Here is a 53047-nt window from a genome sequence, read left to right as displayed (position 1 = left end):
AATCACTCTTCGGCGCCCCCATGGCGTCAGGCTCGTCCTTGCAGGCCGCGCACATCGTGGTGCCTCCCGAGACGTGCCCCCCTCTCGGAAGGTAATGCGTGACCACAGCTGCCGCTGCACAGAACCCGTCCATGCCCGCCACCGCGGACGAGGAGCAGGTTCCCACCTTCGCCGAGCTCGGCATCCCGCCGGTGCTGGTGAACGCCCTGGAGCGCCAGGGCATCGAGGCCCCCTTCCCGATCCAGGCCGCCTCCATTCCCGACGTCATGGCGGGACGGGACGTCCTCGGGCGCGGTAAGACCGGATCCGGCAAGACCCTGGCGTTCGGCCTGCCGCTCCTCACCCGGCTGTCCGGCCGCAAGGCCGCCCCCAAGCGCCCGCTGGCGCTGATCCTCGTGCCGACCCGCGAGCTCGCCCAGCAGGTCCAGACCAACCTGGAGCCGCTCGGCCGCGGCCTCGGGCTGCGCTTCAAGACCGTCATCGGCCAGACGTCGATGTTCAAGCAGATCGACGCGCTGCGCCGCGGCGTCGAGGTCCTCGTCGCCACCCCCGGCCGGCTGAAGGACCTGATGCGGCAGGGCGCCTGCGACCTGTCCGACATCGAGATCACCGTGCTGGACGAGGCCGACCACATGGCCGACATGGGCTTCCTGCCCGACGTCACCGACATCCTGGACGCCGTCAAGCCCGGCGGCCAGCGCCTGCTGTTCTCCGCGACCCTCGACAAGGACGTGGACGTCCTGGTCAGGCGGTACCTGAACGACCCGGTGACGCACGCGATCGGTCCGGTGGACGAGCCCGTCGCCACCATGGACCACCACCTTCTCCTCGTCGCGCCGAAGGAGAAGAGCGCCATCACCGCCGAGATCGCCAACCGCGAGGGCCGGACGATCCTGTTCGCCCGCACCAAGCACGGCGTCGACCGGCTTGCCAAGCAGCTCGTCCAGGTGGGCGTCCGCGCGGCGGGCCTGCACGGCGGCAAGAGCCAGGGCCTGCGCACCCGCACCCTCGCCGAGTTCCGCGAGGGCTCGATCAGCGTGCTGGTCGCCACCGACGTCGCCGCCCGCGGCATCCACGTGGACGACGTGTCCCTGGTCATGCACGTCGACCCGCCCGCCGACCACAAGGACTACATGCACCGCGCGGGCCGCACCGCCCGCGCCGGTGAGCGCGGCACCGTCGTCACGCTCGTCCTGCCGCACCAGGTGCGCTCCACGTCCGCGATGACGCGCCGGGCCGGCATCAACGCGCCGCGCGTCCGGGTGACCACGGGCGACACCGAGCTGGTCAAGCTGACCGGGGCCCGGCCGCCGTCCGGCATCCCGATCGAGGGCCCGATCATCCCCGAGCGCCCGCGCCGCGAGGGCGGCCGGGGCCGCCAGGGCGGCGGCGGACGCCGCCGCGGCCCGCGCACCTTCGACCGCGGTGACGGCCCCCGCCGCCGCGACGGCGAGGGCGGCCGGGGCGAGCACCGCTCCTACTCCGGCGGCGACCGCCGGGGCGGCGGCCCCCGCACCGGCGCCGCGTCCCACGGCAACCGCCGCAACGGCCCCTACAACGGCAGCCGCCGCGACAACAACGACCCCCGCCCCGCCCGCTACAACTGACCGACGAGAGGAGCCCCGCCCACCCGGGCGGGGCTCTTCCCTTTTCCACACCCAGCGAAGCCCAAAAGGGCCGGACACAACGGCCCGCGGTAGAGCAAGCCCGCGGTAGCGCAAGCCCGCGGTAGCGCAAGCCCGCGGTAGCGCAAGCCCGCGGTGGAGCAAGCCCGCGGTGGAGCACGCCCGCGGTGGAGCACGCCCGCGGTGGAGCACGCCCGCGGTGGAGCACGCCCGCGGTGGAGCACGCCCGCGGTGGAGCACGCCCGCGGTGGAGCACGCCCGCGGTGGAGCAAGCCAGCGGAGGCGTGTGCGGGCGCGGGGGGCCGGGGGTCAGCCGGCTTCTTCTTGGAGGGGTTCGGGGGTAGGGCGGGCGGCGGTCTCCTCGCGGAGCTTGTCCTGGAGGATCTGGAGGCCCTCCAGGCCGTTGACGGAGAGGGCGGCCAGTTCGTCCAGGGACATCAGCGGGTCGTTGCGGAGGGGCGGCTGCCAGCCGTTCTCCTTGTCGTGGCTGCGCAGCACCTTCGCGGGGACGCCGCCGATGACCGAGTGGTCGGGGAACTCGCCGCGGACGACGGCGCCGCCGGCGACGGCGACGTTGCGGCCCAGCCGGGTGCCGGGCAGGATGATCGCGCCGGTGCCGATCCAGCAGCCGTCGCCGATCACGACCGGGTTGTTCTCCGGCCACTGGCGGCCGATCGGCATGTGCAGGTCGCCGTAGGTGTGGTTCTGGTCGGTGATGTAGACGTTCGGGCCCGTGAAGACGTCGTCGCCGATGTCGATGGACTGGTGGCCGACGATGTGCGTGCCGCGGCCGAGGGAGCAGCTCGCGCCGATGCGGACGATGACGTCCGGGCCGAGGTCCAGGCCGGGGACGAAGCCGGCGGAGATCGTGACGTGCGTGCCGACGAGGGTGTGGTCGCCGATCGAGATCCACGGCTCGCCGTAGATCGAGCCGACCGGGAAGCCGATGCAGGCGCCCTCGCCGAGGTAGGCGAACCGGCGCCGGCCGGGGGTGTGCGGGGTGATCTCACCGCGCCGCTGGACCCATTCCCAGGTGCGGTGCACGGCCGTGTGGATGCCCTGGCGGGCCCGCTCCCTCGCGCGGGCCGTCAGCACCTGCCGGAGGGAGCGCTTCGGCGACATGGCGTTACGGTACCGGGTAGTAGCAACTCTTGGACACGCCGGAGGGCCCGGCCGAAGACGGCCGGGCCCTCCGTTACCGCGCTAGTGCGGCGAATGCACCTGACCGTCGACGTCGGCACCGGAGACCGTCATGGAGTCGGCCGAGGTGGCGTCGTCCACGTGCTCACCGGAACCCTTGGTCATGTCGCGGATGACACCGCGCCGCGTCGCCACCGCACCGGCCACGCCGACCGCGGTGACCGCGCCCATCATCGCCATGAGCGCGCCGCGCCCGGGCCCGGACCGCCTCGGCGGCTCGACCCGTCCGGCGACATCGCTCAGGAACGTGCTCACCCGAGGGGCGAGCCCGGATTCCACGTACCGGGCCGCCTTGCGGAGCCTCGGTGCGCTCCAGCCGCGGACGACCATGAGCCGCTCCTCCGCGACGGGAGCGATCCGCTCCGCCGCGTTGGAAGCGCTCTGCCGGCACATCTCGGCGCTCTGCCGGGCCGCCTCCTGGACGCGGCCGAACCGGGTGAGAACTTCGTCCTGCGGCTTCCGGCGGATATTGATCATTAGGGACACGCTAACCTCCCTGTTTGCGAGGTCCTGTCATGCAGCCTTCCCAGCGTTCGGGAGGTAAACCCCGTGCGAGTGACCGCACGCACACGCCGGGTAGTCGATTTGCGCATGACCGAGACCGTAACGTGCAGAGCTCAGACATCCACCACATGAGGGAGGCGGCCAGCGTGGCCAACGAGATCTTCGCGACGCTCACCACGTCGCTCGGCAAGATCGTGATCCAGCTGTACCCCGAGCAGGCGCCCGAGACGGTGGCGAACTTCGTCGAACTGGCGGAGGGCACCCGGACGTGGACCGACCCGCGCACCGGGCAGAAGTCCGAGGCCCCGCTCTACAACGGGACGGTCTTCCACCGCGTCATCGACCAGTTCATGATCCAGGGCGGCGACCCGCTCGGCACCGGCACCGGCGGCCCGGGCTACCAGTTCAAGGACGAGTTCCACCCTGACCTGAAGTTCAACCGCCCGTACCTGCTGGCGATGGCGAACGCCGGGCCCGGCACCAACGGCTCCCAGTTCTTCATCACGCTCGACGTGGGCCACACCCAGCACCTGACCGGCCGGCACACCATCTTCGGCAAGGTCATCGAGGGCACGGACGTCGTCGACCGCATCGGCAAGGTCGAGACCGGCCGGGGCGACCGTCCGAAGCAGGACGTCGTCCTGGAATCGGTGACGATCGACCGGCGTTAGTCGTTTCCCACAGTGAGACCCCGCGACGGGTGACGCCCGCACCGGCCCCACGGAGCCAGAGATGAGCACAGAGCCAAGTCCCGCACCCGAGACCTCGGTACCGACCTGCTACCGGCACCCGGGGCGCGAGACGTATGTGCGCTGCACCAGGTGCGACCGCTACATCTGCCCGGAGTGCATGCGGGACGCGGCGGTCGGGCACCAGTGCGTGGAGTGCGTCGCCGAGGGCAACCGGGGCGTCCGCAGGGCGGTGCCCCGGACGGTGGTCGGCGGGCGGGCCCCCTCGTCCGCCGTGCCGGTCGTGACGTACTCGCTCATCGGCGCGTGCATCGCGGTGTACCTCGCCGAGCTGGCGTCCTGGCGCGTCGTCTGGGAGTTCATGATGCTCGGCCGCGCCGCGCTGCCGGACGGCAGCGTCGGCGGGGTCGCCGAGGGCCAGTGGTACCGGCTGTTCACCACGATGTTCCTGCACCAGCGCGGCGGGACGTTCGGCATCACCCACATCCTGTTCAACATGTGGGCGCTGTGGGCGGTCGGCCCGGCGCTGGAGCAGGTGCTCGGACGCTGGCGCTACCTGGCGCTCTACGTGCTGTCCGGGCTGGGCGGGTCGGTGCTGCTGTACCTGGTCGGCGCCGCCAACAGCTCGGCGGTCGGCGCGTCCGGCGCCATCTTCGGGCTCTTCGGGGCGTACTTCGTGATCGGCCGCAGGTTCGGCGGGCCGGTCGGCCCCATCGTGGTGCTGCTGGTGATCAACCTGGTGATCACGTTCTCGGTGCCGGGGATCTCCTGGCAGGGGCACGTCGGCGGGCTCGCGGTCGGCGCGGTGCTGGCCGCCGCGTACGCGTACGCTCCGGCCGCGCGGCGGCGGCTGTTCCACATCGGGGCGCCGCTGCTCACGCTGGCGCTGCTCACGGCGCTGGTGGTGCTCAGGACGGCCGAGCTCAACCCGTCCCTGTAGGCCGAGGCCCGGCTCATGGCCCGCTGCGCGCGCGGACGCCGTCCACTGGGAACGGCGTCCGCGCGCGGCGTCGTCCGCTGTGCGGGCCCGAGCACGGCGGGGCGCACCCCGGTGCGGACGGCGGCCGCTTCACCGGTGTGCGGGCGCGTCAGAAGCCTGGGAGAGCGCCTGTGGACAGAGCCTGTGGAAAACCTGGGGAAAGCCGGGGTGGGAGATCCCCAGCCTGTGGATAAGTTGCGGTCAGCGCCAGCGGGTCGACAGGATCACGCCGAGGATGATCGCGGCGAAGCCGATCCCCAGGTTCCAGTTGTGCAGGTCGGTCATGAACGGCACCTTCGTGCCGGTGCTGGCCGTCACGTAGAAGACGGCGATCCAGATGAGGCCGACGAGCCACAGCCCGACCATCGTGGGCACCAGCCAGCGGGGGCTGACCTCGGGAGCCTTGGACTTCTGCGGGGGCGTGTAAACGGCCTTCTTGCGCACTTTCGACTTGGCCACGGTGGGATCGATCTCCTCGGGCGTCCGGCGGCCGGAGCGCCGGACCGCGCATGGGTGTTTTGTCGGTTAGCGTAGTCGCTGGTGAGCACTGACTGATGAGCAATGTACGGCGTCCTGGGTGGGGAAGCATCATCCCAGTTCTCACGCTCCTCGCGGGGACCCTGTTCGCGGCGAGCGCGAGCACGGCCCGCGGCACGAGCCTGCGCGAGCAGGGCCGCACCCAGATCACCGAACTCATCACCGCCGAGCAGCGGCGCGGCCACCGGGAGCGCGCCGAGTACCGGCGGCTCCGCGACCAGATCGACCGTATCTCCCGGGAGGCCGGACGTCACGACGCGCGCGTGAAAAGTGCGCGGGAGGAGGCCGACCGGCTCGCCGCCGGCGCCGGGTTCACCCCGGTGACCGGCCGCGCCGTCCGGGTCTCGCTGGACGACGCGCCGCCGCCGGAGTCGGACGGCCCGCCGCACGGCGTCCACCCCGACGACCTCGTCGTCCACCAGGGCGACGTGCAGGCCGTCGTCAACGCGCTGTGGGCGGGCGGCGCCACGGCGATGCAGATCATGGATCAGCGGGTCATCGCGACCAGCGCGGTCCGCTGCGTGGGCAATACCCTGATCTTGCAGGGCGTCGTGTACTCGCCGCCGTTCCGGATCACCGCCGTGGGCGACCCGGACCGGCTCCGCGCGGCGCTCGGCGCGTCCCGCGAGATCGCCGTCTACCGCAAGTACGTCCGCGCGTACGGGCTCGGCTACTCGGTGCGGACCGTGGAACGGGCCACGCTGCCGCCCTACACCGGCAACGTGGCGATGAAGCACGCTACGGTTCCGCCGGAACCCGGCGGCTGACCCCCGGCCGACCCGACGAAGGAGGACGCGTGCGGACGGTGATCCGTGGCATGGGCGAGCTGTGCATCACCGCCGGCCTGATCGTCATGCTGTTCGTGACCTACGAGCTGTGGGGCACCGGCCGGTACACCGAGGGCCAGCAGGACCGGCTGCACGACGAGATGCTGAGCGGCTGGCGCAGCGGCAAGGTCACCACCGAGAAGGTGAAGCTCGGCAAGGGGCTCGCGATGATCCGCATCCCCCGGTTCGGCAAGGACTACCACTTCGTCGTCATCGAGGGCGTCGACCGCGACGACCTGCGCAAGGGCCCCGGCCACTATCCCGGCACCGCGCTGCCCGGCGAGCTCGGCAACTTCGTCGTCTCCGGTCACCGGACGACCTACTCCGCCCCGTTCAACCGGCTCGGCGAGCTCGACCGCGGCGACCAGATCCTCATCGACACCCGGGACGACCAGTACGTCTACAAGGTCACCGACCGCAAGATCGTGAAGCCGTCGGCGACGGAGGTGACCGCGCCCGTCCCGTTCCACCCGAAGGCGAAGCCGACCGAGCGGCTGATCACGCTCACCACCTGCCACCCCAAGTACTCCGCCGCCGAACGAATGATCATCTTCGGTGAGCTGGCCGAGGCGCTGCCCCGGGTGCGGTCCGCCGCCGGCTCCGCCGGAACGTAGGAGGTCCCCGTGTACGCCTGGATATGGCGCCACCTCCCGGGCGCGTGGCCCACCCGGGCCGCGACCGTGCTCGGCATCGTGCTCGCCGTCGCCGCCGTCCTCTGGTACGTGGCGTTCCCCCGCGTCGAGTCCAAGATCCAGTTCGACCACGGGGTCGTCCAGACACCGGCGCCGTCCGGCTCCGCAACCCCCGGCTGACCTGCGAGAACATCGCTCCGGCCGCACCCGGACCGCGCATGGACCGCCGGGCGAACCGGTGCAGGGCCGACAGGTCGCGAAAAATTCGGTTGAAATGCGTAACGTCCTACGGCCGCGTGACGAAGACCATAACGAGGGCTTCCGCCATTGCCCCCGAGTGGCGGAAGCCCCGTTTCATGTCCGGACCCCCGCGGCGCCGACGGGCCCCGCACGGGACCGAAGCGAAGGGCCCCGGCCTCCCCTCAGGGAGAGCCGGGGCCCTTCGCGTCGATCGGCCCGGATCAGCCGTTGCCGCCGCCCGGGAAATCGGGGAAGCCAGGCGTCGTCGGCGGCCCGCCCGGCTGGGACGGGGGCGGCTGCGGCTTGTCGGCCACGAAGATCGTCACCGCGTCGCCCGGGGCGACCGTGGCGCCCTCCGCCGGCTGCTGGTCGTAGACGAAGCCCGGCGAGACCTGCCGGTCGACCGGCGGCTGCCCCTTCTGCACGTGGCAGGTCAGCCCGAGCCCCTTGAGCTTCCCGCAGGCGGCCCGCTGGCTGTTGTTGAACAGGTTCGGCACCTGGAGGTTCGTCGGGCCGTTGGAGACGACCACCGTGACGGTCGCGCCCTTCGGCGCCTTCGAACCGCCGGCCGGGTCCGTGCTGATCACATTGCCCCGCGGGACGGTGTCGCTCGTCTCGGCTCTCTTCTGGACCTCGAAGCCCTGGTCCTCCAGCGTCTTCTTGGCCGTCGCGTACGACTGGCCGGTCACCGTCGGGACGTCGATCTCCGTGGGCGGCTTCTTGCCCTTGGAGACCAGCAGCGTCACCGTGGCGCCCTTGGCCGCGTCCGTGCCGGGCTCCGGGTCGGAGCTGATGACGTAGCCCTTGCGGATGTCGTCGCTGAAGTCGGTCTTCGGCTCGCCGACCTGGAAGCCGAGCTTGGTGAGCTGCGCCGTCGCGTCGCTCTGCGACACGTTGACGATGCTCCGCGGGATCGCGACCTGCGTGTTCTTCTCACCGCCGCCGCCGCTCAGCATCCAGCCGATGAGCGCCGCGCCGCCGATGAACAGCACGGCGAGGCCCACCCACAGCGCGGCCTTCCTGCCGTTCCCGCCGCGCTCGGGCAGGTCGTCGTCATAGTGGACGGGCGGCAGGCCGTACCCGTCGTCCTGCGGGCGGTGCACCTGCGTGCGGGCCGGGCCGGGCGGGTAGGCGCCCATGACCTGGGTGCCCTGCGGCTGCGCGCCGCCCATCAGCATCGTCGACGCCGCCGTCGAGGCCACCGGATGGCCCTGCAGGACGCGCTGGATCTCCTGCCGGAACTCCGTCGCGTTCTGGTACCGGTGGTCGGCCTCCTTCGCCATCGCCTTCAGGACGATCGCGTCCGCCCACTGCGGGATCTGCGGGTCCACCTGGGACGGCGGGACCGGCTCCTCCCGGACGTGCTGGTAGGCGATCGCGACCGGCGAGTCGCCGGTGAACGGCGGCTTGCCGGTCAGCAGCTCGTACAGGACGCAGCCCGTCGAGTAGATGTCGCTGCGGGCGTCCACCCGCTCGCCGCGCGCCTGCTCGGGGGACAGGTACTGCGCGGTGCCGATCACCTGCGCGGTCTGCGTCATCGTCGCCGCCGAGTCGGCCATGGCGCGGGCGATGCCGAAGTCCATGACCTTGACCTCGTGCTGCCGGGTGAGCATCACGTTGGCCGGCTTGATGTCGCGGTGCACGATCCCGCCGCGGTGGCTGTAGTCCAGCGCGCGCAGGATCCCGTCGGTGATCTCCAGGGCCTTCTCGGGCAGCAGCGCGCGGTTCTCCCGCAGCAGGTCGCGCAGCGTGCTGCCGTCCACGTACTCCATCACGATGTACGGGATGGGGGTGTCGCCGATCATGTCCTCGCCGGTGTCGTACACGGCGATGACCGAGGGGTGGTTCAGCGACGCGGCCGACTGGGCCTCGCGCCGGAACCGCGCCTGGAACGTGGGGTCACGGGCCAGGTCCGACCGCAGCGTCTTGACCGCGACGACGCGATCCAGCCGCAGGTCTCGGGCACGGTAGACCTCGGCCATGCCGCCCCGCCCGATCACCGAATCGAGCTCGTAGCGGCCGCCGAGCAGCCGAGGTTGACTCATATGTGCACTTTCCCTCGTACGTCTACACCTTGTCCTCCGAACCTAGCCGCCTGGTCTGGGTCGGCGAGGCAACCGGGCTCGGAGTTGACGGAGTCGTGGTGCTCCCCGTCGGGGTGGGTGTTGGCTCTGGGGCGGTGGGCGTCGCCCGGGGCGATTTCGTGGATGGCTTATGTGAAGGAGACGTCTCAGGCCTCACCCGCGTTGACGGACGGATCCTATGCGTCCGGTGCCGTGGCGTGACAGCCGGGCGCCCGGGGGTGCGGCTCGCCCGGTGCTCCGGGGAGCGGTGCTCCGGGGAGCGGTGCTCCGGGGGGCGGGGACGGGCCGCCGGGTCTTCTCGGGGGCCGCCGGGGAGGTCGCCGCCGACCGGGCTGGTGGCCGGGGAGGCGGGCGGGTCCCGCTCGTCCTCGGCGGACCCCGCGAACGCCAGCCCCTTCCACAGGGAACCGATCACGATCACGCAGACCACGACGAGGACGGCCGCGACGGAGGCGTACGTCACCGCGGTGCGTCGTTGCACTGTCCCGTCCGTGAGGCTATCTGCCGGTCGGTCAGCGTCAAATCCCGACGAAGGAGCCGATTGGGTAACGATGGGGTCTCTGCCGGGAGAGACCACCGTGCCCGGACGCACCGCGGGCCGTGCCCCTGGATGCGCACCGGGCCGCCCACCAGGCCGTCCATCGGGCTGCGCGCCGGGTCGCGTGCCGAACGGCGCGCCGACCAGCGCCGCGCGGATCGCCAGCGCCCGGGCCGCGACCGCCCCGGCGTCCCGCGGGCGGTCCAGCGGGTCCTTCGCCAGCATCTCCATGATCAGCTCGCGGGCGGCCGCCGGCACCCGGGCCGGCAGCTCCGCCGGCGCGTCCCGGACGTGCTTGAGCGCCACCTCCACCGGCGTCGACCCGTCGAACGGCGGCGCGCCCGTCAGGCACTCGTAGGCCACCACGCCCAGCGAGTACAGGTCGGCCTTCGGCGACAGCTCCTTGCCCTGCGCCTGCTCGGGCGAGATGTAGTGCGCCGTCCCCATGACCATGCCGGTCTGGGTCTGCGACGCCGCCGCCAGCCGCCGGGCGATCCCGAAGTCGGTGATCTTCAGGATGCCGTCCGGGGACACCATCAGGTTCGCCGGCTTGACGTCCCGGTGCACGATCCCCGCGTCGTGCGCGACCGTCAGCGCCCGCCCCGCCTGCACCACCAGGTCGAGGACGGCCTCCAGCGGCAGCCCGCCGTCGCGCGCGAGGACCTCGTCGAGCGGCTCGCCCGCCACCAGCTCCATCACCAGGAACGTCCGGCCGGCGTGCTCGCCGAAGTCGAACGCCCGCGCGATGCCCGGATGCCGCAGCTCCATCGCGAACCGCGCCTCGGACTCGAACCGGCCCCGCGCCCGCATGTCCGAGCCGAGCTCCAGCCGCAGCAGCTTCACCGCGACCTCCCGGCCGGAGCGCACGTCCACCGCGCGCCAGACCTCGCCCATCCCGCCGACCGCCAGCCGCTCCAGCAGCCGGTACCGGTCGTTCAGGACGAGGCCCGTGCTCACTTCTGCAGGACCTTCGCCATGATCGCCCCGGCGATCGGGCCCGCGTTGCCGGCGCCCGAGCCCGGCGCCTCGGTCATCACCGCGAACGCGTAGCGCGGGTTGTCGACCGGGCTGAACCCGACGAACCAGTTGGCGTTCGGGTTGCCGGGGCCCTGCTCGGCGGTGCCGGTCTTACCGGCGATCCGCTGGCCCTGCAGGTTCTTCGCGGTGCCCTCGGAGACCACCGCGCGCATCATGTCCTCCAGCTGCCCGGCCTGGTCGCCGCTGATCGGCTTCGCGAACTCCTCCGGCGAGGCGCCGTACAGCTGGCTCTGGTCCTTGGCCCGCACCGTCTGCACCACGTACGGCTTCATGATCTTGCCGCCGTTGGCGACCGCGCAGGCCACCATCGCCATCTGCAGCGGCGTGGCGCGCACGTTCTCCTGGCCGATGCCGGACCGGGCCGTCCCGTCCTGGCCGGTCGGGGTGGTCTTGCCGTTCGCGTCGGTGTAGGCCACCGGGACGTCGCTCTCGGCCGTGTAGAAGTCGGGCTCGAGCTGGATCCGCTTGTTGAACCCGAACTCCCCGGAGCCGTCGTGCAGCTTCTGGATGCCCATGTTCAGCGCCATCTTCGCGAACGTCGTGTTGCAGGACTCGGCGAACGCGCCGCGCAGCGAGGCCGACCCGCCGCAGCTGCCGCTGTCGTGCGAGTTCGGCAGCGGGCGCCCCGACTCCGGCAGGAGCAGCTGGCCGGTGTCGACGGTCGTCGAGCTGGTGGCGCCGAGGTTCTTCATCGCCAGCGCCGACACCACCGTCTTGAACGACGAACCGGGCGGGAACGTCTGGCTCAGCGCGTTGTCGATCAGCGGCTTCACCACGCCATCGCCCTCGTTGAGCTGCTCCAGCCGCTTCCCGCCCTTGGTGCCGGTCTGCGGCGCCACCTCGTTCGGGTCGAACGACGGCCACGACGCCGCCACCTTCACCGCGCCGGTCTTCACGTCGATCACCACGGCGCCGCCGCGGCGGCCCTGCGCCGTCCTGGCCTTCAGCTGCGCGTACGCGGTGCGCTGCGCGTCCGGGTCGATCGTCAGCTCGACGTTCGCGCCGTCGGCCTTCTTGCCGATGAACACGTCGAACCAGTGCTGCTGGGTGATCCGCTTGTCCTTGCCGCCGAGCAGCGAGTTGTAGGCGCGCTCGACCTGCGTGGCGCCGCCGTTGAAGTAGCCCGTGACCGGGGCGAAGATCGGCCCGTCCTTGTAGGACCGGCCGTACTTCGGGTTGTCCTTCCCGGTCTCCTTGGACGTCACCAGCACCTCGCCGCCCGCGGAGATCTGGCCCCGCGGCGAGTTGAACACGTCCGCGTACTGGCGGGCGTTGGCCGAGTCGGTCCGCAGGTCCTCCGCCTGGCTGCCCTGGACGTAGTTCACCTGCGCCATCAGCCCGAAGAACAGCAGCAGCGCGAAGATCGCCACCCGCCGAACCGGCTTGTCCATGTTCATAGGGGGGAAGTCACCTCGTGCTCACGATCTGGGTCATGCCCTCGTCCTGGATCGCCTGGGGGGCCGGCTTGCGCGCGTCGTGGCTCATCCGGACCAGGATCGCGATCAGGATCCAGTTGGCCATCAGCGACGAACCGCCCTGCGACAGGAACGGCGTCGTGAGACCGGTGAGCGGGATGAGCCGGGTGACGCCGCCGACGATCACGAAGACCTGGAGCGCCAGCACGAACGACACACCGCCCGCGAACAGCTTGAGGAACGGGTCCCGCGCCGCCACGGCCGTCTTCATCCCGCGTTGCACGATCAACGCGTAGATCAGCAGGATCGCCATCAGCCCGGTCAGCCCGAGCTCCTCGCCGAGCGAGTCGAAGATGAAGTCGCTGAACGACAGCGGCGTCCGCCACGGCTCGCCCTGGCCGAGGCCGGTGCCGAGCACCCCGCCCTGGCCGAGCGCGAACAGGCCCTTCATCAGCTGCGCGCTGTCGGAGTACTCGCCGCCCAGGTTGGCGCAGGCGGTGAACCCGGGCGAGATGACGCCCGGCTTGTCGAACTTCTTGTAGATCTCGGTGTCGGGGTTGACGGGGACGACCTTGCCGCTCTCCAGCAGGCAGCCGCCGTCGAAGTACGGCTTCGGGTTCTGCCAGATGTCGATGCGCTGGTTCACGTGCCCCATGAACGGCAGCAGCGTCGCGATGAACACGCCCACCGCGAGCAGCCCGACGCCGATCACCACCCAGGAGACCCGCTGCGTCGCGATGTACAGCATCGAGATGAACAGGCCGAAGAACAGCAGCGCGGTGCCGAGGTCCTTCTGCAGGAACAGCACGCCCAGGCAGAAGAACCAGATCACCATGATCGGGCCGAGGTCGCGGCCCCGGGGCAGGCTGACCGGGCCCAGCTTCTTGCCGATCAGCGACATCGCCTGCCGCTTGTTCACCAGGTAGCCGGCGAAGAACACGACCAGCAGCAGCTTGGCGAACTCGCCCGGCTGCACCGAGAAGCCCGCGATGTTGATCCACACGCGGGCGCCGTTGATCTCCGCGCCGATGCCCGGCACGATCGGCAGGATCAGCATGATGATCGCCGACAGGCCGATCAGGTACGTGTAGCGCTGCGCCGTCTTCGGAGTGAACGAGAACCGGGCGTCCGTCTTCTCGGTGTCCCGCATGATCAGCACGGCGGCGACGAACAGCACGATGCCGACGAACGTCCACATCAGCTGGCTCGGCGCGTTCGCGGCGTCCGGCAGCAGCTTCTTGCCCGCCGCGGCCGCCGCCTTGCGGTCGGCGCTGGTGTCCAGGTCGAGCCGGTAGATCATCGTCAGGCCGAGGCCGTTCAGCGCCACCGCGAGCGGCAGCAGCAGCGGGTCGGCGTACGGGGTGAACTTCGCCTGGATGAGGTAGGCGATGAACGCCAGCACCGCGAGACCGCCGCCGTACACGAACAGCCCGGCGGGCAGGCTCCCGTCACGGGCCAGCCCGACCTCCGCGAACGCCGACAGCGTCAGCACCATCGCGAAGATCAGCAGGGCCAGCGAGGCCGCGTTGCGCTGCTGGTACGGCAGCCGTGCCCTGATCTGCTCCCCGAGCGAGTGCATCTACGAGCTCCCCCCGCCCGAGGGGCAGTCCGGTATGCCCGGGTCGTTGGTCTTGCACTTGTCGCGGCGGACCTTCAGTTCGGCGAGCGCGGCGGTCGCCGCCTCCCGCCCGATGAAGCTGAACTCGCCCTTCCTGACCTTCGTCGCGTCGGACGCCGGCAGCTGGGCGACCGGGACCTCGCCCGGCTGGACCGCGGTCTCCTGGCAGTTCTGCTGCTCGCGGCCCCGCACGACGCCGACCTTGCCGGACTGCTCGACGAGGGTGTACTTGCAGACGCGCTCCACCAGCGTGTTCCACGCACCGGGGCCGTCCACCGTGTAGGTGTCCTTGACCTGCTGCTGGAGGTCCTGCGGGAGGTCGGCCACCTTGATCGGCTGCAGCTTCGAGGCGTCCGCCTTGCGGGACAGGTCGAGGCCCGGCACCTTCTGCGGCGTCCCCCGGAACAGGACGACGTTGCCGTTCTCCGCGCCGATGTAGTAGCCGTTCCGGACGTTCTGCAGCAGCACGAACCCGCCCGCCACCACGCCCACCACGACCACTCCGGCCACCACGACCAGCCACGTCCAGCGGCGGGCGCCGCCGCGGCGCGGCCGCTCCATCGGCGCCTGCTGCATCGGCGGCGGCGGGCCGCCCATCGGGTCCGCCATCGGCGCCGGTGCGGGCGGCGGCGGACGCTCGTCCACCGCCACGGGCGGCTGCGGGCGCGTGTCGCGCAGCTGCGCCGCCCGGCCCGCCGGCGTGTCGGCCACCGTCGTGTTCGCGCCGGGACCGCCGCCCGGCGGCTCCGGCGGCGCCGCGTTCGCCGCCGCGCCCACCGCGTGGCCCGGGCCGCCCGTCGGCGGCTGCCGCTCCAGGTCGACCACGTCGGCGACCACGCAGGTGATGTTGTCGGGGCCGCCGCCCCGGTTCGCCAGGTCGATCAGCTGCCGGACGGCCTGCTCGGGCTCGTCCACGTCCGTGAGCACCTGGAAGATCGTCTCCGCCGTGACGACGCCGGACAGGCCGTCCGAGCACAGCAGGTACCGGTCGCCGACCTGCGCCTCGCGCAGCGACAGGTCGGGATCGACCTCGCCGCGGCCGTCCAGCGCCCGCAGCAGCAGCGACCGCTGCGGATGCGACGCCGCCTCGTCGGGGCTGATGCGCCCCTCGTCCACCAGCGACTGGACGAGCGTGTGGTCGTGCGTGATCTGGAACAGGCTGCCGTCGCGCAGCAGGTACGCGCGCGAGTCGCCGATGTGGACGAGCGCGATCTGGTTGCCCGCCCACAGCATCGCCGTCAGCGTCGTCCCCATGCCCTGCAGGGCCGGGTCGGACTCGACGATGCGGTGCAGGTTGTCGTTGGCCGTCTTGACCGTGTGCTCCAGCGCGGCCAGCAGCTCCGTCGCCGGAAGGTCCTTGTCCAGCGCGCGCAGCGCCTCGATGGCGGCGGCGCTCGCGATCTCCCCGCCGACGTGGCCGCCCATGCCGTCGGCCACCGCGAGCAGATGCGCGCCCGCGTACGCCGAGTCCTCGTTGCCCTCGCGCAGCATGCCGACGTCGGAGCGCGCGGCGTAGCGGATTCCCAGTGTCATTTGCGCAGCTCGATCACGGTCTTGCCGATACGGACCGGGACGCCCGGTGGAACCGGCATCGGCCGGCTCACCTTCGTGCGTCCGAGGTATGTCCCATTGGTCGAGCCGAGATCTTCCACGATCCACTGACCGTCCTGCGCGAAAAGTCGGGCATGCCGGCTGGAAGCGTAGTCGTCGGTCACGACCAGAGTGGCGTCATTCGCCCGGCCGATGGTGATGGGCACCCCCGTGAGGTCGATGACGGTGCCGGCCCGCTCGCCCTGCACCACCACCAGCCTCGTCGGGGCGCCGTGCTGGGCGCTGCGCTGCTGCTGCCGCGGCGGCTTCGGCTGCCGGGGGGGACGGGACGGGGACGGGCGCGTCGCCGCCTTCGTGGCGGCCTTCGAGCCGAACAGGTCGGCCCGGATCACACCGACGGCCGCGATGACGAACAGCCACAGCACCGCGAGGAACGCCAGCTTGATCAGCGTGAGGGTGAATGGGGACATCGGAGTCGGGGTTACTCCCTATCGCGGCGGAACACAAGGGTTGTCCGGCCCATCGTGACCCGGGAGCCGTCCACCAGCGTGACCCGCCGGATCGGCTGCCCGTTCACGAACGAGCCGTTGGTCGACCCTAGATCCACGAGAGCGATTTCGGGACCTTCTACGCGGATCTCGGCATGGTGCCGGGAAACGCCCGGATCGACGAGGCGCAGGTCGCAGTCCGTGCCACGACCCAGCAGAGTCACGGGGGTGTTGATCTCATAGGTGCGCTGCGTCGTGTCCGAACCCTCCACCGCCGTCGTCACCAGCAGTCGCGGATGCCCCCCGAAGACACCGCCGCGCCCGCCCTGCGGGACATCGCTCACCGGCCGGCGGATCTCCCCGCCCTCCACCGTCGAGCCCCGGATCACCCCCGACCGGATCCGGAACATGCCCGTGGCGAGATCCCCGGCGTTCTCGAACCGCACCCGCACCGGCCCCACGAAGGAGTACCCCTGCTCCTTCGCGTACTCCCGCGCGAGATTCGCCAGCTCCTGGCTCAGGCTGTCGGCGTACACCTGCAGCCGCTGCCCGTCCTGCTGAGAGATCTCCACGACGAAGTCGTTCGGCACGAGCGTGCGGCCCTGCGCCACGATCGCCGCCCTATCGTCCATCTCGCGCTGCACAGCACTGGCCACCTCGACCGGCTGCAGCTCGGACTTGAAGGCACGGGCGAAGGCCCCTTCGACCATGCCCTCCAGCCGTCGCTCGAAGCGCTGAATGACGCCCACGGGCACCTCCCTTCCCCACTGGTAGACGATCGTATCGGTGCGAAGGTTCGCTAGGAGTATCCGAGTACCTAACCACTACCCCGACCGTGCTAGCCTTTTCAGGCACCCGGAAACGGGGCGGCACCCATGGGCGGGTGGCGGAACGGCAGACGCGCACGGTTCAGGTCCGTGTGTCCGAAAGGATGTGAGGGTTCAAATCCCTCCTCGCCCACTCGGAGTTGGGGGTGGTGTGTCGGCGGAGAGCGCCGACCGCCACTCCTTCGTCATGTTGACCCGGGGGACGACCCCCGGACCCCCGATGCAGGGGCTCCGCCCCCACACCCCCGCGCTCGCTGGCGCTCGCTTTGGGGCTTCGCCCCTCGCCCCCCGCGCTCGCTGGCGCTCGCTTTGGGGCTTCGCCCCTCGCCCCCCGCGCTCGCTGGCGCTCGCTTTGGGGCTTCGCCCCTCGCCCCCTGTGCTCGCTGGCGCTCGCTCTGGGCTCCACACCTTGGCCCCGCTGCGTAGTGCTTGCGCTGTCGACGGCCTAGGTTGCAGGCGGGGTGATGTGCCCGGTGGGCGTCCAGCTGCCGCGTGGCGTGCGTGTCTTGTGCCGGGCGCGGCGGTGGGGTTCTCCATCAGGGCGGGGAGCGTTGCGAGCCAGGCGTTGATCTTGTGTTCGTTGGCATGTGCCAGCTGAAGGGCCAGCAGAGGGGTTTGGGCGGCGATACCGCGGATACGGCGGTTGCCGCCGTGCTCGATGCCTTCGGGGCCGGGCAGCGTGGCGTGCCAGGCGTGATCTTGTGCTCGTTGGCGTGGGACAGATGGAAGGCCGGCAGGAGCGTTTGTGCGACGATGGCGCGGATGCGCCGGTTGCCGCGTGGTGGATGCTCAGCGAGCATCGCAGCGCCACTTAACTCGTCGCGGGTTACCATCGGACGTAATACGGCCTCGGGAAGTGACCATGACCACCGTGATCCGCCAGCAGAACGGCGATCTGCTGGTCGACATTGGTGCGTGTGTCACTGCGCGGCACGTCCACCCAGGCGACCCGACTGTGACCAGTACGCCGTCAGTGCGATCGACGCGTCCCAGCTCGCCCCGCGCCCAGGCGAGGCCGGAGTATTGGCGCGGGCTTGGTCCGATGGCCATAGGCGTACCGTGCGGCGTCCGGAGCTACTTTTGGGCCCCCCTATTTGTGGCACCCGGCGCATGCCTAGGGGCCTTAGTCAGGGTTCAATCTGCGTAGGCATCCATGTCTCTGGCTGGGACGTTGGCCATGCTGCTGGTAGGCGGCGTCCGGAGGTGCAAGCCCGGATGCCCGCCTACTTGGCATCTCTAGGTCTCTGGTGCTATCTCCCTGCTCGGGTTACCGTGCTGAATGACTCGCCGTCGGGACGCGGGAGAGGCGCGGGCTTGCACCCTTCGCCTCCTCAGGGGTCCTGTGGACTCGGCTCAGCGGGCCAGCATCATCAAGCCCCGCACCGACCAAGTCCCAGCCAGAGACCTGCGAGGAGCCCCCTCGATGTCCCAACAACAGCCTGATGCTGTTCTCGGCCAGGTTTTGATCACCTTGGCCTTGATCGCCAGCGTAGTGATTGTTGTCCTCGGCCTGTTCGTGCTCATCGGGTTCGTTGTCCACCGGACAGCCGACAGCCCGTCCCGACGCACCGTAGCGATCCTCGGCGCGATTGGTTCCGTCATCGTGGCGGTACCGCCCATCCTGTACACGCTGCCCTGGATCTACGGCGGCTGATGGAACAAGGTTTCTGGCACGCGCTCGATGAAGCGGAGCGGCGTGCACTGCGTGCCGTGGCTCGGCCCCGTCAGTTCGCGGAAAGGGCGCCGCTGGTCTACCAGGGCGACCAGTCCGACCATGTGATCATCATCGAGCGGGGATGGGCCAAGGTCACCTCGTCCACCGAGGACGGCTATGAGGTGGTGCTGGCCGTGCGCGGACCGGGTGACCTGCTCGCCGAGAGCGCGGTGCTCGGCGGCCGCACCCGCTCGGCGACGGTGAGGGCGCTTTCTCCGGTGCGCGCGCTGGTAGTCCCGGCTGGCCGGTTCACCGGTTTTCTGGATGAGCACCCGCATGTGTGGAAGCTCGTCAGCGGCACGTTCGTGCAGCGCATCGAGGACGCCGACCGGCGGCTGCAGGAACACGTCATCCGCCGCGGCCCCCAGCGGCTCGCGGGGCTGCTGGTCCACCTCGCCGAGCGCTCGGCGCAGCACGTCCCACCCGCGCCGGACGGGTCGATCACGATCGGGCCGCCGCTGTCCCAGGGAGAGCTTGGCAGTTGGATGGATGCCTCCCGGGAGACAGTCGCTCGATCACTTTACTCGCTGCGCCGGGCTGGTCTTATCCGCACCGGCTGGCGCACGATCACCGTTGTCGACCTGCCCGGCCTCCGGGCGATGGCCGCAGGCCAAGCAACGTCTGAGGCACGAGCCCAGGATGAATTCTCACAACCTTTTCCCCCACCCCACCAGCTCAGCAATGCTGAATGGAGAGTGGCAAAGTTGGCCGCTGAAGGGCTGACCAACCGGCAGATAGCGGTGAGGCTTTCCATCACCATGAGCACCGTTGAGCAGCACCTCACCCGCGTGTACCGCAAGCTCAACCTGACTTCGCGCGCAGATATCTCCAGTGCACTACGGTCGCTCGAACCCGGCGAAGCGTCTCCCTAGTCGCCGTTGGGTTCGCTGCTGGCAGTACGCGCGGGCAGCAGCGGTGGCGGGGCCCCCACTGCGCCAGGAAATCCACCGCGGCGCGGCTCGACGTGCCTGGGCCTATGACGAAGATCAATGCCCCTTCTCCTCCACCACCCGGTCGGTGTCGGTGGACATCGGCTTGTAGCAGGCGAGCCGGAGCCGTCCCGGCCGCTCCTGGGCGGGCCTGAGTCTCCAGCGGCTCACCAGGCCACCGGTTGCCGTTGGCGCGGGGGCCGGGATAACCAAGGACGAATCCCCATGGTGAGTGCCGCCCGGCATGGGCTGCGCGTCGCGGTGGGGGCTGCGGCGACGGCCAGAGCGGTGTCGTATCCCCACAGCCTCTTGCTCGTGTTCCGGCGCAGGACGACTGCGTGGGCGGCCTCGGAACCGGGTGATGTCGCGGGGTCGCTCAGGGTTTGAAGCGGTGTCGCCAGTCCTCTGGAACCGTGCGGTCGCAGCCGACGACCTTGACCGAGGGCGCGTCGGGCGCTTTGCGGGCGCTGGATGGAAGGCTGCCGACCAGGCTGGTCTTGCGCTGCGCCATGGTCGGCGGGAACAGCCGGGTCGCCTGCCCGGACAAGTCGGCAGCCGGCTCGGCGAGCAGGGCCTCCCACGCTCGGCGGCACAGCACGTCCCGCTGGTGGAGTCCGCGGACCCGCGCGGTGACGCCGCTGTTGCCCATCATGTGGACGCCGTGCACCCGCACTCGGCAGACCCGGACCCCGGGGGTGTGCCAGTTTCGCGAGTCGCGGCGACCTCGGGGAGGCCGCCGCGACACATCAGGTGCGGTCGCGATGACGGCGCAGACCGTCAGTAGAGGATGTACAGGTGCCACTTCGGCTTCTTGTCGGTGCCGCGCCCCTGGACGCACATGGCCGCCTTGTAGCGAGGGTTGGAAGCCTTCACGTTGAGACCGGCGACGTAGCAGTCGCTCTTCGTCCAGTAGCTCTTCCAGAAGTGCCAGGTGGCCGTCCTCTCCTGGACGGTTCCGCTGGACAGTGCGGCAGCGGTGGCCGCCGCGTTAGTGTCGGCGCCGGTGGAGGCCTGCGCCGGCGTGGCCAGGGCGCCCAGTGCCAGGGCGAGGGTCGACCCCAGTATGAGGACCTTCCTCGAGATCGGCGGCCTCGCGCCCTCGTGAGTTTCCGCGGCCGGCGCGGTCGGCTTGCGCATTGCACTGATCACCATGGTGTTCTCCCTCTGTTGATCTCGAATGTGGTGCTGTGGCGCCCCTGGCCCAGACGAGCCCCCTCGGGAGGAGGAATGGGAACATCCGCCTGTGCTTACGCGCTTGCGGTGCCCGCCAGGGCCACTCTTGCCGTCAGGGCCACGACGTCCTGCGATCCACTTCGCGCCCTGCTTCATACGCCGATCGTCACATTCACGTGTTCGGCCTGTCATTGATGCTGAGAGACCAGGCCGTTGACGCTGGGCGCCATTCCTCCGGCGGTATCGACTTTGTCGAAAACGAAACACTTGCTGGCTTTTTATGTGACATTTCGGCTCATGTTGGCTGTTGGTGCCCGGCAGAGCCATGTGCGGGAGATGAGCACGCTTATCGTGTGTGGACTGGGCTGCCCCGAAATGGCAAATATTGGGACGAACTAGTCAGAGCGGTGCAGGCATCATTGACCACGGAGGGGTGCGGCTACCGGAGCTTTTCGTTTGCGCACTAGCCTTGGAGTCGGCCTTCTGACTATCGTGTTAGCAGACGCCGGTGTTCTGTTGTATCAGTCGTCCTTTTCGGGCAACGGTCATACGGCATATCGGCCCTGAAAGTACCACTCGATTTCTTGTCTCGGTGAGCTGGAAGACTTGATCCGGTGGAAGCCGCCCGAACGTTGCACCGAGACGTGAACTCGGCGTGGTCGGAAGGTGAAGCGACGGACGGTGCGCCCCGATGCTGGAGCAGCAGTGCAGCCTGGACCTGCCGGTTTCCGACCGGTTTGACTGGTGGTGCGATCTGGCGGCCCAAGAAGTCGTCCCCACGTTTGTGCACAGCACCCACCGAAGTGACTTCTACGCGGCCGTGAAACTGCTGCGGTTCGGATCCGCGAGCGTGACAGAACTCGAGTTCGATGACATGGAATCCAGGCGCACTCCGCGGTTGATCCGGCACTCTGATCCAGAGCGATGGATGCTGACGCTGGTGTCCAGAGGGTCCATGTGGGTGGAGCAAAGCCGCAGCCGCGCCGAGCCGTCACTCGGTGATCTGGTTCTCTACGACACGTCCCGACCGTTTCAATCGCAGATCCTGGACCGTGGCGTCCCGTGCCGGACGGTTCTGCTGCAGGTCCCGCGGAAAGCACTGCCCCTGCCTGAACAGGTACTTCGATCAAGGGTGGCGCAGCCCGTCCGGTCAACGTCCGGCGCGGCGGCGCTGCTCTGCCGATTCCTTGAAGGGGCTCTCGAACACGCCAAGACGCTGACCCCGGACGAATGCGCGCGGCTGGATGCGGTGGTCATCGGTCTCATGGCCACCCTCTTCGCAGCGACGAGCGACGCCGGAGATCTGATACCTCCGCAGACCCGGCAGCGGGTCCTCCTGCAGCAGGTCAAGGCGTTCGCGCTCGGCCATCTACACGACCCTCGCCTATCACCCACGCTCATCGCCGAAGCGCACCATATCTCGGTGCGGCAGCTTCATCGCCTGTTCCACCAGGAGGGGGTCAGCGTCGGTGACTTCATCCGCGGACAGCGTCTCGAGCGCTGCCGCGCTGACCTGGCCGACCCTCGACTGATCAACCGCACCGTCGCGAACGTCGGTGCACGATGGGGATTCCAGGACGCCGCCGTCTTCAACCGGGTGTTCAAAGCAGCGTACGGAATTCCCCCGGGTGAGCACCGTCGGCGGTGCTCACCGACACAACCAGGGCTATAGCTCCGTCGCCACATCGACTTGGTGAGTGGCGGGTGGGGCGTCGTTTCCGGGGGTGATGTCGCGTTGGTGGGCTGCGGGGTGATGCATCTGGGTGTGGGGCAGGGCCGTCGGAGCCTGTGGGGTCCGGCGGCCCTGGTTTGGGGGCATCGGTCAGGACTTGTTGTAGGTGTTCTTGGCCCATAGGTAGGAGAGGGCGGCTATGCCTGCGCACCAGGTGGTGGCGATGGTGGCGCTGTTGCCGATCGGGGTGCCGAGGAGGAGGCCGCGGACGGTCTCCATGATCGGGGTGAAGGGCTGGTACTCGGCGAACCAGCGCAGGGCGGTGGGCATCGAGTCGGTGGGGACGAAGCCGCTGCCGAGGAACGGCAGCAGGATCAGGGGCATCGGGGCGTTGCTCGCGGCCTCGGGGGTGGGCGACTTCAGGCCGAGGGCGACCGACAGCCAGGTGATGGCCACGGCGAACAGGGTCAGCAGGGCGGCGGTGGCCAGCCATTCGACGGCGGTGGCGTCGGGGCGGAAGCCGATCGCCAGGGCGATGCCGATGATGACGGCCATGCCGAGCAGCTGCTGGACGACGCTCGCGACGACGTGGCCGGTGAGGACGGAGGCCCGGGAGATCCGCATGGTGCGGAAGCGGGCGATGATCCCTTCGGTCATGTCGGTGGCGACCATGACGGCGGTTCCGGTCGCGGCGGTCGCGGCCGTCATGAGCAGGATGCCGGGGACGATGTAGTTGACGTAGGTGGCGCGGCCTCCGCCGAGCCCGCTGCCGAGGGTTCCGCCGAAGACGTAGACGAACAGGAGCAGCAGGATGGCCGGTGTGACGATCAGCTGCACCGTCATGGACGGGTAGCGCAGCATCCGCTTGAGCTGGCGCCGGACCATCGTGGACGAGTCGCGCGCGGCGAGGGTGAGGGTGCTCATCGGGTGGTCTCCTTCTGCCGGCCGGTGAGGGTGAGGAACACGTCGTCGAGGTCGGGGGTGTGGACGCTCATCTCGGCGATGTCGATCGAGCGCTCGTCCAGCAGGGTGAGCAGTTCGCGGACCGCGCGGACGCTGCCGTCGCTCGGCACCTGCAGGGTCAGGGCCTCGGGGTCGGCGATGCCCGCGTCGAGGACGGTCCGGGCCGCGCCGAGCAGGTCCGTGTCGGCGAAGGTGAGCTCGATGTGGCCGCCGGGGATGAGCCGCTTGAGCTCGTCGGCGGTGCCCTCGGCGATCAGCCGTCCGTGGTCCAGGAGGGCGATCCGGTCGGCGAGCTCGTCGGCCTCCTCCAGGTACTGGGTGGTCAGGAAGATCGTCACGCCGTTCTGGACGAGGTCGCGGACGATGCCCCACATGGCGCGGCGGCTGCGCGGGTCGAGGCCGGTGGTCGGCTCGTCCAGGAAGATCAGGCGCGGGTCGCCGACCAGCGTCATCGCCAGGTCGAGGCGGCGCTGCATGCCGCCGGAGTAGGTGCCGGCCGGCTTGCGCGCGGCGTCGGCCAGGTCGAACCGGTCGAGCAGCTCGGCGGCCTTGCGCCTGCCGTCCCGGCGGGACAGGTGCTTCAGGTCGGCCATGAGGAGCAGGTTCTCCTCGCCGGTGAGCAGCTTGTCGACCGCCGAGTACTGGCCGGTGACGCCGATCGCGCCGCGCACGTCGTCCGCTTCGCGAATCAGGTCGTGGCCGGCGACCTGGACGGTGCCGCCATCGGGGCTGAGCAGGGTGGACAGGATCTGGACGGTCGTCGTCTTGCCTGCGCCGTTCGGGCCTAGCAGAGAGAAGATCGTCCCTTCGGGGACGGACAGGTCGACGCCGTCGAGCACGACCTTCTCGCCGCTCTTGTCGCGGTAGGACTTGCGCAGTCCCTGAGCCGCGATCGCCAGGTTCGTCATGGGGGGCTCCTTCAGCGGGTGCTTCGTCAGAGGCTGCGGGCGGCGATGTCGCCATAGCCGGTGGTGGCGTGGACGTCGAGTCCGGCGGTGCCGTCGTTCTTGAGGGAGTTGCTGACGCGCCCGTGGCCGGTGCCGGCGTCCAGCGAGGCGGAGACGCCGGGGGCCGCGCCGACCGAGATGTCACCGGACTGGGTGCGGAGCACGACCCGGCCGTGCACGGCCTCGGTGATCTGGATGTCGCCGCGTGCGGTGCTGATCTCCGCGGGGCCGGTCAGACGGCCGACCTCGACGTCGCCGTCCGTCGCGGTGAGGCGGACGCTCGCGGCCTCGTCCAGCTTGATCTGGTGGTACGCGCCCTCGAAGGCGACGTCGCCGAGGCGGCCGACGGTGCGGAGTTCGGCGGCGGCCGCCCTGCCCTCGACCCGGGAGCCGGCGGGCAGCTTGATGGTCACCTCGACGGATCCGGAGGGGCCGCGGAGCCCGTTCGCCGCCGCGGTCTCGATCCGCAGGACGCCGTCGGCGTACGCGACCTCGGTCTGCTCGGCGGCCTTGACGTCGCGGCCCTTTCCGGCGTTCGCGGGACGGACCTCGACGGCGGTGTCGGCGCGGTCGGCGGCGATGACCTGCACGCGCCCGGCGGGGACGTGGACGACGGCGGCGATCGGGGCGGGGGTGGCGAAGGTCTGCATGGTGTCTCTCCTGGCTGCTCGTTGTTTCCGACATTGGAAACGCTACGTTGCGTTCGAGAATCCTTCAACATACTTGTTGCACTGAGATCGCATTCGTGCAGGTTAATGTGATGAAAGTGTTGCAATGGGGGCTGAGCTAACGCAATGATCGGAGAGTGATTTGTTGCAATGAGTGTGGGGTGAACGCTATGGTGCGGGCATCAGGGAGCGTGAAGGAGAACGCGATGCCAGGGGGCAGGCTCACCCAGCAGGAGCGCCGGCAAATCGCCTCGGGGCTGGCCGACGGGCTCGCCTACGCGGAGATAGCCAGGCGGCTCGACCGTCCGACCTCGACGATCACGCGCGAGGTGATGCGCAACGGCGGCCCCGCCGGGTACCGCGCCGAGCTGGCCCATCGCGCGACGGAGCAGCGCGCCCGCCGGCGTGCGCCCGCCGCGTCCCGGGGGGCGGCGCCGGCGCCCCTGCCGCACGGACGCGACCCCGAGGCCGTCCGCGAGTACGAGGAGGCGTTCACCACCGTCCTCATGGGGTCGGGCCTGCCCAAGATGGAGGCGCGGGTGCTCGTCTGCCTCTACACGACCGACTCGGGGAGCCTCACCGCGTCGGAGCTCGTCCAGCGCCTCCAGGTCAGCCCGGCGTCCATCTCCAAGGCGATCGCCTCGTTGGAGAAGTACCTGCTCGTCCGGAGGGAACGCGACGAGCGGCGGCGCGAGCGGTACGTCGTCGACAACGACCTCTACTACCAGTCGATGATGGCCAGCGCCCGGGACATCGCCAGCCAGGTCGAGGTCGCCCGGCAGGGGGTCGGCGTGCTCGGCCCCGGCACTCCGGCCGCGGTCCGGCTGGAGAACATCGCGCGCTACCTCGACTTCGTCGGCGAGAGCTTCATGCGCGCCGCCGAGCAGGCCCGCGACGTCCTCTACGGCGGCACCGAGACGCCCCGCCCGGCCCCCGCCGACGCGCGGGCGGACGACGCGACCCGGTAGGGCTCCGACCACGCCTCGCTGTAGTACTGGGCGTCAGGCGTGGAGTCTGGTGTCGGCCGGGTGCCCGGCGTCCGTGGTGTCCTCCGTGTTCGCCGGACGGGGCCAGGTGCGGCCGCTGAGGCGTTCGATGTCGGTGTTGAAGCGGCGCAGGTAGGCGGCGAAGGTGGCGATGTCCTCGTCCGACCAGTCGGCCATGACGCGGTCGAGGCCGTCGATGATGATCGCGCGCTCCTCGTCCAGCAGCGCGGCGCCCCTGCCGGTGATGCGGAACTTGCGGGCGATGCCGCCCTCGGGGTCGGGGATGCGCTCCAGCAGCCCGGCGCGCATCGCCGCGGCGGTCTGCCGGTTGAGAGTCGAGGCGTCGAGCCCGAACGCCTCGCTCAGCTCGCCGATGGACATCGGCCCCTGGAGGCGGATGCGGCTCAGCAGGACGTAGGCGCTGCGCTCCAGGCGTCCGGCCCGATGGCGCATGACCTCGTGCCGGCTGAGCAGCATCTGCTCGTACTCGATGTCGTGCGTGGGCCTGACCATGGCCGGTGCGCCTCCTCCCGCCGGGGCCGTCCGCGTCCTCGGGGGCGGCCGCGCCTCCTCCATCCTCGCAGAGTGGCGTCCGCCACTGCCGCGGGGAATGCATTGCGCACATCATGTGCCTGATACATATTACGTGTATCGTGCACATTCGGTTCCGGCCCGCATCGGCGGCCGGACGGACACGACGAGACGTTCGAGGAGTCCGCGTATGGACGCACCCCAACCCGCAGCCCGCTCACGCGGCGTGGTCGTGACGCTGGCGCTCGCCGGCATCACGGCGGCGATCATGCAGACGCTGGTCACGCCGCTCATCCAGGACCTGCCGACGATCCTGCACACCTCGTCGTCGAACGCGGCCTGGGTCATCACGGTGACGCTGCTGGTGGGCGCCGTCTGCGTGCCGGTCTTCGGCCGCCTCGGGGACCTCGTGGGCAAGCGCCCCATGCTGCTGGTCTGCGCGGTCCCGCTGATCGCGGGCTCGGTGGTGTGCGCGCTGTCGTCCTCGGTCGTCCCGATGATCATCGGACGCGGCCTGCAGGGCATGGGGATGGGCATGGTGCCGCTCGGCATCGCCCTGCTGCGCGACGTGGTGCCGGCGGAGAAGCTCAGCTCCTCGATCGCGGTGGTCAGCGCGTCCATGGGCATCGGCGGCGGACTCGGCCTGCCGATCGCCGCGGGCGTCGCCGAGTACACCAGCTGGCGGGTGCTGTTCTGGGCGTCCACCGTGCTGGCCGCGGTCATCGCGGTCCTGATCTGGCGGCTGATCCCGGACGTGCCGGCGCGGGCCAAGGGCGAGCGCTTCGACGCGCCCGGCGCGGTCGGGCTCGGCATCGGCCTGGTCTGCCTGCTGCTCGCGGTGTCGAAGGGCGCCGACTGGGGCTGGGCGTCCGGGACGACGATCGGGCTGTTCGCCGCCGCCGTCGTGGTGCTGCTCGGCTGGGGGTTCTGGGAGATCCGCACCCGGCAGCCGATCGTCGACCTGCGCACCACGGCCCGCCCCCGGGTCCTGCTCACCAACCTCGCCTCGATCTTCGTCGGGGTCGCGATGTACGCCTCGATGCTGATCGTGCCGCAGCTCCTCCAGTACCCCGAGGCGACGGGCTACGGCCTCGGCCAGTCGATGCTGGCCGCGGGCCTGTGGATGGCGCCCGCCGGGATCGTGATGATGCTCGTCTCCCCGATCGGCGGGAAGCTCACCGACCTCCGGGGGCCGAAGGTCACGCTGAGCCTCGGCATCCTGGTGGTGGCCGCCGGCTACGGCGCGTCCCTCGCGCTGATGGGCGCCGCCTGGGGCCTCATGGTCGGCCTGATGATCATCAACGTCGGGGTCGGTCTCGCCTACGGCGCGATGCCCGCGCTGATCCTCAGCTCGGTGCCGCTCAGCGAGACGGCCGCCGCGAACGGCTTCAACACCCTCATGCGCTCGCTCGGCACCTCGATCGGCGCGGCCGTCATCGGCGTCGTCCTCGCCGAGATGACCATCGACCTCGGCGGGCACCGGATCGCGTCCGAGAACGGCTTCCGCGTCGGGCTGCTGATCGGCTGCGGTGTCGCGCTGCTGGCCGCGGCCATCTCCGCCGCCATCCCGTCCGGACGCCGCGCCGCCGGCGCCCACCGCGCGAAGCTGGAGCCCGTGGCCGTCTCCGAGCAGGTCACCAGCGACAGCTGACCGCCGAAGCCCGCCAGGTCAGGACGACCAGGGGCGCTTCCCGTGCGGGATCATCATGTCGGCGCCGCGCGGCGGCGGGTAGGGGCGGCTGCCGCGGAAGTCGCTGGTCTGCATCGCCCGGCTGATGTCGCTCGGGCTGACCAGGCCCACGACCCGGCCCCCGGCGCCGAGGACGACGGCGCGGCCGTCGGTGCAGCCGGCCATCCGGGGCAGCAGGTCGGTCAGCGGGTCGTCCGGGTGGGCGGTCGGGACCTCGTCGGGCGGGCAGGCGATGTCGCCGAGGCGGAGCGCCGCGCGCTCCTCGGGCTCGGTGGACCGGATGCGGTTCAGCGTCACCAGGCCCGCCAGCCGTCCGTCCTCGACCAGCGGATACGTCGAGAACCGGTGCGTGAGGACGACCTCGTCGATCAGGTTCTGCACCGTCCGCGCGGCGTCCGCGACGACGGGGTCGGGCGTCATGATGTCGCCCACGCGGACGCCGTGCAGCGCCGCGTTGACCCGCGTCTGCTGCTCCTCGGAGCTGGCGGCGCCGACGAGGAACAGGCCGATCAGGATCAGCCACAGCCCGCCGAACCCGACGCCGGCGACGAACTGGACGAAGCCGAGGGCGATGAGGACGAAGCCGAACACGCGTCCGGCGCGGGCGGCGGTGACGGCGGCGGCGGTCCGGTCGCCGCGGCGCCACCACAGGAACGCGCGCAGGACGCGTCCGCCGTCCAGCGGAGCGGCGGGGACCAGGTTGAACACGGCGAGGATCGCGTTGATGCCGGCCAGATACGCGAGCGTCTCCACGCCGAGGCCGGGGCCGGTGGCGGCCGACGCGACGACCGCCGCGATCGCGAAGACGCCGCCGACGGCGAGGCTGGCGAGCGGGCCGACGACGGCGATGCGCAGGTCCGCGCCCGCGCTGCGCGGTTCGCCGCGCAGTTCGGCGACGCCGCCGAGCAGCCACAGCGTGATGCCGCTGACCTCGATGCCGTTGCGCCGCGCGACGACCGCGTGCGCCAGTTCGTGGACGAGCAGCGACACCAGCAGCAGGAGCGCGCTCACGATGCCCGCCACGATGTAGGCCCACGTGGAGAACCCGGGATTCACCTCGGGGAACCGGCCGAAGGCCAGCCCGAAGACCAGGATCACCACGATGACGATCACGCTGTAGTTGAGGCCGATGTTGATCCCGGCGATACGACCGAGCCGGATCGACTCCCTCATCGGTCTCCCTCGTCACGCCGTCGCCTGCGCACGGGCTACCCGCTGGCCGGGCGTCTATGCCGCGCGGCGCCGTCCGACCCCGGACGTCCCGTGTGGGTTTGCACGGCGGCGGCGAATCCGCGCCGATCCCGCCGGGGACGGGGCAGGGCGCGACGGCCCGGCGCGGCCCCCGCGCCGGCCGCAATTGACGCGTTCGAGTGGTTTCGCGGATGGGGCGGGTAACGGCGGAGGCATGGACAGAGTGACGCGCGGAATGGTCGCCGGTGCCGCCGGGACCACGGCCCTCAATGTGGTGACCTACCTCGACATGGCGGTTCGGGGGCGTCCGGCGAGCAGCACCCCCGAGCAGAGCGTGGAGAAGCTGGCGGACGCCGCCGGGGTCGATCTCGGCGAGGGGGACACGGCGGAGAACCGGAAGGCGGGCCTCGGCCCGATGCTCGGCTTCGGCACCGGCCTCGGCGCGGGCATCGTGTACGGCCTGATCGCCGGCAGCCGCCGCATCCCGAGGCCGGTCGGGACGGTCCTGCTCACCGGCCTCGCCATGCTCGGATCGAGCGCCCCCATGACCGCGCTGGGCCTGACGGACCCCCGCCAGTGGTCGGCCTCCGACTGGGCCATGGACGCCGTCCCCCACCTGGCCTACGGCGCCGTAGCCGCCGGCGTCTACAACGCCCTCCACTAACCCACGTCGTTGACCTGCGGCGTGTTGTTGTTTTCGACGCGCTCATAACAACAACACGCCGCAGGTCAACGCACCCGGTGGACCTCGGCGGTCAGGGCGAGACCGGCCTCCTTCGCCGCGTCGACGGCCCGCTGGAGTTCGGCCAGTGGGGTGTCCGCGGAGAGCCGGTCGATCTCGGCGACGGCCAGCTCGTCCTGCACGGTCTGGGCGAGCAGTTCTTGGACGTCCGCCTGGATCTCCTCGATCTGCTTGATCGCCTTGTACTCGCGATACGCGGCGCTGGCGGCCTTCGTCCGGTCCGCGTACTGCTCCAGCGCCGCCACCCGCCGCTCCACCGCCTCAGCCGACAGGGCGAGTGCGCGGCGCTGCTTCTCCAGCAACGCGGTCAGCCCCGCGTTCTTGGACGCCACCTCGCTGATCTCCAGCTCGATACGGGTCAGCTCCGCGCACGTCCGCGCGACCTCCCACTCCTGCCGCGGCAAGGTCACCGCGTTGGCGACATCGTCCAGCAGCCCCGCCTTGCTGATCCGGGAGTTCATCACCGTTCTGGTGGCTCGTCGCGCCCGGCTGACGTACTGGAGCGTCCGCTCGTCGAAGTCGTCCGCGGTGTAGTACCTGCCGTGGTGCTTGCACGCCAGCCGGTGCGCGTTCTTGGCTCTGAACCTGACGTAGGCGCCCATCGCGACGGCGACCCCGATGACGGCCGCCACGGTGAGGAACACCCAGAGGCCGCCGAACCAGGCGGCTGCGACCAGCCCGGCCTGGAGTACCGCCCCCACCGCGAGTCCGGCCCGTCGCGCCGCCGTCGGCATGACGATCACCGGGGCGATCGCACAGCCCGCGCCGGTGAGGATCGCGACGGCCGCGTCGCCCACCGCGCCATCCTCCAGGGACGGCTTGGCGGGGGCCGGCTTGAAGGCCGCCGTCAGCGCGTCCGGGGAGGAGGCCAGGATCTCTCGGTCCTTCTCCGGCACGTCGGGATCGACTACGGGTCGGAAACTTCCGAGCACGCCCCACCTCCGCCTCGCCCGCCGGCCACGCGCTCTGTCTCGGAATCCGAGAAATGTCTTGATCGTACTCGACGCCGGTCGGCCGGCCATGGCTTGCGGCTTGGCCTGGAGAGCGTCCGGCGGGGCCGGAAGCGGTCGGCGGTGATCGGGTGATCGGCGTCCGAGTACGATCAGGATATTTCTCGCGTATCGAGACACGGGCGGCCGGGCGGGGTGGGCGTGGACGACGGAGATGACGGGCACGTCGTGTTCCGTCCTGTGCTGGATCCCGAGTTGCCGGAGAAGGGCCGAGAGATTCTGGCGTCCTCCCCGGAGGTGCTGGCCGCGGCGTCCGCGGCGGCGCCGGGCAAGCCGCCCTGGGAGCACGGTGCGATGGCCAACCTGATCAGCGCGGTCTTCGCCGGTGCGGGATTCGGTTTCGTTCCGCTGCTCGTGTGGCTCGTGGCCGGTCTTGAGATGTTCCTGACTGTGGCGATCGCTCTCGGTGCCCTGGTCGCGGTGGTCGGATTCGCCATGCTCAGGGTGGAGAATCCGCACCGGCTGGCGCGTAAGCACCACGGCAGGTACTACCTCGCGGACGACTTCGACGAGGAGTCGCTGGGATACATCGAGCGCGCTCGGGCGGCCATTGCGGCGATATCGGGGTCCGAGATCGGCAGGGCGGGTCTGCTGGACGACGTCGCCAACGCGGTGACACTGCCGCGGCAGGAGTGGGAGATCGCGCGGACGTGCGCGGAGCTGACCCGCGTCAAGCGGCAGATCGAGAAGGTGCGGTCCAAGCACGCGAGCCTGACGAAGGTGATCGAGCCGCAGCGCCGCGCACTGGAGACGGCGGCCGAGGCGACCGAGCGGCGCATCGCCGCGCTGGAGCGCTACGCCGACCGGACGAAGGCCGCGGACGCCCAGTACCGCGAGTGGGAGGCGTTCAAGGAGATCGAGGAGATCGAGGCGGACGTCCGAGAACTGCTCGCCCAGACCGCACAGGACGACCTGGCCGTCGCCGAGATCGACCGACTCTCCGCGGACACCCCGCTGGCCGAACTCCAACGGGCCGTCGCGGAGGCGAAGGATGCCGGGCTTGCCCTGGCCGTGGACGCCGAAGAGCCGGCGTGACCGGCTGGGCCGGCCGGAACGCCGATTGCCCGGCCGACGTCCGAAATGGAGGACGAGTCCGTCTTGCGGTTGTCCGGAGGTGATATGTGGACGAGGTGTTCCGGCCTGTCGTCGACCCCGAGGTGGCGGAGGAGCAGCGCGGTCCTGATCGCGCATCCGGAGGCACTGACGGCGGCGAGCGAGCCGCCTCCCGCACGGCCTCCGCTGGGCGGGCGCACGCTCGCGGACGCGGGACTCGCGGTGCTCGTCGCCGTGCCGTGCGGGCTGCTCCCGGCGGTGGCGCTGCCGTTCGTCCGCGGCCGGGGCGGTGCCGTGCCGGGCGCGCTTCTTCAGGCCGGGCTGATCGCGCTGGGCTGGTTCGCCGGGCTCGGGCCCTTCCTGGTGGGAGCGGGCGTCCTGCAGGTCCTGTCCGCGATGGTGCTGTTCGGCTCGTGCGGTGAGGACCGGGCGCGAACGCTGGCACGGACCCTGCACCGCAGGTACTACGTCCAGGACGACTTCGCCGGTGCGGCGCTGAAGTACATGAAGCGGGCCCAGCGGGCGGTCTCGGCGGTGCTGGAGTCCGAGGTCGACCACGCCGGCCTGCTGGACGAGATCGCCAACGCGGTGACGCTGCCGCAGCAGGAATGGGACATCGCGCAGACGTGTGCGGAGCTGACCCGCCTGAAGCGGGAGCTCCGCGAGGTGAGGGACGGCGACCCGGCGCTGACCGAGCTGCTCGAACCGCAGTGGCGTGCCCTGAAGCTGTCGGCCGAGGCCGTGGAGCGGCGGGTGGCGGCGCTGGAGCAGTACGCGGCGGGCGCGGCCGCAGCAGACGCCGCCTACCGCAAATGGAAGGCATTGGAGGAGCTGGACCGGATCGGCGACGACGTCCGGGAGTTGCTCGCCCGGTCCGTCCGGGACGAGCTGGGCGCCGCGGAGATCGAGCGGCTCGCGGCGGCGTCGCCGCTGGCGGAGCTTCGGCGGCGGGTGGACGAGGCGAAGCGGGCGGGGCTCGTCCTGGCCGCGGGTGAGAAGGAGCCGGTGTGATGACCGGATTGTCCGCGGGTGGGCGGCGGCTGCGCGACCGGTTCCCGATGCCGCTGGCGGTGGTGACCCTCTTGGGCCAGGTGGTGGCGGTGGGCGTGTGGGGTTTCGGAGGGGACGGATCCGCTGCCGCGACGCTGCGCGACGACGGGAAGGTCGAGATCACCTACATCGTCACCGGGGACCGCCCGGCCGCGAACATCACCGTCGGCACACCGAACGGCACCGAGGACCATGACGCGCTGCCGTTGCCGTTCAAGGCGACGTACAAGTTCGACGAGGGCGATTACGACGTCAGCCTGCTGGCCCAGAACCCCTCTACGCGGGGAGGAGGGAGCGTGACGTGCACGATCGTCGCAGATGGGAAGGTCGTCAAGCAGTCGTCGGCGTCGGGCGGGGGTGCGGTCGCGAGCTGCGAGGGCGTGGCGGGTAAGGACAAGCCGTTGCCGGGTGCCACTATCCCGTCGCTGACCGCGCCTCCGCTTCCCGGTGGCGGGGAGCGGTTGACCGAGGTGGTGCAGGTCGAGCGCTACCCGGGACGGGGGTCGCCGGTCGTCCGGCGGGTCACCGACGGCGAGGCGCGCCTGTCGTACGCCGAACTGGGCGGCCAGTGGGCGCCGAGCCGCCGGACGGACTCCCTGGATGAGGGTTTCGAGCGCAAGCAGTCCTTCGACACCGACCCGTCCAGGAAAGCGGTGATCGCGTCGGGGCTGGTGGACGTCTACCTAATGCCCTTCTACAAGGGCCCGGACTCCGGCGGGTTGCACGCGCTCGCCTCGGCGCAGATGGACGACGCGGTGGGATCGGCGTTCAGCGATGCGTCGAGCGGCCGCGATGTCGCGTCCCAGCCGGTCACGGTGAGCGGGCGGGCCGCCTGGGTGCTCGTCCGGGAGATCCGCTACGACAAGCCCGGCGTCCGGTCGAGGACGGATCTGTGCGCGGTCGTCGTGGTCAACGCCGGCGGCCGGTACCCGTCGTTCCTGTGGGTCGCGATACCCGGCACCCACAAGCGGCTCTGGCCGGACGTGAACACCCTCATCGCCTCTCTCCGCGCCGGCTGACCTCGGCGGTTCTGCCGCGTCCGATGGACCGGACCTGCGATGGGCGCGGGTGCAACCGGGTTGGGCGGGTCGGGGTTCAGAGGGCGCATGTCCGACCGGGCGTGCTCGCTCTCTGGAAGGAAACCCATGGATCTGCGGCTTGCCGGACGCGTTGCGGTGGTCACCGGGGCGTCGAAGGGCATCGGGCTGGCGGTCACGCGGACGCTGCTGGACGAGGGGGCCCGCGTCGCGGCGGTGTCGCGCAAGGCGGGGTCGGAGCTGGACGCGCTCGCCGGGCCGAACCTGCTGCACGTGGCGGCCGACCTCATGGACCCGTCCGCCCCGGCGCTGGCCGTGGAGCGCGCGGTGGAGGCGTTCGGCGGCCTCGACGTGCTGGTCAACAACGCGGGCGGTCCGCCGCCCGGGGCGACGCTGCCCCGGTTCGGCTTCCTCACCCCGTCAGACGACGACTGGCGCGACATGTTCGAGTTCAACCTGTTCGCGGTGGTCCGGGCGGTGCGCGCGGCGATCCCGCACCTGCTGCGCAGTGACGCGGCGTCGATCGTGAACGTCTCGTCCGGGAACGGGCGGCGCCCCGGGCCGATGAACTACGACTACAACGCGGCGAAGGCGGCGCTGGCCAACCTGACGCTCGGGCTGTCGGAGGAGTACGCGCCGCAGGGCATCCGGGTCAACGCGGTCTCGCCGGGCCCGGTCCGGACCCCGTGGTGGACGGACGAGGGCGGCGCCGCCGACGTCATCGCCGGGGCGACCGGCTCCAACCGTGACGCCGTCCTCGACGGCGGCGCCGCCGAGATGATGTCCCTCACGACCGGCCGCCTCGCCGACCCGCAGGAGGTCGCCGACGTGATCGTCCACCTGGCGTCCCCCCGCGCGGCGAGCACCACCGGCGCCGACTACGCCGTCGACTCCGGCTTCCTCAAGGAACTCTGACCGCCGCGCCCCGGCGCGTCCCGCATCGGGCCGCCGGGCGATCGCGTTCACGATTGGACCGATCGCCCGACGTCCGATGGACGGAGATTCTCGGCATTCGAGATGATCGTCCATGGCCAGTGCGGACACTGCCCGGCGGAGGTGGAGTGTGGACGATGTGGTTCGACCCGTCCTGGATCCCGAGTTGCCGAAACATGACCGGGAGCTTCTGACGAGCTGCCCGGCGGTGTTGACGGCGGCGTCCCGAAACCCGCCGGGAAGGCCGTGGTGGGGCGGTCGTGGAGGTCATGCCGTCGCCGACTCGTTCCAAGCCGGGGTGGTGTGCGGCCTCTTACCGGCGGCGGCGTTGCCGTTCCTCTATGGGTGGTGCGGGGGCGCGGTGGGGGCCGTTCTCCAGGCATGGCTGGTGTGGGTGCTGTTCGACGGGCTGGGGTCGTTCCTGCTGACGGTCACCGTGCTGTAGGCCGTGTTCTGGGCGCTCCTGTTCGTCCAGCATGAGGAAGGGCGTCCGCAGAAGCTGGCACGCAAATGGCACGGCCGGTACTACGTGGCGGACGACTTCGACGCGCGGGCCGGGGAGTGCGTGCGGCGGGCGAGTGAGGCCGTGGCCGCGGTCACGGAGGCCGAAGTCGGCAAGGCGGGGTTGCTCGACGATGTCGCCAACGCGGTGGCACTGCCGCAGCAGGAGTGGGAGATCGCGCGGGCGTGCGCGGAGCTGACTCGCATCAGGCAGCGGCTTAGGCAGTTGGCGTCCGATGACAGGCGGACGCGCACGCTGCTCCAGCCCGAATGGCATGCGGTGGAGATGTCGGACGCGGCGGTGCGGCGACGGGTGGCCGCGCTGGAGCGGTACGCGGATCGGGCACGGGCCGCCGACGGCGCCTACCGCGAGTGGCAGGTGGTCGAGGCGGTCCAGGAGCTCAGGCCGGAGCTCCAGGAACTGCTCGCGCGGACGGTCCGGGACGACCTGGCCGTCGCCGAGATCGACGAGCTCTCGATGCGGACGCCGCTGGCCGAGCTTCGGCGATGCATCGAGGACGCTCGGCAGGCGGGTCTCGCTCTGGCCCTGGACGGGAGTGAGCCCGCATGAAACCCAGGTTTCATCTGAATCAGGGGGATATGACACTCAGGCTGCCCGAAGGGCTGGTGGCCGGGGCGTTCCTCGCCGAGATCCTGATCGTGGTGTTCTACCTGGGGAAACTGCTCGTCGGAGTGATGATGGCAGATTTCGAGATCGTCTACATCGTCACCGGTGACCGGCCTACCGTCGACATCACTGTGCAGACGCCGAACGGTTCAGAGCAGCATAGGCGGCATCCGCTGCCCTTCAAGGTGACGTACGAGTTCGATAGGTCCGAGTACATCTCGGTAAGGGCATCGATTCCATTCGGGGACGGGGCTGGAACCGTCACCTGCACGGTCGTCGAGAATGGGAAGGTCGTGAGACAGGCGACGTCGTCCGGTGCGAGCGTGATCGCCATGTGCGACGGCTGGGCGGGGAAGGGCAAGGCGGTGCCGGGCGCGAAGATCCCGCCAGTGAGCACGCCCGCACACCCCTAGCGCGGTTCGTTGACCTGCGGCGTGTTGTTGTTATGAGCGCGTCGAAAACAACAACACGCCGCAGATCAACGAGGTGGCGACGCGGTCGACGTTCCGCACTGGCCTTCCTCGGCTTACGTCAGGTCCTTGATGTAGCGGTGGACGGGGACGTCGACGGTGCCGGTCGCGGTGGGGGCCTGGTAGGTGATCGGGCCGGTGTCGCGCCAGCCGTGGAACTCGTACATGCGGCGGGCCCGGGTGTTGCCGGGGACGACCGCTAGCCATGCTTCGCGGTGCCGTCCCCGGAACCGGTCTTCCGCGCTTCGCAGCAGCGTGCCGCCGACGCCTCTCCCTCGGGCGGAGCCGTCGACGGCCAGTTGGATCACCTCGCCGTCGTCGTCCCCGAGGATCACCAGCCCGAGGATTCGGCCGTCGGCTTCGGTGGCGACGAGAGTGGAGCCGATGTACTTCTGGGCGTGGACGGCGAAGTGGTCGGGGCCGCGCGCGTCCATCAGCGCCTCGGGGACGTGACCGTCGTGGCCGTCGTGCCAGGCCGCCCGCCACAGCGGAGCGAGCGTCGGCAGGTCGGCGGGTTCGGCCGGTCTCACGATCATCGTCGTCCCCTTCCTGAGGCGCCCTTACGGTTCGCGGAGCAGCAGGTCGACCACGCCGGTGGTGCCCTCGTCGGGGTGGCCGTCCGCGAGGCGGCGTTCCATCAGGGCCATGAACGGGGTGAGGAGTTCGGTGCTGACCCCTTGCTCCTCGGCCGTGCGCAGCAGTGTTCTGTTGCCCTGCACCATCATGGCGAGGTTGGACGTCACGCCCAAGGTGTAGTCGCCGGTCTCTAGGTGCTCCGCCATGCCGTCCGCCCCGCCGGCCATGGCGGTGAGCCATTCGATGAGCAAAGGGGCGAACTCCTTTGGCGATGTCGCCCCGCGCGTGAGCGCGTACGCGTGGGCGATCCCGGCGAACATGCTGGTCATCGCACTCAGCAACGCCACGTCGCGCAAAGCCGCCGAACCGGCGTCCTCCCCGATGTACTTGGCGACCGCAGGGACGCCCAGCGCGTCGCGGCGCTCGGCGAACAACTCCGGCGACCCGCTGTAGAAGACGTAGGCGCCCGACTCGGGGACGCCGATCATCGGTGGCACGGCCATGATCCCGCCGTCCAGGTACCGGGCCCCGCGTCCGGCCGCCCAATCCGCGCGTTCGCGGGCGTCGCCAGGGGTGCCGGTGGTGATGTTGACGAGGTCCTTGCCGGCGAGGTCGGCGTCCGCGAGGGCTTCGCCGACCGACGCGTCATCGAGCAGGCAGACGATCACCAGGTCGCTCGCGGCGACCGCTTCGGCGGCGGTTGCCGCCGCCTTCGCCCCGTTGGCGATGAGCGGCTCGGCGCGGCTCGCCGTCCGGTTCCACACGGTCGTCTCGTATCCGGCGGCCAGCCACGCGCGAGCGATCGCGGCGCCCATCGCGCCGAGCCCGAGCACGCTGATCTGCTCAGAGTCATGTCCCATGCCGGCCAGGCTCGGCCCGGCCCGCGTCCATGATCAAGTACGCACTTCAAAGTGCGTGGTCACCCTGGCCCCAGTGACGAGGTCAGGGGGCGGGATGCTGATCCTCCGGGCGCTCAACGAGCGGCCCCACCGCTTCGGCGAGCTGCGCAGGGAGCTGCCCGGTGTGACCGAGAAGGTGCTCGCCGCCCAACTGCGCGAGCTTGAGCAGGACGGGATCGTCCACCGCGAGGTGCTCGATGAGGTGCCGCCGCGCGTCGAGTACTCGCTGACACCGCGCGGCGTCTCGCTCAACGAGGCCCTGGCCCCGCTCGGCGACTGGGGACGGGAGAACGTCATCCCCACATCACCCACCGCTGACGTTCTCGGCCGGCACCGCGTGGAACTCCGCCCATACGGCGGTGCCGTTCAGCGCGGGATGCGACCCCCAGCTCTTGGAGAGCGCATCGACGAGGAACAGCCCACGGCCGTCCTCCGCGAACGGATCGGTGCGGACGCGCGGCTGCTTCTGAGCACCGCCCTGGTCGAGGACGGTCACGCGCAGTATGTCCTCGCGGGCGCTCACCACGACGGTGACCTGCCCGCCCGTGCCAGACGCGGTGTGCTCGCACGCGTTGGCGACCAACTCGTCCACGCAGAGGACGACGTCGGACAGCGCCTCGTCGTCCACATGCGTCGCGACCACGCTCACGAAGGCCCGCGCGACCTGCGCGGACCTCGGCACGCCGGGCATCGTGATCGTCCCGAGCAACCGCATGTCCTCAGGCTCGGACTCACAGGGCGTCATCGCCTCACTCCCTTCGGTTAACGACGTCCGCAAGCATGAATGCCCAGGTGAGAGGCCACAACCGCTTCATCGAGAGGGGGAGGACGGCCCTGCGGGACATGCGGAAAGCGGGATTTCCCTCTTTTGGAAAGATGCATGACAGTCTGTGTTGCATCGGTGACAATCAGTGTCATGGCGACACGACCCCCGACCGTTCGCCGCAGGCGACTCGGCGTCCAACTACGCAAGATCCGCGAAGAGCGCGGCCTCACCCTCGATGGGGCCGCGGCCTTCCTCAAGATCTCCAAGTCCGCCCTCAGCCGGATGGAGAACGCCCAGATCGTGGCGCGCGTCCACGAGATCAACTACATCCTGATGATGTACGGCTTCCAGGAGGACGACGACCTCAGAACCGCACTGATCGGCCTCGCCTCCGGCGGCCCCTCCCGAGACTGGATCCGCCGACACAAACTCCCAGGCAAAGGTCCGAACTACGGCGAATACGTGATGCTCGAACAGGACTCCTCGGAGCTCTTCACGTACCACACCGACCTCATCCCCGGGCTCCTCCAGACCCCGGAGTACGCACGCGCTGTCATGACGTCCGTCCCCAGCGGCAGTTCTGGCAACATCGACCAACTCGTGGCGCACCGCATGGCGCGCAAGGAGGCACTGACGAGGCCTGATCCGCTGGTGATCAATGCCGTGATCGGCGAGGCGTCGGTCCGTCAGTGGATGGGCGGCAAAGAGGTGATGTTTGCGCAGCTCCGGTACCTGCTCGAACTCACCGAGTGGCCGAACATCGATGTTCGGATTCTCCCGTTCACCGCCACCACGAACCCTGGTGTTGACGGATCCTTCACCATCCTGCACGTTGAATCAGGGAACTTCCCGATCGTGGTCGTGGACGGCTTCCTGCGACGGATCTTCCTCGATGAGGATGAAGGTGTCTCGGCCTACCGAGCGATCCAAGCAGAACTGAGCAGGGTCGCTCTCCCCCCGACTGAGACTCGCGAACGGATTGAACAGGCCGTCCGGGATCTGCAACCCGGCACGGCTGAGAGGACCAGCAGGTGACTCACTGGCGGAAGAGCAGTCACAGTGGCAGCTACCCCGAGACGTGCGTGGAGTGCTCGCCTCTGTCCTCGGGGCGAGGGAGCGCGGTGGGTGTTCGTGATTCGACCGATCCGGACGGGCCGCGTCTGACCTTGACGCCCGAAAGCTGGAGTGCGTTGCTCCTCCAGCTCAAGAGAGGCGAGTCAGAGCGGAAGGCCTGACCCATGCGGAGGAGTCGCGACAGATGGCTCGGTGGCGAAAGAGCAGTCACAGCGGCAGCCAGTCACAGAACTGTGTGGAGTGCGCGCGTCTGCCTCACGGGCGGGACGGTGTGGTGGGTGTTCGGGACTCGACCGATCCGGACGGGCCACATCTCGTCCTGAGCCATGCGGCATGGGACGCGCTGCTCGTCCAGCTCAGGGACGGCGGGTCACAGCGTCCCGCTGGCGGCGGCTTTTCTTAGTTCCTGGGCATGTGCGTGCTTAGATGAGCCCGTGACCGTCAGACCCTCGTTCGACCCGCTTATCGCGGCGGAGGATCGCGTCCTGCTGGAGGCGCGGCCGGAGTTGCTGCACCCCGCTGCCGGAGTGCGGCCGGTGGGGCCGCTCGGCGGACGGACGCCCCGGGACGTCCTCTTCAGCCTGTGGAATGCCCCGTTGTGGGCTGTTCTGCCGCTCGTCGTCGCCCCGTTCTACGGGCGCAAGGCGATGATCGCCGGAGCGGTCGGGCAGATCGCGGCGGGTGCGGTGCTGGTCCTCGCGCCCGGCGGCGTCTTCGTGCTGTCGGGAGCGGTCGTCGTCGCGTTCGGTGTGCTGCTGGCCCGGTGCGGGCAGGGCCGTGCCGGCGCCCTCGCGCGGCGGCTGCACGGCTCCTACGTGGTGCCGCGCGACCTCGATGCCGCCACGGCTGCTCTGCTCGGACGGGTCCAGCGGGCGATCCAGGTGGTTCTGTCCGCGGAGGTCACCCAAGAGGGCCTGCTGGACGATCTGCGGAACGCCGTGATGCTGCCGGCGCAGGAGTGGGAGGTCGCCCAGATCCTGCGGGAGATCAGCCGCTTGTCGGAGGAGCAGCGGATAGCCCGCCAGGCCGGCCGCAATGCCGATCTCGCGCAGGTCATGGGCCCGCAGGCCAAAGCGCTGAAGCTGGCCACGGCCTCGGTGACGGAGCGGATCGAGGCGATCGAGCGGTACGCCGAGCAGGTGAAGGCCGCCGATCGGGCACTCCTGCAATGGAAGACCCTTCAGCGCTTGGCCGACAACAACGACGCCTACGGTGAACTGCTCGCGCGGACCGTCCGGGACGAGCTGGCGATCGCGGAGATCGACGGGCTCACCGACGACGCGAAGCAGGTCGAGGAGGCGCTGCGCCGCAGCGTGGAGAAGGCGCGCAGAACCGGGCTCACGCTGCTGCCCGGCGGGCTGGCGGAGGCGGGCTGATGGCGTCCCGGGACGAGAGCGGCGGGACCGGGACGCTGTCGGCGCTGTCGCCGGGCGGTGAGGAGTTGTTCGGCCGGATCCCGATCTGGGTGAACGCCCTCGGCGGGCTGGTCCTGGCCGTCATGCTCTGCCTGCTGCTCTTCCTCTGATCACAGATCCAGGATCGTCGCGCGGAGCGGCTCACCGGTGATCTTCCACCAGGCCGCGGCGAGGACGAGTGTGCCGACCGTCGCGAGCACCACCCGCCAGCCGGGCAGGCCGCCGGTCTCGAGGATCTGATCGGGGGCGTACGGGTCGAACATCCGCTGGACGTGGAGCTTGCCCCAGAGTCCGAGCTTCGGCGAGATCGCGCTGGTGGCGCCGAAACCGATCCCGGCCTGGCAGATCACTCCGATGGCGGCCATCCCCGCGGCGAAGACGCCGAAGGCCGCCTGGCCGACCGCGAAGACCCCGGTGGCGAGCTGGCCGATGGCGACGACGCCCCGCGCCAGCTGGCCGACCGCGATCACCCCGTTGGCGACCTGGCCGAAAGCGATGATCCCGGTGGCTTCCTGCCCGACGGCGAACACGCCGACGGACTGGGGGCCGATCGCGAAGACCGCCGGGGTAGCTTCGCCAACCGCCACAAGCTGCATGCGGCGAGCATAAGGGAATCGCCTCCCCGAACCGTCAGAGACCGGCATGACCGCTACCAGCCACCCGCGCCCGGAGCGGCGAGCCGTTCTGGACGACTCGCCGCCACCGCACGCTTTCCAGGGCGGAGACCAGCCCTCGATCAGATACGGGTCGAGGTGGAGGCGTACCCGCCGCCACCGGGGTAGACCCACTCGCCGGTGAGCGTGGTGTCGTCGGCGCTGAAAGTGCCCTTGTAGTAGGCAGGGCCGCCCTTGGCACCGGCCCAGATGGTCAGTGTGTCGCCCTCCAGTTCGTAGACGTAGTCGAAGGTGTTGCCCGCCGAGTCGTAGTAGCGCGACACCACGTCCGCCCCGGTCGGCTCGCCGAACGGACGCAGGTTGCCGATGATCTCCATGCCGGTGACGGGCTCGCCGAACTGGGTCAGCTCGACGTGCTGGACCAGGAAGAACCGGCCCGGCATCCACTCGTAGCGGACGGTCCCCTCCGCGCCGCCGGCGACCTGCCAGGTGCCGACCAGACGGTCCAGGGCCTTCAGTTCGGGGCTGGGCTGCTGGGTCTCGAACATGTCGTCCTCCTCTGTGGGGTTGCTCGCCGATACCTCGGAGCCCCCGGCCGGGCTTTGACGTGCGATCGCTGTGACCTGAATCACAGGCATGCGGCGTCAAGAAGTCCGATCCGGGTCCGAGGTAGCGAGCGAGAACCCACCGACATGGGAGGACGCCATGACCGCAGCCACCGCCACCGCCGTTCCCGTCCGCCGGACCGCTCGGACGTCCGGACGCCTCCTGCTGGCCGGAGCACTCGCCGGGCCGCTCTTCTTCACCTCGGCGATCGCGCAGATGCTCACCCGGGAGGGCTTCGACATCACCCGGCACCCCATCAGCCAGCTCTCCACCGGCGACCTGGGATGGATCCAGATCCTCACCTTCGTCCTCGCGGGGGCGGGCGCGCTGGCGCTGGCCGCCGGCATCAAGCGCACGCTCACCGAAGGGACCGGACGCCGCGCACTGCCGATCCTGGTGGGCGTCTTCGGTGCCGGGCTGGTCGCGGCCGGGATCTTCACCATGGACCCCGAGAAGGGCTTCCCGGCCGGAACCCCCGAGGGGCCGGTCGCGCAGATGTCCTGGCACGGCATCGCGCACTCGGCGGCCGCCGCCGCGGCCTTCACCGCGCTGGCCATCGCGGCCGTCGTGATGACCGTCCGCTGCGTCCGCCGCCGGGCGGCCGCGCCCGCCGTCCTGAGCGCCGCCGCCGCGCTGGTGCTGCTGGTGCCGATGTCGCCCGACCACATGAGCATCCAGATCGCCGTGAACGGCGTGGTCGCCTTCACCTGGACGACCGTCCTCGCGATCTCCCTGCGGCGCGAGGCGTGAGACGCCCGTAACGTGGCCTGCCCGAACCAATCGAGGGATGCACCATGAAGTACCTGCTGCTCAGCTACACCCCGGCCGCCGAGTGGGACGCCGCCACCGCCGACGTCCCGTCCGAGGAGGCGCTGGCCGCGTTCGCGACCTACCAGAAGCTGGAGCAGGAGCTGGTCGCCTCCGGCGAGTTCGTCACCAGCGAGGGCCTGGGGCACCCGGCCGTCAGCACCACCGTCCAGCGCGACGGCGGCGAGGTGGTCGCCACCGACGGCCCGTTCGCCGAGCTCAAGGAGGTCCTGGCCAGCTTCGCCGTGATCGACGTGGCCGGGAGGGAGCGCGCCGTCGAGATCGCCGCGCGCATCGTCGAGGCGCTCGGCGAACCGATCGAGATCCGCCTGATCATGGGCGAGGACTTCGCGGCGTGAACCAGGAATGCGAGCACCTGCTGCGCACCGAGGCGCCGCAGGTGCTCGGCGCGCTGGTCCGGCGCTTCGGCCGCTTCGACATCGCCGAGGACGCGGTGCAGGAGGCCCTGCTGGCCGCCAGCCGGACCTGGCCGTCCGAAGGCGTCCCGGACAATCCGCGCAGCTGGCTCATCCGCGTCGGATACCGGCGCATGGTCGACCTGCTCCGCTCCGACCAGGCGCGCCACCGCCGCGAGCAGGAGGCCGGAGCGGCCGAACTGGCCATGCAGGCACCCGGCCGCCGGGCAGACCCCGCACCTGAGACCGACGACAGCCTGACCTTGCTGCACCTGTGCTGCCACCCCGCGCTGGAGCCCACGTCCCAGGTGGCGCTCACGCTGCGCGCGGTCGGCGGACTGACCACCGCAGAGATCGCCCACGCCTACGGCACGACCGAGCCCACCATGGGCGCCCGCATCAGCCGCGCCAAACAGCGGCTCGCCCGCGCCGGAGCCCGCTTCACACCACCCGCGGACGCCGACCGCGACGGCCGCATGGCCGCCGTGATGCGCGTCCTCTACCTGATCTTCAACGAGGGCTACACCGCCACCGCCGGCGACCGGCTCGCCCGCGTGGACCTGACCGGCGAGGCCATCCGGCTGACCCGCATGCTCCACGCCACGCTCCCCGACGACGCCGAGGTGACCGGGCTGCTGGCGCTGATGCTGCTCACCGAGTCCAGGCGCACCGCCCGCACCGACGGCGGCGACCTCGTCCCTCTGGACGAGCAGGACCGCACCCGCTGGGACCGCGACCTGATCGACGAGGGCACCGCTCTCATCGACGCCGTCTGGAACCGCGCCGAAACGGGCCCCTACCAACTCCAGGCCGCGATCGCCGCCGTCCATGCGGCGGCCGCCTCACCCGACCAGACCGACTGGGCCCAGATCGCCGTGCTGTACCTGTGGCTCGAACGGCTCACCCCCACCGCGCCGGTCCAGCTCAGCCGCGTGGTGGCCGTGGCCCACGCGCACGGGCCGTCCCGCGGCCTGGCCCTCTTGGACGACCTCGACCAGCGCCACCACCTGGACCGGCACCCGCTCACCCGGCAGCGCGAACACGCCGTCCGCGCCCACCTGCTCCAGATGACCGGCGAAACCGCACGCGCAGCCGCCCTCTACCGCCAGGCAGCCGACCTGACCGCCAACGAGGTGGAGCAACGCTACCTACTGAACAAGGCCACCACCCTCACGCCGTAGGCTCGCATCAGTCGCCGTGCATCAGTGCTGAACCCCTGCCGTCGTGGTCGGACGCACGGTGTGGGGTTGGTTCAGCTGTCGGGCCGACCGGCTACACCCGCCCGGTCCAGCAGCTCGTGCATGACGCGCGCGGGAAGTGATGGATTACGCGCGGCCGCAGCTGCCAGCCGTGTCTCCTCCAACGCCTCCAGCAGAAGCGGCAGCGGCAGCCTGGGGTCGGCCGCCGCGTCTCGGTGCAGATTCGGGTTGTCGTCTTCCAGTAGCTCGACGACCCGTTCGGGTGTGAGCCGAGCATCGTGCAGGGCGCACCACCGCACCCACGGCTCTTCGTCGCGGCTCAGCTTGTCGACGAGTTCCGCCGGTGTCTGCGGATCGTCCAAGGCCAGCGCCCGCATCCGGGGGTGCGGATCGTCGGCGAACCGACGCAGCCCTTCGTGCGGGATGCGGGCCCTGATGTCCCATTGCGACAGCCCTTCCCACTCGCGCCAGATCTCCAAGAGCAGTTCGACGGGCGCGTCGTCGTTGTTCTCGGCGAAGAGCAGACGCACCGCGAAGTCCTCGTCGGCGGCGAGCCGCGCTTTCACGTCCTCCGGCAGGTCCTTGCGTCTGGCCAGCCCGCGCCGGATCAACACGTGCGCGGACGTCGCATGGCGGCGCGACTCGGCGGGATCGAGCGGGAGCAACAGCGTCCACGCGGGCAGACGGTGCCTGATCGCCGGGTCGATCTCTATGTCGATCGCTGCGCGTTCGTCCTCCGTGAGCGCTGGATGGGACGACGCCGCAAGCCGCACCCCGGGCTCGGGATCGCGCGCCAACTTCCGCACCGCGCCGGCGGGAAGCAGCGGATTCTGGGCCGCGCGTTCTCGCTCTGCGGCGTCCTCGGATGTGACCAGTACATCGGCTTCCTCATCGCTCATCGGCACCCAGCCGCCGGGCGGCCCCCCAAGCGCTTTCGCCAGGCGTTCTCGAGCCTCATCCCGGATATCGTCCATGGGATCTGACAGGAGCTTGATCAGGCTCTGCCGCGGCACGTTCGCGTGGAAGACGACCTCATATCGGACGTGATCGTCCGGGTCGTCCGCGAGGATCTCCAAGACCTCCTCCGGCAGTCGTCTCCCGTATATCCAGCAGCCCACGAGTGACTGGCGAACCGTCATATCCGGGTCCCTGACCAGCTGGAACCGCTGTTCCCCGCCGTAAGCCGCGAAGTTGCGCCGGACCACCGGGTCGGCATGATGTAACGCCGCCTCGCTGACTTTCCCGCTCCATTCCTTCCTGGTGTAGAAGGAGATGGCGCCGATGGACAACAGCCGCAGAACAACGTCATCGGGGGCGGCAGGATTGGTGGAGAGCCCTTTGACCCACCCTTTGGGTGGAGGTGTGGGGGCGCCAAGGAGGAAGATCGCCATGGTCGCCCAGCGTACGAGATGGAAAGCCCCGCTGGATTTGCCCGTTCGATCACGGCCCAGTGAGAGTAGCCGCGGATGTCGCGGTGTCCTATGAAGAGCCCCAGCCGTCGTCTGGGGCGCGGCACGTTCACCGGGTGCGTTGACCTGCGGCGTGTTGTTGTTATGAGGGCGTTGAAAACAACAACACGCCGCAGGTCAACGAGGGGTGGGCTAGTTGGGGGCGTGCAGGGGCTTGCGGGGGCGGGGTGGGGTCAGGGCGGCGGACGCGGCGGCGGCGACGGTCGCGGTGATCGCGGCCAGGACGAAGCCGTCGGTGAAGCCGTCGAGGGTGTCGCCGGTGACGCTCGCGGCGGCGACGCTGGAGATCACCGCGGCTCCGATGGACGCGCCGAACTCGTGGAACGTGCTCACGATTCCGGACGCGATGCCCGATTCGTGCGGTGCCACCTGGCCCAGCGCGGTCGCCGAGGCGACGACGAACATCGCGCCCGTCCCGGCACCGGCGATCGCCGTGCCGATCACGGCGGTCACCGGGTTCAGGACGAGGGCGGGCAGGGCCATGCCGACGGCGGCGGTGAGGAGGCCGGCGACGGCGAGCGGGCGTGCTCCGGCCTTCGCGATCGTCCGGCCGGTGAGGTTGGCGCCGGCCATCGTTGCGAGCGCCACCGGGAGGAACAGCAGGCCGGTGCGCAGGGCGCCGTAGTCCTTCGCGTGCTGGAAGTAGAACGTGCCCAGGAAGAACACCGCGATCATCAGGGCGGTCGCCATCAGGATCAGGAAGGTGCCCGTCGCCACCGGACGCCTGACCAGCAGCGAGACGTCCATCATCGGCGAGCGGGCGGTCCGCTGGCGGACCACGAACGCCGTGTAGCCGATCGCGGCGAGCAGGATCAGCCAGCCGGTCGCGGACGTGAGCCAGCCGTCGTCCCCCGCGCGGATGAACGCGTAGATCAGGGCGCCGGACGAGGCCGTGACCAGCAGCGCGCCGAGGACGTCCAACCGGGGCCGGGGCGCGGCGACGGTCTGGTGCGGCAGCATCCGGGCGAGGACGGCGATGATCACCAGGCCGATGGGGACGTTCACGTAGAACACCCACGGCCAGCCGGGTCCGGCGGTCAGCGCCCCGCCCACGAGGACGCCGAGCGCGGCGCCGCCACCGCCCAGCGCCGACCAGACGCCGAGCGCCTTGTTGCGCTCGTCGCCGTCGAACAGGCTGACCACGAGCGACAGGGCGGACGGCGAGAGCAGCGCCGCGCCGAGCCCCTGCGCGACGCGGCCGCCGAGCAGGAGGCCGCCGTCGTCGGCGAGGCCGGTCACCAGGGACGCGGCCGTGAAGACCAGCAGCCCGGCGAGGACGACGCGCTTGGCGCCGATGAGGTCGGCGAGCCGGCCGCCGAGCAGCATCAGCCCGCCGAAGGTGAGGGTGTAGGCGCTGATCGTCCAGGTCACGGCCTGGCGGCTCAGGTCCAGGTCGGTCTCGATGTGCGGCAGGGCGATGGCCACGACGGTGACGTCGAGGATCAGCATCAGCTGGGCCACGCCGAGGAACCCCAGGATGCGCCACCGCAGCGGGTGCGCCGGCGACGGACGGTCTGTCATCACGATCATCTCCTTAACTCGTACTGCACCGTACGAATTCTTGGAGAGTAACACGTACATCCCCGTACGAGTTAAGATGCGGACATGCCTCCAGCCAGCCCCGCCCGGCGTCGGCGCGCGGACGCCGAGCGCAGCATCGCCCGCATCGTGTCCGCGGCCCGCGAATGCCTGAGCCGCGACCCGAGCGCGAGCATCGACGACATCGCCAAGGCGGCCGGCGTCGGACGCATGACCCTCTACGGCCACTTCCGGAACCGGAGGGAACTGGTCGATGCGGCCATGGCCGACGCCGTCCGCGCCGGTGAAGAGGTGCTGTCGGACGTCGACCTGACCGGGCCCGCGCACGAGGCGCTGACCCGGTTGCTCGAATCCAGTTGGTCACTCGTGGCCGAGTCGACGGCGATCCTGGCGGCGGCCCAGGGAACTCTCCCGGCCGGACGCATCCGCGAACTCCACGCCGGGCCCGCGCAACGCGTCGAAGACCTCATCCGCCGGGGCCAGGACGAAGGCGTCTTCCGCACCGACATGCCGCTCACGTGGCTGGTCAACGTCGTCCATTACGTCCTGCACGGCGCGGCGGAGGAGAACCACGCCGACCGCCTCAAGCCCGAGGAGACGGCCGGAGTGGTGATCGCCACCATCCAGTCCATCCTGGCCGCCTGACCGAGCCCGAGCGCGCGGGCCTGAGCGCGCGGGCCCGAGCGCGCGGGCCTCCACCATTGCGCGGGCAAGCCGTTTCGCTCTCTTTGCCCGTCGATGAGACTGGGCGCGACCACGAAAGGGGATGAAGCGTTCCGGACAGATCCGGCCTAATAAGGAAAACATGAGCCGTCAATATCAACAGCCACCGGGAGCGCTTCCGCCGCCCGGTCTGCTCAGCGCCCAGATACCGAATCTCGGGCCCGTCATCGACCCGCCCTATAGCGATGTACCCGACTTCAGCGAATACCTGGCCCCGGCGGAGACGAAAGCCGTCGAAGTGGAGCCGCTGGAGTCATGGTTCACCACTGACATCCGGCAGAAGGCGGTCGATCTCGCTCTCGAATCCGACAGGGTCACCCGGAAACTGGAGGGCAAGCGCCACCAGGTTCTGGACGTGGGAACGCGCTCAATGGACCGCGAAACCGAACTGCCCCTCGTGGGAATCTATAACTATACGGACGACGTCGTCGTCGAAGTCACGATCGATCCGATGCGCCGGGCGGTGATCGAGGTGGCGGAGAAGAGCTACCAGCCGGCGCTGACCGAATCCGAACAGAAGCAGGCCGTGGAGATCGTCCGCGACGACGGCCGGCTGGCCGCGGCGGGAATCGACGTCTCCACCGGCGTGGGTCTCATCGTCGAGGACGAGGACGCCGGCAGCCCGCGCCACGGACACCGGCTCGTCGACCTGCGCTTCGGCCCGGCGGACCGCTACGTGCCCACGGCCTTCGCCATCGTCGACCTGAGCGCCCAGGAGATCGCCGAGGCCGGCCTCATCGCGCAGGAGGTGGCCCCGTGAGCTCCTCCGCCCAGGTGAACTGGCCTCCCGAAGCGCCGGTCTGGCGCTTCCGCTGGGAGGCCATCGACGGCGACAGCGAGGCCATCGCCTTCAGGGACGTGTTCTTCCGCGGGATGAAGGTGCTGCACAAGGCCAGCCTGCCGATGATCCGCGTCCACTACGAATCCAACAACGGCCCGTACAAGGACCAGTTGAGCACCTGGAATATGCGGGGCCCGGTCAAGACGTACGAACATGTCCAGTCCGGCTTCCGCCATCTGGTCGTGGAGAGCTACCACGTCATCGGCAGGTACCACCTCATCAACCGATGGTTCTTCCGCAGCGACGGACTCATCCTGCCGCAACTCCACAGCGCGGGCCTGCAGCACCCGGCCACCCACCAGCACCACGTCTACTACAGATTCGACTTCGACATCGAGGGCCCCGCCGGCGATCTGGCGCTCGCGCACATGAACACCGGTGGAAACTGGGGATACGGGCCCGGCTGGATGCCGCTCCCCAAGGAGACCTGGCAGGTCACGATCTCCGCGAATTCCTGGGCGGTCATCGATAAGCAGACCCAGCGCGGTTACCTCATCAACCGCGGTCCGAACGACGCTCCATGCGACGCGTTCGAGCCCGCCGACATGTACGTCGTCGCCTACCACGGGGAAGAAGACCTGAAAGGCCGCTTGGGCTCGCCCCGATCAGCCGACATCTTCTCGCATATCAACAACGAGAGCATCGACGGGCAGGACCTGGTGTTCTGGTACGTCTCCCACCTGCACCACCAATACCCGGGGCACGACGGCGACTGGCACGTGGTCGGGCCGCTTCTCTGGCCCATCCGCTACTGATCAGCCGGACGAGCGGCGCCCGCGCAGCGGATCACCCGATGAACTGGTGGTCGGTGCGGATGCGGCCGTCGGCGTCCAGGGCGAGGACGTCCACACCCCCGCCGACGGCCGCCCGCGTGCTCGTCGCCACCATCGACCAGCGGACGGCGACCACGTCCGGCAGCAGGACGGCCGGCTCGGCGGCGACCTCGAACACGTGCTCGCCCGGCGCGACGAACATCTCGTAGGCCCTGGCCACCCGGGCGTTCAAGGCGTCGAGGCCGCGCACCTCCAGCGGCGGCGCGGGGACGGCGAGCGACGCGGCGGCGTCCCGGATCTCCTGCGGCGGGACGACGAGCACGTGCAGCGCGTCGGGCGCCCACAACGCGCCGATGAGCGCGCGCCGCGCCTCCGGGTCCGGCTCATTCCACTGGGCGACATAACGGTCGACTACGTGCTTCAGATCGGTCATGCCGAGCAGTGTGCGGACTCGGAGGACGACCGTGCGATTCCCCGCAGGGAATCGCGCCGCAGCACGGCGACGGTTTGAATGGGGACCATGACGGTGCTGGCCGACTCCGACCGGTTCGCCGGTGAGCTGCGACGATGGCGGACGCGCCGCCGCTTCAGCCAACTCGACCTGGCCATCAGGGCCGACACGACCCAGCGTCACCTGAGCTTCCTCGAACAGGGGCGCTCACGTCCGGGACGCGCCATGGTCGTCCGGCTCGCCGAGTCCCTGGACCTGCCGCTACGGGACCGCAACGAACTGCTGCTCGCCGCCGGATACGCACCGGTCTACGCCGAATCGAGCCTGGACGCCCCCGAACTCGGGCCCGTGCGCGAGGCGCTGGAACGCATCCTCGACGGGCATATGCCGTATCCGGCCGTCGTCGTCCGCCCGTACGGGGAACTGGTCGCGGCCAACCCGGCGTTCGCCGTCCTCTCCGAGGGCGCCGCGCCCGCCCTGCTGGAGCCGCCGGTGAACGTGCTGCGCCTCGCCCTGCACCCGGACGGGATGGCCCGCAGGGTCGGAAACCTCGCCGAATGGGGCCGCCACATCACCGGCAGCCTGCGCGACCAGGCCGTCCGCGCCCCCGGCCCCGGGCTGGCGGAGTTCATCGAAGAACTGGACGGCTACCTGCCCGCCCCCGGGCCGCCGGCCGACCATCTCGGCTTCGCCGTGCCGCTCCGGTTGCGGGTGCCGGAGGGCGAACTGCGCCTCATCACCACGCTGACGTCGTTCGCGACCGCCGTCGATGTCACGCTCTCCGAGCTGCGCCTTGAGGCGTTCCTGCCCGCCGACGAAACGACCGCGGCGATTCTCCGGAAACGCGCCGACAGCCGGTGAGTCGGCGGCCGTGCGAGTGTCGTGCGAGTGTCGTGGGACGACGCGGGGCGGTCGCAGCGGGCAGGATGGCGGGGTGAACGAACTCGAAGAAGGCACCCGGCTCACCCTCGACTTCGACAAGCTCGCCGGCGTCGCGGCGACCGGCGCGCGGGTCGTGCCCGTCGTCCTGCAGGACGCGACCAGCGGCGACGTCCTGTTCATCGGCTACGCCAACGACCAGGCGCTCAAGGCCACGCTGGACGAGAAGATCGCCGTGCTGTGGTCGACGTCCCGCAACGAGCTGTGGCGCAAGGGCGCGACGTCCGGGGACGTCCTGGAGCTGGTCGACGTCCGCGTCAACTGCGAGCAGAACTCCCTCCTCTACCTGGTCAACCGCACGACGGGCGGCGCCTGCCACACCAAGGACGCCTCCGGCGAAGCCCGCCCGACCTGCTACTACCGCTCCCTCACCGACGCCGACACCCTCCGCCCCATCAGCTAGCGGCGGGGAATTCGTCGGTCAGCCAGGTGGCGAGGGCCGTACGGGCGGCGTTCAGTTGGGCGTCGGTGGGCGGGGTGCCGGTTCCGGTGTTCACCACCAAGGCGAAGTGGACGGCGTTGTCCTGCGCGGTCATGCGCAGCTTCTTGGCGGTTGAGGAGCCGGTTTCCGCGGCGGCGGCGATCGGGCCGGACGCCGGAACGCCGTTGACGGTGGCCAGGTCGCTGACAACCGCGGTGCCGGACGGGGAGAATGCGCTCGGCAGGTGCAGTTCGGTCGGGGTGGACGTGCCCGACGAACGCCAGACGAGGACGCCGTACTGGCGGTTCTGTACGAGTGCGGCGACGTCCGGCATTGAGGACGGGACGGTCAGCCACGCCTTTTGTGTTCCGGCGCCGCCAAAGCCCGAGCGCGCCAGGTCTTCGAAGGCGAAGGCCAAGGTGTCGCCGTTCACGGCGGACGGGTAGAGGCGGTCGAGGACGCGCTGATCGAGGCGGAGCGTGACATTGCCCGCGTCGTCGGTCGCCACGACGGAATGGTCCTCGTCGTTCCAGCCATCACCGTCCGTCTGCACCTTGTCGGGGTTGCCGTTCATCAGCTCGTGGTGGCGGCCGCTGTAGATGTCCCACTGCCATTGGAGGGACGACAGAACCGCGCCGCCGGATGCGGGGGAGCTCCACCAGTTCTTGCCCGGGACGCCGTAGTCCATGGCCTGGTACATGGCGCGGATCATCCACGGCGTGCGGTTGTCCGTCATCTTGTTGCCGAACTCGGACACGAGCGGCGCGGTCCCCAGGTCGGCGGCGCGCCGGCGGATCTCGTTCATCGCCGAGTCGTAGGTTCCGTCGGACGCGGCGGAC

General features: G+C 70.3%; 58 protein-coding genes, 1 tRNA gene and 1 pseudogene (1 of these 60 running past the window's edge). 33 read left to right on the top strand and 27 right to left on the bottom strand.

The window, feature by feature from the left end:
• The first annotated feature begins 131 nt into the window (after window positions 1-131).
• Window positions 132-1607 carry a DEAD/DEAH box helicase gene (locus tag ABFX46_RS09055; RefSeq protein WP_346040940.1) on the top strand — a complete coding sequence of 492 codons (1476 nt, stop codon included), beginning with the start codon at window positions 132-134 and terminating at the stop codon, window positions 1605-1607.
• A gap of 327 nt (window positions 1608-1934) precedes the next feature.
• On the opposite strand, the gene ABFX46_RS09050 is transcribed toward ABFX46_RS09055, so the two are convergent.
• Window positions 1935-2747 carry an acyltransferase gene (locus ABFX46_RS09050; protein WP_346040939.1) on the bottom strand — a complete coding sequence of 271 codons (813 nt, stop codon included), beginning with the start codon at window positions 2745-2747 and terminating at the stop codon, window positions 1935-1937.
• Window positions 2748-2828: 81 nt separating this feature from the next.
• Complete coding sequence (locus tag ABFX46_RS09045) at window positions 2829-3302, bottom strand: hypothetical protein (protein ID WP_346040937.1); 474 nt, start codon at window positions 3300-3302, stop codon at window positions 2829-2831.
• 155 nt (window positions 3303-3457) lie between these two features.
• On the opposite strand from ABFX46_RS09045, the gene ABFX46_RS09040 reads away from it, so the two are divergent.
• The gene (locus ABFX46_RS09040) at window positions 3458-4000 is read left to right on the top strand and encodes a peptidylprolyl isomerase (RefSeq protein WP_346040935.1); all 543 of its coding nucleotides are present in this window, start codon (window positions 3458-3460) and stop codon (window positions 3998-4000) included.
• Between the two features lie 61 nt (window positions 4001-4061).
• Window positions 4062-4958: a rhomboid family intramembrane serine protease gene (locus ABFX46_RS09035; protein WP_346040933.1), complete on the top strand. Its 897-nt coding sequence runs from the start codon at window positions 4062-4064 to the stop codon at window positions 4956-4958.
• A 240-nt stretch (window positions 4959-5198) separates the two neighbouring features.
• On the opposite strand, the gene ABFX46_RS09030 is transcribed toward ABFX46_RS09035, so the two are convergent.
• Window positions 5199-5456, bottom strand: coding sequence for a cell division protein CrgA (locus ABFX46_RS09030; RefSeq protein ID WP_346040931.1), 258 nt, complete (start codon window positions 5454-5456; stop codon window positions 5199-5201).
• 95 nt (window positions 5457-5551) lie between these two features.
• Between ABFX46_RS09030 and ABFX46_RS09025 the strand changes: the two genes are divergently transcribed.
• From ABFX46_RS09025 to ABFX46_RS09015, 3 genes are read left to right on the top strand one after another with little or no spacing between them, the layout of a single operon-like run.
• A complete protein-coding gene (locus tag ABFX46_RS09025; RefSeq protein WP_346040929.1) occupies window positions 5552-6301 on the top strand; it encodes a DUF881 domain-containing protein in 750 nt (249 codons plus the stop codon).
• A gap of 29 nt (window positions 6302-6330) precedes the next feature.
• Window positions 6331-6975, top strand: a complete 645-nt coding sequence (locus tag ABFX46_RS09020) for a class E sortase (protein ID WP_346040927.1) — start codon at window positions 6331-6333, stop codon at window positions 6973-6975.
• Between the two features lie 9 nt (window positions 6976-6984).
• On the top strand, window positions 6985-7173 hold the full coding sequence (locus ABFX46_RS09015) for a hypothetical protein (RefSeq protein WP_346040925.1): 189 nt from the start codon (window positions 6985-6987) through the stop codon (window positions 7171-7173).
• A gap of 281 nt (window positions 7174-7454) precedes the next feature.
• On the opposite strand, the gene pknB is transcribed toward ABFX46_RS09015, so the two are convergent.
• The 7 genes from pknB to ABFX46_RS08980 are packed head-to-tail and all read right to left on the bottom strand — an operon-like array spanning window position 7455 to window position 16714.
• Window positions 7455-9278 carry a Stk1 family PASTA domain-containing Ser/Thr kinase gene (gene pknB / locus ABFX46_RS09010; RefSeq protein WP_346040923.1) on the bottom strand — a complete coding sequence of 608 codons (1824 nt, stop codon included), beginning with the start codon at window positions 9276-9278 and terminating at the stop codon, window positions 7455-7457.
• Between the two features lie 22 nt (window positions 9279-9300).
• Window positions 9301-10812, bottom strand: a complete 1512-nt coding sequence (locus ABFX46_RS09005; protein ID WP_346040921.1) for a serine/threonine-protein kinase — start codon at window positions 10810-10812, stop codon at window positions 9301-9303.
• A complete protein-coding gene (locus ABFX46_RS09000; protein WP_346040919.1) occupies window positions 10809-12284 on the bottom strand; it encodes a peptidoglycan D,D-transpeptidase FtsI family protein in 1476 nt (491 codons plus the stop codon). Before ABFX46_RS09000 ends, ABFX46_RS09005 begins: the two co-directional genes overlap by 4 nt.
• A gap of 16 nt (window positions 12285-12300) precedes the next feature.
• Complete coding sequence (locus ABFX46_RS08995; RefSeq protein WP_346040918.1) at window positions 12301-13887, bottom strand: FtsW/RodA/SpoVE family cell cycle protein; 1587 nt, start codon at window positions 13885-13887, stop codon at window positions 12301-12303.
• Window positions 13888-15459 carry a Stp1/IreP family PP2C-type Ser/Thr phosphatase gene (locus ABFX46_RS08990; RefSeq protein ID WP_346040916.1) on the bottom strand — a complete coding sequence of 524 codons (1572 nt, stop codon included), beginning with the start codon at window positions 15457-15459 and terminating at the stop codon, window positions 13888-13890. It abuts the gene before it with no gap.
• Entirely contained in the window at window positions 15456-15947 is a 492-nt protein-coding gene (locus tag ABFX46_RS08985) for an FHA domain-containing protein FhaB/FipA (protein ID WP_346040914.1), read from the bottom strand. Before ABFX46_RS08985 ends, ABFX46_RS08990 begins: the two co-directional genes overlap by 4 nt.
• An 11-nt stretch (window positions 15948-15958) precedes the next feature.
• Window positions 15959-16714 (bottom strand): FHA domain-containing protein, encoded by a 756-nt coding sequence (locus tag ABFX46_RS08980; protein ID WP_067627928.1) that lies wholly within the window; start codon window positions 16712-16714, stop codon window positions 15959-15961.
• A gap of 128 nt (window positions 16715-16842) precedes the next feature.
• On the opposite strand from ABFX46_RS08980, the gene ABFX46_RS08975 reads away from it, so the two are divergent.
• From ABFX46_RS08975 to ABFX46_RS08965, 3 genes are all read left to right on the top strand, one after another.
• Window positions 16843-16925: transfer RNA gene (locus tag ABFX46_RS08975), tRNA-Leu, on the top strand.
• A gap of 1290 nt (window positions 16926-18215) precedes the next feature.
• Window positions 18216-18446: a hypothetical protein gene (locus tag ABFX46_RS08970; RefSeq protein WP_346040911.1), complete on the top strand. Its 231-nt coding sequence runs from the start codon at window positions 18216-18218 to the stop codon at window positions 18444-18446.
• Window positions 18446-19378, top strand: a complete 933-nt coding sequence (locus ABFX46_RS08965) for a cyclic nucleotide-binding domain-containing protein (RefSeq protein ID WP_346040909.1) — start codon at window positions 18446-18448, stop codon at window positions 19376-19378. Before ABFX46_RS08970 ends, ABFX46_RS08965 begins: the two co-directional genes overlap by 1 nt.
• 433 nt (window positions 19379-19811) lie before the next feature.
• On the opposite strand, the gene ABFX46_RS08960 is transcribed toward ABFX46_RS08965, so the two are convergent.
• Window positions 19812-20108 carry a hypothetical protein gene (locus tag ABFX46_RS08960; protein ID WP_346040907.1) on the bottom strand — a complete coding sequence of 99 codons (297 nt, stop codon included), beginning with the start codon at window positions 20106-20108 and terminating at the stop codon, window positions 19812-19814.
• 104 nt (window positions 20109-20212) lie between these two features.
• The gene (locus ABFX46_RS08955; RefSeq protein WP_346040905.1) at window positions 20213-20587 is read right to left on the bottom strand and encodes a hypothetical protein; all 375 of its coding nucleotides are present in this window, start codon (window positions 20585-20587) and stop codon (window positions 20213-20215) included.
• A gap of 712 nt (window positions 20588-21299) precedes the next feature.
• Here ABFX46_RS08955 and ABFX46_RS08950 point away from each other — a divergent pair.
• Window positions 21300-22280 carry a helix-turn-helix domain-containing protein gene (locus ABFX46_RS08950; RefSeq protein ID WP_346040903.1) on the top strand — a complete coding sequence of 327 codons (981 nt, stop codon included), beginning with the start codon at window positions 21300-21302 and terminating at the stop codon, window positions 22278-22280.
• Window positions 22281-22430: 150 nt separating this feature from the next.
• Here the strand turns inward: ABFX46_RS08950 and ABFX46_RS08945 are convergent, their stop codons facing one another.
• The 3 genes from ABFX46_RS08945 to ABFX46_RS08935 are packed head-to-tail and all read right to left on the bottom strand — an operon-like array spanning window position 22431 to window position 24840.
• Window positions 22431-23204, bottom strand: a complete 774-nt coding sequence (locus tag ABFX46_RS08945) for an ABC transporter permease (RefSeq protein ID WP_346040901.1) — start codon at window positions 23202-23204, stop codon at window positions 22431-22433.
• Window positions 23201-24151 carry an ATP-binding cassette domain-containing protein gene (locus tag ABFX46_RS08940; protein ID WP_346040899.1) on the bottom strand — a complete coding sequence of 317 codons (951 nt, stop codon included), beginning with the start codon at window positions 24149-24151 and terminating at the stop codon, window positions 23201-23203. Before ABFX46_RS08940 ends, ABFX46_RS08945 begins: the two co-directional genes overlap by 4 nt.
• A gap of 26 nt (window positions 24152-24177) precedes the next feature.
• The gene (locus ABFX46_RS08935; protein WP_346040897.1) at window positions 24178-24840 is read right to left on the bottom strand and encodes a DUF4097 family beta strand repeat-containing protein; all 663 of its coding nucleotides are present in this window, start codon (window positions 24838-24840) and stop codon (window positions 24178-24180) included.
• 224 nt (window positions 24841-25064) lie between these two features.
• Between ABFX46_RS08935 and ABFX46_RS08930 the strand changes: the two genes are divergently transcribed.
• Window positions 25065-25826, top strand: a complete 762-nt coding sequence (locus ABFX46_RS08930; RefSeq protein ID WP_346040895.1) for a helix-turn-helix domain-containing protein — start codon at window positions 25065-25067, stop codon at window positions 25824-25826.
• 33 nt (window positions 25827-25859) lie between these two features.
• On the opposite strand, the gene ABFX46_RS08925 is transcribed toward ABFX46_RS08930, so the two are convergent.
• Window positions 25860-26357 (bottom strand): MarR family winged helix-turn-helix transcriptional regulator, encoded by a 498-nt coding sequence (locus ABFX46_RS08925; RefSeq protein WP_346040893.1) that lies wholly within the window; start codon window positions 26355-26357, stop codon window positions 25860-25862.
• 208 nt (window positions 26358-26565) lie between these two features.
• Between ABFX46_RS08925 and ABFX46_RS08920 the strand changes: the two genes are divergently transcribed.
• The gene (locus ABFX46_RS08920; protein ID WP_346040892.1) at window positions 26566-28026 is read left to right on the top strand and encodes an MFS transporter; all 1461 of its coding nucleotides are present in this window, start codon (window positions 26566-26568) and stop codon (window positions 28024-28026) included.
• An 18-nt stretch (window positions 28027-28044) separates the two neighbouring features.
• Here the strand turns inward: ABFX46_RS08920 and ABFX46_RS08915 are convergent, their stop codons facing one another.
• Complete coding sequence (locus tag ABFX46_RS08915; RefSeq protein ID WP_346040890.1) at window positions 28045-29238, bottom strand: site-2 protease family protein; 1194 nt, start codon at window positions 29236-29238, stop codon at window positions 28045-28047.
• A gap of 232 nt (window positions 29239-29470) precedes the next feature.
• Between ABFX46_RS08915 and ABFX46_RS08910 the strand changes: the two genes are divergently transcribed.
• Window positions 29471-29920, top strand: a complete 450-nt coding sequence (locus ABFX46_RS08910; RefSeq protein WP_346040888.1) for a hypothetical protein — start codon at window positions 29471-29473, stop codon at window positions 29918-29920.
• Window positions 29921-29985: 65 nt separating this feature from the next.
• On the opposite strand, the gene ABFX46_RS08905 is transcribed toward ABFX46_RS08910, so the two are convergent.
• On the bottom strand, window positions 29986-30894 hold the full coding sequence (locus ABFX46_RS08905) for a hypothetical protein (RefSeq protein WP_346040887.1): 909 nt from the start codon (window positions 30892-30894) through the stop codon (window positions 29986-29988).
• A gap of 255 nt (window positions 30895-31149) precedes the next feature.
• On the opposite strand from ABFX46_RS08905, the gene ABFX46_RS08900 reads away from it, so the two are divergent.
• The 6 genes from ABFX46_RS08900 to ABFX46_RS08875 all read left to right on the top strand — a co-directional run bounded on the left by ABFX46_RS08900 (window position 31150) and on the right by ABFX46_RS08875 (window position 36623).
• Complete coding sequence (locus ABFX46_RS08900) at window positions 31150-32043, top strand: AAA family ATPase (RefSeq protein ID WP_346040885.1); 894 nt, start codon at window positions 31150-31152, stop codon at window positions 32041-32043.
• Between the two features lie 84 nt (window positions 32044-32127).
• Window positions 32128-33072 (top strand): hypothetical protein, encoded by a 945-nt coding sequence (locus ABFX46_RS08895; protein WP_346040883.1) that lies wholly within the window; start codon window positions 32128-32130, stop codon window positions 33070-33072.
• The gene (locus tag ABFX46_RS08890) at window positions 33072-34130 is read left to right on the top strand and encodes a hypothetical protein (protein ID WP_346040881.1); all 1059 of its coding nucleotides are present in this window, start codon (window positions 33072-33074) and stop codon (window positions 34128-34130) included. The genes ABFX46_RS08895 and ABFX46_RS08890 overlap by 1 nt, the downstream gene beginning before the upstream one ends.
• 126 nt (window positions 34131-34256) lie before the next feature.
• Entirely contained in the window at window positions 34257-35063 is an 807-nt protein-coding gene (locus ABFX46_RS08885; protein ID WP_346040879.1) for an SDR family NAD(P)-dependent oxidoreductase, read from the top strand.
• 466 nt (window positions 35064-35529) lie between these two features.
• Window positions 35530-36153, top strand: a complete 624-nt coding sequence (locus tag ABFX46_RS08880) for a hypothetical protein (RefSeq protein ID WP_346040877.1) — start codon at window positions 35530-35532, stop codon at window positions 36151-36153.
• Window positions 36150-36623, top strand: coding sequence for a hypothetical protein (locus ABFX46_RS08875; protein WP_346040875.1), 474 nt, complete (start codon window positions 36150-36152; stop codon window positions 36621-36623). The genes ABFX46_RS08880 and ABFX46_RS08875 overlap by 4 nt, the downstream gene beginning before the upstream one ends.
• A gap of 113 nt (window positions 36624-36736) precedes the next feature.
• On the opposite strand, the gene ABFX46_RS08870 is transcribed toward ABFX46_RS08875, so the two are convergent.
• Together ABFX46_RS08870 and ABFX46_RS08865 are read right to left on the bottom strand one after the other, a co-directional pair.
• The gene (locus tag ABFX46_RS08870) at window positions 36737-37216 is read right to left on the bottom strand and encodes a GNAT family N-acetyltransferase (RefSeq protein WP_346040873.1); all 480 of its coding nucleotides are present in this window, start codon (window positions 37214-37216) and stop codon (window positions 36737-36739) included.
• Between the two features lie 24 nt (window positions 37217-37240).
• Window positions 37241-38116 carry an NAD(P)-dependent oxidoreductase gene (locus ABFX46_RS08865; protein WP_346040871.1) on the bottom strand — a complete coding sequence of 292 codons (876 nt, stop codon included), beginning with the start codon at window positions 38114-38116 and terminating at the stop codon, window positions 37241-37243.
• Here ABFX46_RS08865 and ABFX46_RS08860 point away from each other — a divergent pair.
• A pseudogene (locus ABFX46_RS08860) lies at window positions 38115-38390 on the top strand (winged helix-turn-helix transcriptional regulator); the annotation flags it as partial. The gene ABFX46_RS08865 and the pseudogene ABFX46_RS08860 overlap by 2 nt on opposite strands.
• Before the next feature lie 69 nt (window positions 38391-38459).
• On the opposite strand, the gene ABFX46_RS08855 reads toward ABFX46_RS08860, so the two are convergent.
• Window positions 38460-38900: an ATP-binding protein gene (locus ABFX46_RS08855; protein WP_346040869.1), complete on the bottom strand. Its 441-nt coding sequence runs from the start codon at window positions 38898-38900 to the stop codon at window positions 38460-38462.
• A gap of 171 nt (window positions 38901-39071) precedes the next feature.
• Here ABFX46_RS08855 and ABFX46_RS08850 point away from each other — a divergent pair, with 171 nt between their 5' ends.
• Genes ABFX46_RS08850 through ABFX46_RS08830 form a run of 5 tightly spaced genes read left to right on the top strand, consistent with a single transcriptional unit; the run spans window position 39072 to window position 41520 of the window.
• Window positions 39072-39956, top strand: a complete 885-nt coding sequence (locus ABFX46_RS08850) for a helix-turn-helix domain-containing protein (RefSeq protein ID WP_346040867.1) — start codon at window positions 39072-39074, stop codon at window positions 39954-39956.
• A complete protein-coding gene (locus ABFX46_RS08845) occupies window positions 39953-40156 on the top strand; it encodes a DUF397 domain-containing protein (RefSeq protein WP_346040865.1) in 204 nt (67 codons plus the stop codon). The genes ABFX46_RS08850 and ABFX46_RS08845 overlap by 4 nt, the downstream gene beginning before the upstream one ends.
• Before the next feature lie 23 nt (window positions 40157-40179).
• Window positions 40180-40398 carry a DUF397 domain-containing protein gene (locus ABFX46_RS08840; RefSeq protein WP_346040863.1) on the top strand — a complete coding sequence of 73 codons (219 nt, stop codon included), beginning with the start codon at window positions 40180-40182 and terminating at the stop codon, window positions 40396-40398.
• A 31-nt stretch (window positions 40399-40429) separates the two neighbouring features.
• Window positions 40430-41371: a hypothetical protein gene (locus ABFX46_RS08835; RefSeq protein WP_346040861.1), complete on the top strand. Its 942-nt coding sequence runs from the start codon at window positions 40430-40432 to the stop codon at window positions 41369-41371.
• On the top strand, window positions 41371-41520 hold the full coding sequence (locus ABFX46_RS08830; protein WP_346040859.1) for a hypothetical protein: 150 nt from the start codon (window positions 41371-41373) through the stop codon (window positions 41518-41520). The genes ABFX46_RS08835 and ABFX46_RS08830 overlap by 1 nt, the downstream gene beginning before the upstream one ends.
• Here ABFX46_RS08830 and ABFX46_RS08825 read toward each other — a convergent pair whose 3' ends face one another.
• Window positions 41521-42006 carry a hypothetical protein gene (locus ABFX46_RS08825; protein ID WP_346040858.1) on the bottom strand — a complete coding sequence of 162 codons (486 nt, stop codon included), beginning with the start codon at window positions 42004-42006 and terminating at the stop codon, window positions 41521-41523.
• A 140-nt stretch (window positions 42007-42146) separates the two neighbouring features.
• Complete coding sequence (locus ABFX46_RS08820; protein WP_346040857.1) at window positions 42147-42572, bottom strand: hypothetical protein; 426 nt, start codon at window positions 42570-42572, stop codon at window positions 42147-42149.
• A 157-nt stretch (window positions 42573-42729) separates the two neighbouring features.
• On the opposite strand from ABFX46_RS08820, the gene ABFX46_RS08815 reads away from it, so the two are divergent.
• The 3 genes from ABFX46_RS08815 to ABFX46_RS08805 are packed head-to-tail and all read left to right on the top strand — an operon-like array spanning window position 42730 to window position 45034.
• On the top strand, window positions 42730-43380 hold the full coding sequence (locus tag ABFX46_RS08815) for a DUF998 domain-containing protein (protein ID WP_346040856.1): 651 nt from the start codon (window positions 42730-42732) through the stop codon (window positions 43378-43380).
• Between the two features lie 44 nt (window positions 43381-43424).
• Complete coding sequence (locus ABFX46_RS08810; RefSeq protein ID WP_346040855.1) at window positions 43425-43796, top strand: YciI family protein; 372 nt, start codon at window positions 43425-43427, stop codon at window positions 43794-43796.
• A complete protein-coding gene (locus ABFX46_RS08805) occupies window positions 43793-45034 on the top strand; it encodes an RNA polymerase sigma factor (RefSeq protein ID WP_346040854.1) in 1242 nt (413 codons plus the stop codon). Before ABFX46_RS08810 ends, ABFX46_RS08805 begins: the two co-directional genes overlap by 4 nt.
• Before the next feature lie 71 nt (window positions 45035-45105).
• On the opposite strand, the gene ABFX46_RS08800 is transcribed toward ABFX46_RS08805, so the two are convergent.
• Window positions 45106-46443 carry a hypothetical protein gene (locus tag ABFX46_RS08800; RefSeq protein ID WP_346040853.1) on the bottom strand — a complete coding sequence of 446 codons (1338 nt, stop codon included), beginning with the start codon at window positions 46441-46443 and terminating at the stop codon, window positions 45106-45108.
• A gap of 210 nt (window positions 46444-46653) precedes the next feature.
• Window positions 46654-48042 carry an MFS transporter gene (locus ABFX46_RS08795; protein WP_346041418.1) on the bottom strand — a complete coding sequence of 463 codons (1389 nt, stop codon included), beginning with the start codon at window positions 48040-48042 and terminating at the stop codon, window positions 46654-46656.
• A gap of 84 nt (window positions 48043-48126) precedes the next feature.
• On the opposite strand from ABFX46_RS08795, the gene ABFX46_RS08790 reads away from it, so the two are divergent.
• The 3 genes from ABFX46_RS08790 to ABFX46_RS08780 all read left to right on the top strand — a co-directional run bounded on the left by ABFX46_RS08790 (window position 48127) and on the right by ABFX46_RS08780 (window position 50379).
• A complete protein-coding gene (locus tag ABFX46_RS08790) occupies window positions 48127-48705 on the top strand; it encodes a TetR/AcrR family transcriptional regulator (protein WP_346040852.1) in 579 nt (192 codons plus the stop codon).
• A gap of 160 nt (window positions 48706-48865) precedes the next feature.
• Window positions 48866-49543, top strand: coding sequence for a hypothetical protein (locus ABFX46_RS08785; protein WP_346040851.1), 678 nt, complete (start codon window positions 48866-48868; stop codon window positions 49541-49543).
• On the top strand, window positions 49540-50379 hold the full coding sequence (locus tag ABFX46_RS08780) for a hypothetical protein (RefSeq protein WP_346040850.1): 840 nt from the start codon (window positions 49540-49542) through the stop codon (window positions 50377-50379). Before ABFX46_RS08785 ends, ABFX46_RS08780 begins: the two co-directional genes overlap by 4 nt.
• Before the next feature lie 31 nt (window positions 50380-50410).
• Here ABFX46_RS08780 and ABFX46_RS08775 read toward each other — a convergent pair whose 3' ends face one another.
• Window positions 50411-50830, bottom strand: coding sequence for a hypothetical protein (locus ABFX46_RS08775; protein WP_346040849.1), 420 nt, complete (start codon window positions 50828-50830; stop codon window positions 50411-50413).
• Between the two features lie 87 nt (window positions 50831-50917).
• Between ABFX46_RS08775 and ABFX46_RS08770 the strand changes: the two genes are divergently transcribed.
• On the top strand, window positions 50918-51709 hold the full coding sequence (locus ABFX46_RS08770) for a helix-turn-helix domain-containing protein (RefSeq protein ID WP_346040848.1): 792 nt from the start codon (window positions 50918-50920) through the stop codon (window positions 51707-51709).
• 73 nt (window positions 51710-51782) lie between these two features.
• Window positions 51783-52190 carry a phosphoribosyl-AMP cyclohydrolase gene (locus ABFX46_RS08765; protein WP_346040847.1) on the top strand — a complete coding sequence of 136 codons (408 nt, stop codon included), beginning with the start codon at window positions 51783-51785 and terminating at the stop codon, window positions 52188-52190.
• Here ABFX46_RS08765 and ABFX46_RS08760 read toward each other — a convergent pair.
• Window positions 52183-53047: the end of a cellulase family glycosylhydrolase gene (locus ABFX46_RS08760; protein ID WP_346040846.1), read on the bottom strand. It continues 1001 nt past the right edge of the window; the window shows 865 of its 1866 coding nt (coding positions 1002-1866); its start codon lies beyond the right edge, outside the window; it ends in the stop codon at window positions 52183-52185. The two genes, ABFX46_RS08765 and ABFX46_RS08760, sit on opposite strands and share 8 nt — an antisense overlap.

The organism is Actinomadura chokoriensis (genome assembly GCF_039529475.1).
In the GTDB taxonomy this organism is placed as follows: Bacteria; Actinomycetota; Actinomycetes; order Streptosporangiales; family Streptosporangiaceae; genus Spirillospora; species Spirillospora bangladeshensis.
The sequence above is the reverse complement of the archived record's forward strand: the minus strand, read 5'-3'. Positions and strand labels throughout refer to the sequence as shown.

What these genes read in the sequence shown, in the direction of transcription:
- ABFX46_RS09055 (WP_346040940.1), top strand. Translation starts at nt 132, where the DNA reads ATGCCCGCCACCGCGGACGAGGAGCAGGTTCCCACCTTCGCCGAGCTC.
- ABFX46_RS09050 (WP_346040939.1), bottom strand. Translation starts at nt 2,747, where the DNA reads ATGTCGCCGAAGCGCTCCCTCCGGCAGGTGCTGACGGCCCGCGCGAGG.
- ABFX46_RS09045 (WP_346040937.1), bottom strand. Translation starts at nt 3,302, where the DNA reads ATGATCAATATCCGCCGGAAGCCGCAGGACGAAGTTCTCACCCGGTTC.
- ABFX46_RS09040 (WP_346040935.1), top strand. Translation starts at nt 3,458, where the DNA reads ATGAGGGAGGCGGCCAGCGTGGCCAACGAGATCTTCGCGACGCTCACC.
- ABFX46_RS09035 (WP_346040933.1), top strand. Translation starts at nt 4,062, where the DNA reads ATGAGCACAGAGCCAAGTCCCGCACCCGAGACCTCGGTACCGACCTGC.
- ABFX46_RS09025 (WP_346040929.1), top strand. Translation starts at nt 5,552, where the DNA reads ATGAGCAATGTACGGCGTCCTGGGTGGGGAAGCATCATCCCAGTTCTC.
- pknB (WP_346040923.1), bottom strand. Translation starts at nt 9,278, where the DNA reads ATGAGTCAACCTCGGCTGCTCGGCGGCCGCTACGAGCTCGATTCGGTG.
- ABFX46_RS09000 (WP_346040919.1), bottom strand. Translation starts at nt 12,284, where the DNA reads ATGGACAAGCCGGTTCGGCGGGTGGCGATCTTCGCGCTGCTGCTGTTC.
- ABFX46_RS08995 (WP_346040918.1), bottom strand. Translation starts at nt 13,887, where the DNA reads ATGCACTCGCTCGGGGAGCAGATCAGGGCACGGCTGCCGTACCAGCAG.
- ABFX46_RS08990 (WP_346040916.1), bottom strand. Translation starts at nt 15,459, where the DNA reads ATGACACTGGGAATCCGCTACGCCGCGCGCTCCGACGTCGGCATGCTG.
- ABFX46_RS08985 (WP_346040914.1), bottom strand. Translation starts at nt 15,947, where the DNA reads ATGTCCCCATTCACCCTCACGCTGATCAAGCTGGCGTTCCTCGCGGTG.
- ABFX46_RS08970 (WP_346040911.1), top strand. Translation starts at nt 18,216, where the DNA reads ATGTCCCAACAACAGCCTGATGCTGTTCTCGGCCAGGTTTTGATCACC.
- ABFX46_RS08965 (WP_346040909.1), top strand. Translation starts at nt 18,446, where the DNA reads ATGGAACAAGGTTTCTGGCACGCGCTCGATGAAGCGGAGCGGCGTGCA.
- ABFX46_RS08955 (WP_346040905.1), bottom strand. Translation starts at nt 20,587, where the DNA reads ATGGTGATCAGTGCAATGCGCAAGCCGACCGCGCCGGCCGCGGAAACT.
- ABFX46_RS08950 (WP_346040903.1), top strand. Translation starts at nt 21,300, where the DNA reads ATGCTGGAGCAGCAGTGCAGCCTGGACCTGCCGGTTTCCGACCGGTTT.
- ABFX46_RS08945 (WP_346040901.1), bottom strand. Translation starts at nt 23,204, where the DNA reads ATGAGCACCCTCACCCTCGCCGCGCGCGACTCGTCCACGATGGTCCGG.
- ABFX46_RS08940 (WP_346040899.1), bottom strand. Translation starts at nt 24,151, where the DNA reads ATGACGAACCTGGCGATCGCGGCTCAGGGACTGCGCAAGTCCTACCGC.
- ABFX46_RS08935 (WP_346040897.1), bottom strand. Translation starts at nt 24,840, where the DNA reads ATGCAGACCTTCGCCACCCCCGCCCCGATCGCCGCCGTCGTCCACGTC.
- ABFX46_RS08930 (WP_346040895.1), top strand. Translation starts at nt 25,065, where the DNA reads ATGCCAGGGGGCAGGCTCACCCAGCAGGAGCGCCGGCAAATCGCCTCG.
- ABFX46_RS08925 (WP_346040893.1), bottom strand. Translation starts at nt 26,357, where the DNA reads ATGGTCAGGCCCACGCACGACATCGAGTACGAGCAGATGCTGCTCAGC.
- ABFX46_RS08920 (WP_346040892.1), top strand. Translation starts at nt 26,566, where the DNA reads ATGGACGCACCCCAACCCGCAGCCCGCTCACGCGGCGTGGTCGTGACG.
- ABFX46_RS08915 (WP_346040890.1), bottom strand. Translation starts at nt 29,238, where the DNA reads ATGAGGGAGTCGATCCGGCTCGGTCGTATCGCCGGGATCAACATCGGC.
- ABFX46_RS08910 (WP_346040888.1), top strand. Translation starts at nt 29,471, where the DNA reads ATGGACAGAGTGACGCGCGGAATGGTCGCCGGTGCCGCCGGGACCACG.
- ABFX46_RS08895 (WP_346040883.1), top strand. Translation starts at nt 32,128, where the DNA reads ATGTGGACGAGGTGTTCCGGCCTGTCGTCGACCCCGAGGTGGCGGAGG.
- ABFX46_RS08890 (WP_346040881.1), top strand. Translation starts at nt 33,072, where the DNA reads ATGACCGGATTGTCCGCGGGTGGGCGGCGGCTGCGCGACCGGTTCCCG.
- ABFX46_RS08885 (WP_346040879.1), top strand. Translation starts at nt 34,257, where the DNA reads ATGGATCTGCGGCTTGCCGGACGCGTTGCGGTGGTCACCGGGGCGTCG.
- ABFX46_RS08875 (WP_346040875.1), top strand. Translation starts at nt 36,150, where the DNA reads ATGAAACCCAGGTTTCATCTGAATCAGGGGGATATGACACTCAGGCTG.
- ABFX46_RS08870 (WP_346040873.1), bottom strand. Translation starts at nt 37,216, where the DNA reads ATGATCGTGAGACCGGCCGAACCCGCCGACCTGCCGACGCTCGCTCCG.
- ABFX46_RS08865 (WP_346040871.1), bottom strand. Translation starts at nt 38,116, where the DNA reads ATGGGACATGACTCTGAGCAGATCAGCGTGCTCGGGCTCGGCGCGATG.
- ABFX46_RS08855 (WP_346040869.1), bottom strand. Translation starts at nt 38,900, where the DNA reads ATGACGCCCTGTGAGTCCGAGCCTGAGGACATGCGGTTGCTCGGGACG.
- ABFX46_RS08850 (WP_346040867.1), top strand. Translation starts at nt 39,072, where the DNA reads ATGGCGACACGACCCCCGACCGTTCGCCGCAGGCGACTCGGCGTCCAA.
- ABFX46_RS08840 (WP_346040863.1), top strand. Translation starts at nt 40,180, where the DNA reads ATGGCTCGGTGGCGAAAGAGCAGTCACAGCGGCAGCCAGTCACAGAAC.
- ABFX46_RS08830 (WP_346040859.1), top strand. Translation starts at nt 41,371, where the DNA reads ATGGCGTCCCGGGACGAGAGCGGCGGGACCGGGACGCTGTCGGCGCTG.
- ABFX46_RS08825 (WP_346040858.1), bottom strand. Translation starts at nt 42,006, where the DNA reads ATGCAGCTTGTGGCGGTTGGCGAAGCTACCCCGGCGGTCTTCGCGATC.
- ABFX46_RS08820 (WP_346040857.1), bottom strand. Translation starts at nt 42,572, where the DNA reads ATGTTCGAGACCCAGCAGCCCAGCCCCGAACTGAAGGCCCTGGACCGT.
- ABFX46_RS08815 (WP_346040856.1), top strand. Translation starts at nt 42,730, where the DNA reads ATGACCGCAGCCACCGCCACCGCCGTTCCCGTCCGCCGGACCGCTCGG.
- ABFX46_RS08810 (WP_346040855.1), top strand. Translation starts at nt 43,425, where the DNA reads ATGAAGTACCTGCTGCTCAGCTACACCCCGGCCGCCGAGTGGGACGCC.
- ABFX46_RS08800 (WP_346040853.1), bottom strand. Translation starts at nt 46,443, where the DNA reads ATGGCGATCTTCCTCCTTGGCGCCCCCACACCTCCACCCAAAGGGTGG.
- ABFX46_RS08795 (WP_346041418.1), bottom strand. Translation starts at nt 48,042, where the DNA reads ATGACAGACCGTCCGTCGCCGGCGCACCCGCTGCGGTGGCGCATCCTG.
- ABFX46_RS08790 (WP_346040852.1), top strand. Translation starts at nt 48,127, where the DNA reads ATGCCTCCAGCCAGCCCCGCCCGGCGTCGGCGCGCGGACGCCGAGCGC.
- ABFX46_RS08785 (WP_346040851.1), top strand. Translation starts at nt 48,866, where the DNA reads ATGAGCCGTCAATATCAACAGCCACCGGGAGCGCTTCCGCCGCCCGGT.
- ABFX46_RS08775 (WP_346040849.1), bottom strand. Translation starts at nt 50,830, where the DNA reads ATGACCGATCTGAAGCACGTAGTCGACCGTTATGTCGCCCAGTGGAAT.
- ABFX46_RS08770 (WP_346040848.1), top strand. Translation starts at nt 50,918, where the DNA reads ATGACGGTGCTGGCCGACTCCGACCGGTTCGCCGGTGAGCTGCGACGA.